This window comes from Paenibacillus sp. FSL H7-0714 (assembly GCF_038003765.1).
In the GTDB taxonomy this organism is placed as follows: Bacteria; Bacillota; Bacilli; order Paenibacillales; family Paenibacillaceae; genus Paenibacillus_AQ.
The window spans coordinates 2,883,227-2,940,897 of sequence record NZ_JBBOPT010000001.1 but is presented as its reverse complement, the minus strand read 5'-3'; the positions used below and the strand labels follow the sequence as shown (position 1 = coordinate 2,940,897).

The following is a 57,671-nucleotide window of genomic DNA, read 5'->3' as shown; positions in this document are numbered from 1 at the left end:
TTGCTCCGGTTACGCCAGTTGCACCGGTAACGCCAGTTGCACCCGTTACTCCAGTAACTCCAGTAACTCCAGTTTCTCCGGTTGCTCCGGTTACGCCAGTTGCTCCTATTTCTCCTGTTGCTCCGGTTACGCCAGTTGCTCCTGTAGCTCCAGTTACGCCAGTTGCTCCTGTAGCTCCGGTTACACCAGTTGCCCCTGTAGCTCCTGTTTCTCCGGTTACGCCAGTTGCTCCGGTTACACCAGTTGTGCCTGTAGCTCCGGTTACGCCAGTTGCCCCTGTTGCTCCAGTCGCTCCGGTTACGCCAGTTGCTCCTGTTCCTCCTGTTGCTCCGGTAACGCCAGTTGCTCCTGTAGCTCCAGTTGCCCCTGTTACGCCAGTTGCCCCTGTAGCTCCTGTCGCTCCAGTTACACCAGTCGCTCCAGTTGCTCCTGTTTCTCCGGTTACGCCAGTTACGCCAGTTGCCCCTGTTACGCCAGTTGCCCCTGTAGCTCCAGTTGCTCCGGTTACACCAGTTGCTCCTGTAACTCCAGTTGTGCCTGTTTCTCCTGTAACGCCAGTTGCTCCTGTTTCTCCAGTTACACCAGTTGCTCCGGTTACGCCAGTTACGCCAGTTGCCCCTGTTGCCCCTGTAACTCCAGTTGTGCCTGTTTCTCCTGTTGTGCCTGTTTCTCCTGTTGCGCCTGTTGCTCCAGTTGCTCCGGTTGCTCCAGTTGCCCCTGTTACGCCAGTTGCTCCTGTTTCCGCTGTAACTCCAGTTGCTCCTGTAGCTCCGGTAACGCCAGTTGCTCCTGTAGCTCCGGTAACGCCAGTTGCACCCGTTACTCCAGTAACGCCAGTTGCTCCTGTTTCTCCGGTAACCCCAGTTGCTCCTGTTTCTCCGGTTACGCCAGTTGCACCGGTAACGCCAGTTGCTCCCGTTAATCCAGTAACGCCAGTTGCTCCCGTTAATCCAGTAACGCCAGTTGCTCCTGTTTCTCCGGTTACGCCAGTTGCCCCTGTTGCTCCTGTTTCTCCAGTTGCTCCGATTACACCAGTTGCGCCTGTAGCTCCGGTAACGCCAGTTGCTCCTGTTTCTCCGGTAACGCCAGTTGCTCCTGTTTCTCCGGTAACGCCAGTTGCTCCTATTCCTCCGGTAACGCCAGTTGCTCCTATTTCTCCTGTTGCGCCTGTAACTCCTGTAACGCCAGTTGCCCCTGTAGCTCCGGTTTCACCCGTTGCGCCAGTTGCTCCAGTTACGCCAGTTTCTCCTGTTTCTCCTGTTGCGCCTGTAACTCCAGTTGCTCCAGTTGCCCCTGTAAATCCAACTGCGCCAGTTACTCCGGTTACACCAGTCGCGCCAGTATCTCCAACTGCGCCAGTTACTCCGGTTTCGCCCGTTGCGCCAGTAGCTCCAGTTGCACCTATAGCTCCAGTTGCACCTGTTTCTCCGGTTTCACCCGTTGCCCCGGTTGTTCCTATGATTCTTTCATTTGCTCCTAACAATTCTGAAGATACGATACGGTGAGGTGTTACGAGTTGTCCCACAGAATTCTTTCCCCAAACTGAAATATCTATCTGCTGTTCTGCTAAACCGCTCGTTGTAAAGACAAATTCAAATACATCCAGGTTCGCAAAATACTCCTTCGATATTGCTTGATTTGGATTCACATTAATTAATTCAAGTACATATAACGTTCTAGTCCCATTTAGGTAATAACCTTGAATCAAAATAATCGCATTTGTGACCATATTTCTATTATCAATATTAATGGTCAACTGTTGTGTTGGCCTTACACCACTGACCGGACTATTCTCAATCGGTCCAGTTGATAAAATAGCCATTTCTTTCACCCCCCCTTTTTTACCATTTTTAAGAATAAGAGAGAAAATCCACACTCTTATTACTAATGCCTTTTTAACTCCTATAGACCGACAATTTTAAACTGCTTGGTCTTTCCTTTTCTCTATTCCGCACCTTTTTTCCCCTTATGTAACGTGTTCGAATTTTTTCAAGATGTGAACACCTTTATATTGAAAAAGGATTAGAAAGCAATAATCCGACAGCAACCGGGTTGAAAACCGGTTACTTATCTTTAATGTAGCAAGCAGATATTTAGAGGCGATCGTAATCATATCGACGGCTGCTCAGTATGCTTCCTTTCTTACTTCTCCACTCCACGTACCGACTCTTTGTATATGGAAGATTCCAGCGTTTCCACAACCTTTGCAACATCAAGCCCTACTTCGGCAGCCAGAACATTCAAGCGATCTTAGTCGCCAATATTCTCTCCGTCCGTGAATTTCTCCTTGCAGCCATCTTCTTATCCTTGACTTGTTTAACGGCGTAATGGACAACTCGTTGCGTATCGAATGTGTTAGTTAAAATAACTTTGTCAAAACGAAACATTCAATTGCCGTAATCGTGGTTCCGGATAATAGTAGACCAGTCATCTTCTGTATAGAGAAGACGATGAATTGAAATAGTTAAAATCATTCCACAACCTTCAGTCATGATGGAGCGATGATTAATTCAGGAAGGCGCAAAGAGTCGTTGTACCGGTGGACTCCCTCTAATTGGAAGCAGAAGGCAATATGCGAATAAATCTAGAGGAATTTTATTATGCAACAATTTATTCATGAAATCTTTAATACTCTGGGAATCATTTTATCTGTAATCGGTTGGAAGGCTATCAATTCCTTACTCGACTCCGTATTTTCCTTTCTAGCCAGCTGGTTAGATTATTTAACCGCTTCTAAATCAGCTCAAGAAAAAGTGTACCTGTTCTCCATTAGTGAGCGGTCAAGGAGAATACAGCTGAGGCAACAAACCAGAGTTTGCCGCAGAAACCATCGTTCTTTTTTTAAAAGAATAACTTGAAGTCAAAAAACCTTGAAGATTTCTCCGAGGGTTAAATTGCTCACACATTAATAAAGGTTTGTATTTTCGATTTAGTACGTGACGAGTCCGTGGTGCTGCTTTGGCTTAGCGTCGCTTATGGGCACTAAGCACATTAGAGACGGGAAATTACCGCTTCAGAAGTATCTTGAAACCAGATGAACCCTTCCTTCTCGATAGTTGCAACTTTCACCCAGCACATCAAAGTAATAAAGATAAAGATACTCAGTGTGATCAACTCAGAGCTCTTTATTCTCTTAAACATTAATTTATATACTCCATTATTCTTCTGAAACTGACATAGACCTTAGCGTAATTTTTATTTGAAAATAGAGTGTTAGACTGTCATTGCCTCATTAAGCTAACGAGCAGTTTAGTTCAATGATATATTGTATTTATAACCTTTATCGTTTTAAACAGGAGCATAATTAATGGACTACATATGGTTTAATTACGAAATATTTGATTTTACTTTGCTCTGAGAACCTCAGGACATTTGTATGGATAACTCGAAAATGCCCTCGCAGCTGCTTCCACTTTTCCATTTCGCTTTGGATTTGATCGAGACGGTTGTTTACTTCTGTAATTGGCAGACCCGGGTATAGTTGTTAATTTTCAAAGGCATACTGAAGGTCATTTCTTTGCCTTTTTTAACCGTTCATAATACTTTCCAAGTCTCTCAAGACAATAAGGATCACCCGATTGTACGATGGTTTGGTTTGGCTTGGCTTGGCGGGTGAAGAATTTGAGTATATGGCAATTACAATACGGAGAAGGGAACCCCTTTCTTTGACGTACTTAAGGCTGCTTTATCATTCATTTTTGCACTCGTAAGATCCAGATTGGTAATAACAGTTCATCTGCATAATTCTATTCACATTTTGTACAAGTCCCTGATCATGATAACTCTGGAACGACCTACTATCGTAAAGAATATCTGAATTAGACATATATCAAATCGGCAATGAGACCATGTTCTTGTCCATTTTCGTCATAAAACAGAAAAACCGCGCTGGGCGCGGGTTCTAATGGGACTATGTTCTTGTCCTCCTACAGAGTGACACATTATTTTCAAATCGCCAAATAAAAAGGAGCATCATCTTGGAAGATCCGCTCCTTGTGTTTGTTCTTATTCAATTGCTGTTGTTTGCTCGGCGTTAACCGTACATGCTGTGAAATGGCGCTATAATCCCCATTGGATCTGCGACTTTGAGCTGCGCACCAGATACCTGAGCGCTCTGCCTTTAACAAGGCTTTTTGAGTCTTGGTTCGTGCCATGTGGCACCACTCTCCTATTCATTGATGAACTATTAGACAACTACAGTTTAACATAATACAGACTATGAGCGCAGCCAGAATTCCGTTACAATGAGATCACTGCAAGTTTTCTTACTTATCTAAATAGATTCGGAGGTTTTTAGTGATGAAATACGATGTTTTGTACGAGGGTGCTTTTGCAATGTTAAAGGTATATTTGGACCCCGGCGAAAGTGTTAAAGCTGAGATGGGCGCAATGGTTGCCATGTCTCCTAACGTAGAATTAAAAGGAACCGCTGATGGAGGCGTAATGCGGGGTCTGGGAAGAATGCTGAGCGGTGAAAAGTTCTTCTTCCAGGAACTCAGAGCTATCCGTGGTCAAAGTGAGGTCCTACTGTCTCCTGGATCATTAGGTGATATCCAAGCTATCGAATTAGATGGATCCTATAAGCTGTTAGTTCAAAAGGACGGATTCTTAGCCGGTACGGAAGGCATTCAAGTAAATACAAAAATGCAAAATTTAACACGCGGACTTTTCTCTGGCGAAGGCTTCTTCATTGTAGAAATCAGCGGCAGAGGAACAGTATTCCTGTCCTCCTTCGGAGCGATCCACGCCATTAACTTAGCACCTGGTGAAGAGATGATTATCGACAATGGACATCTCGTCGCTTGGCCAGATTATATGGACTATAAGGTAGAAAAAGCAGCCTCGGGTTGGTTGAACAGTTTAACCAGTGGTGAAGCGCTTGTCTGCCGATTCCGCGGAGAAGGTGTAATCCTCGTTCAGAGCCGTAACCCTGGGAGCTTCGGAACGTGGATTAAATCCTTCGTACCCACTCGAAGCTAAGAAAAATGACATAGGCTTTCCCATAAGTAGGATTTTCTTTAACTTAAAACGCAATGTAGCGCTTCTCCGGTTTTCAAGAAGCGCTGCTTTGCGTGCAAATTAAGGAATATCTCCCTATAATTCAGAGATTTCTGAGCATTTGACTACTAATTAGGGAAATCCTCCCTATAATTCAACTGATTTGTTGTGAAATATAGATTTTTCGCAGATTTATAGGGAGGATTTCCCCATTTCCATTCGTATCGGCCAATTATCAGTTATTTAGAGGGAGTTTTTCCCTAATTCCTTTCCGAAAAAGAAGCTGCCCCCTAAGTAGTACTTACTACTTCTGAGACAGCTTCTTCTTTTAGGTAGAAAGCGGCTTAAGAAACCGCTTTGTTTGCTTTTTCTTTTTTGCAGCCAGTTCGTTTACATGTGTCATAAGTACCCTTGAAATCAAGGCGGTGATCCGTGACGTTAAAGCCATATTCACGTTCCACTCTTTTCTCCAGCTCCACTAGCCAGTCATCCTTAATTTCTTCCAACCTGCCGCACACGCTGCATATCAAATGATGATGCATGTGAGAATGATCATTCCCGCGCAGATCGTAACGAGCGACTCCATCTCCGAAGTTCATCTTTTCTACAATGTGAAGCTCGCATAAGAGCTCAAGTGTACGGTATACCGTTGCCAGCCCTAAATGCGGATAACTGTTCTTAACAAGCATATATACTTCTTCTACGCTGAGATGATCTTTCTCATTGTCGAGCAATATGTTCACTATGGCCTCACGCTGGGGCGTTAATTTATATTTTTGCGCCGCAAAAAGCTGACTGATATTTGAAATTTGATCCATTTGATCTCCTACCTTCCCGGAATGATTTAACATCCGTATCCACTGAGACGCACCCATTTATGCATCAAAATATTAAACGTAAATAGTAATCGTTACGATATAATCATATCAAAAATAATCACGAATGAATAGAGCCTGACATCATTATAACATTTTAGCTCTCTTATCCAAAGTTCTTTCACCCAATCCTGCCTATTTTTCTACCAAAATCTACTTTTTCGTGAAATAATGTAGGTTTGACCGCAACCTTTCCATATTTTTCTGCGTTTAAGAATTTGATAGCGGCCACGAGGCCTATCCATACAACGAGGTGAAATAACCATGAATATGAAAAAAAGAACGTTAGCCGCGATTACAACCGTTACGATTCTCTCCTTCTCTTTGGGTGGCCAAATATTTGCAGCCGGAAATACCTTTAAGGATATTGATAATATAAACGGCAAAGAAAAAATTATTTCTTTAAAAAATCAAGGCTTGATCAAAGGGGTTAGTGAATCCCAATTCTTGCCCAGCTCCAAAGTAACAACAGCACAAGGGATCCAGTTCATTTCGGGTGGACTCCAGCTTAGTCTCGCGGCTATTGATTTCAACAAAGCTCCTGTTGCTAGTGGCTTGTTCACGAAAGTCAAGGATAAAGCTTGGTATGCTGAAGCCTTTATCAATGCGTATTACAATCGTGTCGAGCTTCCTAAGGACATTGATCCAACCAAAACAATGACCAAAGAAGAGTTCACCAATTATCTAGTGCAAGGGGTCGAAGGCATTGGGAATCTGCCGATGATCAATATAGTGCCCGTAGATATCGCTGACGATGCTGCGCTGAATCCTTCTTATCAAGGCAGCATTCAACGTTCTCTTAAATACAAGATTAATAGTTTAGACGCCAATGGGAAGTTTAATCCAAAAAGTGAAATCACTCGCGCCGAAGCTGCGATTATGCTCTATAATGCTTTGGAATTCCTGAAGACCGGTATTAAATCCTAACCTTGAAGCGACGCACCACTAACATTGAATGGTAAACAAGAAAAAGCAGCCCAGGTATAGTCCTGAACTGCTTTTTTGCGTCTTGATCTTCTTCTATACTTCTTCTCCACTAATTCTGTTCAGAAATTGCAGAGCACGAGGATGCTGCGGATGCTCAAGAACTTCTTGCGGAGTCCCTTGCTCTAGAATATGGCCTCCATCCATCAGAATGATCCGGTCAGCCACATCCGCAGCAAATTTCATCTCATGGGTCACTATCACCATAGTCATTCCCTCTGCCGCTAACTGTTTAATAACCTTAAGCACTTCCCCCACCAACTCAGGATCAAGCGCAGAGGTAGGCTCATCGAACAACAGCACCTCTGGATCTACTGCCATGGCACGAGCGATAGCTACCCGTTGCTGCTGGCCACCAGACAGTTGGTGCGGATAAGCATCCGCTTTGTCCGCCAAGCCAACTTTAGTTAACAACTGAAGGGCACGTTCGCGTGCTTCGTCCTTGGATCGTTTCTGGACCGTCACCTGCCCCTCCATCACGTTGCCTAGTGCAGTCATATGCGGAAAAAGATTATAGGACTGAAAGACCATCCCTGTTTTTTGGCGTAATGCCAAAATGGACTTCTGGGGGATTTTCTTGTTATCCGTGAAATTAATTTTAATATCACTGAGCGATAAGCTTCCTTGATCAGGGACTTCAAGCAGATTAAAGCAGCGTAAAAGCGTTGTTTTGCCTGAACCCGATGGGCCAATAATGACCAGTACCTTGCCATGTTCCATTTCGAGATCAATGCCCTTTAATACCTGCAGCTCACCGAAGGATTTATGCAAATTAAGTATTTCAATCATAATTGTCTCCCCCTTTAGCTCGCAGAGTAACGACTCAGTCGTTTCTCCAAGTAATTTTGCAGTGCTGATAACACTGAGCAGAATAGTAAATAGAACAATCCTGCCTCGCAATAGATCAGCAGTGGCTCATAGGAGGTGGAAGCAACCTGCTGTGCTGTTCTGAACATCTCCGTATAGGTAATGGTCGCTGCCAGTGAAGTGTCTTTGACCAAGCTAATAAAGGAATTCGATAACGGCGGAACAGAAACACGGGCAGCTTGTGGCAGTATAACGCGGCGCAGTGCCTGGGCACGAGTCATCCCAACGGAGAAGGCCGCTTCCCACTGACCTTTATGTATAGACAGGATAGCAGCACGTATGATTTCTGATGAATAAGCTCCTACACTAAGCGTAAATCCAATGGTCGCGGCTATGAAAGGGTCGAGCACGATTCCAACTGCCGGCAAACCATAGAAAATAATAAACAGTTGTACCAACAAAGGGGTTCCACGAATGACCCATACATAAAAGCGAGCGATCAGCTTCGGAAGTACCCACGGGGAGAGACGAGCTAGTGCAGTCAATATCGCTAAGATCAGTCCAAGTGCAAATGATATCAATGCCAAAGGAATGGTAAAAGCCACCCCAGCTTTTAGCAGGGGTAGCAGTGAATCTAAGAAAATTTGTATTTTGCGGTCATCCATTTTTAGACATCCTTTTTTGGTTCCAAGCTAGTTAGCTTCTGAAACCTTGTATTATTTTGAAACGTCAGCACCAAAGTATTTCTCAGAAATCTTTAAGTATGTGCCATCGCTCTTCATTTCAACAATTGCATCACTAACTGCTTTTACCAACTCATCGTTGCCTTTTAAGAAAACAGCTGCGCTTTGCGAACCGTCAGGAATCTCATCTACCACTTTAATTTTCACATCAGGCTTTTGCTTTTTCAGGTCCAGATAAGACAAACCATCATTTACAGTCGCATCAATACGGCCTGAGGTCAATAGGTCCATCGCTTGATTGAACCCGTCTGTAGCAACGATTTCAGCACCGTTCTCACGGGCGATATCGGACAGGTTACTGGTTAGAGATTGTCCGGCTTTTTTACCCTTAAGATCTGCAAATGTTTTGATATCCTCATTGTTTTCACTTACTATCAATACCGCTTTAGATACGATATACGGTTCAGAGAAATCATATTTCACTTTACGATCTTCATTAATGGATACTTCGTTAAAAATAACATCAAACCGCTTGGCATCCATCCCAGCAAAAATACCGTCCCACTGTGTCTCAAAAAATTCTGGTTCAACACCGAGACGCTTCGCTACTTCCTCAGCAATTTCTACGTCAAAGCCGGTCAGTTTCCCCGAAGCGTCATGATAAGTAAAGGGTGCATACGTCCCTTCTGTTCCTATACGCAATTTGCCGCTAGCTTTAACAGCTTCCAGACTGTTTTGCGCAGTGGCTGTATTTCCACCATTCGTTCCAGCTGAAGAATTTTTAGAAGTATCGGTATTCGAATTATTGCCGCAGGCCGCTACAAACACCACGGTTAACGCCAATAGAATAGTTAAACTTAGTTTTTTCATTATTAATTCCCCTCTCTTTACCCGGAATTCATCCGGTAAATTGTATACTACACTGGCTGCTGTTTACCGTCAATGGTTTTTTCCGATTATATACATCGGAATTGTAATATTAGGTAAATCTCTACCCTTATATTACCCATTCTTAAAATAATCCTTCACAAGATCCTCTCTTTACATCTCAGAAAGATATGGTATATTTATAAACAAATTAAATATGGACCTGTTATTTCACTAGGGGAGTCGGCCGACTGAGACGGAGCTTCAAGCTCCGGACCCTTGGAACCTGATCTGGATCATACCAGCGGAGGGAAGTGGAGCAGAATTTTCATCCCATGCATTTTTAGTGTTCCTATGCTGAATGAACTTTTTGACCCATTTATTTCCCACCGGAAATGAATGGGTCTTTATTTGTTTACAATCAATCACAAAACTTAAGCGTAGGCTTCCGAAGCAAGTTTTGTACGATGCTTTCCAAGAAGCCAACGCTCACAAAACTTTTTAGGAGGTTCGATCATCACGACAATCCTATCCATTCAAGGCTTAACCTACTCCTTTCCGGAATCAGAACAACCCCCTGTATTCGCAGATCTATCAATGGATATCAGGCAAGGAGAATTTGTCTCTGTCATTGGGGCTAGCGGAAGCGGGAAAAGTACGCTTTTCAAAACTATAGCAGGCTTGCTCGAACCCACTCATGGGAAAATAAAAATTCATTCGAACTCGTCATCCTCTTCTCGCTTAGGTCAGATCGCATACATGCCTCAGCAGGATTTGCTGCTGCCTTGGAGAACCGTGCTCGACAACTGTCTTTTGCCCTGGGAGATTAAACCAAGGTTTAGTAAACAACAGACGATCTCTCACATTCGGGAAATGCTGTCACGCTTCGGTTTGGCCGATGTAGAGAGGGCTTATCCCCATGAGCTATCGGGTGGCATGAAACAGCGAGTCGCATTTCTACGAACGCTTGTAGCTGGCGGCGGGGCCGGTCTTATTCTGCTAGATGAGCCATTTGGAGCGCTCGACGCTATGACCAAACGTGAGATACACCGTTGGCTGTTGGAGCTTTGGGATGAGCTGGATCAAACAGTGATGCTCATCACCCATGATCTAGAGGAAGCGCTGTTACTAAGCGATCGGATTTATTTATTGTCTGGAGGCATGCATAGCGAATTACAGGAGATCGTCGTTGATTTACCGAGGCCAAGACATTACAAGATGAACTATGAACCCCGGTTTATAGCGTTACGGGAAGAGTTGGAGCGGAGACTGTATGCAGCCCATACCTTTTAAAAAATATTTAAACAATTACGGCCCCTTCATTCTACTGCTATTGTTCATTCTTGTGATCTGGGAATCAGCTGTTCGTCTTCACTTGATTCCAGCCTTTATCCTACCTGCACCTTCTTCAATAGGTATCGCATTGATCGAACACAGGCAATTACTCAGACCGCATTTATTGGCGACACTGCAGGAAATATTGGTAGGTTTTGTTCTCTCGGTTATCTGTGGTTCACTGCTGGGCACCGGAATGTTCTTATTTCGCCCCCTTGAAAAGGCCATCTATCCGTTCCTTATTATCAGTCAGACGATCCCGTTAATCGCGCTATCCCCCATTTTTATTATGTGGTTCGGGTATACGCTGTGGAGCAAAGTGGCTGTTGTGTTTCTAACTGCTTTTTTTCCAGTCGTTGTGAGTACATATGACGGACTTCGTACAAGTGGTCAAGCCTACAAAGACTTATTGTTAACATTTGGCGCAAACCGCTGGCAACTGCTTGCTAAAACCCAAATCCCGCTGGCGCTGCCCTCTTTTTTCTCAGGACTAAAGCTATCCATTGTGTACTGCGTGATTGGAGCAACCATCGGCGAATGGCTCGGCGGCAGCAAAGGACTCGGTTACTTTAGCCGAAGGATGGCCGGAAATATGCAAAGTGCCGAAATGTTCGCCGCTGTATTTCTGTTGTCCGCGCTTGGTGTAGTGTTGTTTCTGATGATAGCTCTGCTCGAACCATTATTTTTAAAGAAAAGAGGATCTAAGCAATGAATGATTTGAATTCCCAAAGAAAATGGCTTATTCCCGTATTTCTCATATGTTCACTCCTAATCTTCACCAGCTGCGGAAAAGCATCCAATGTAAGTAGTCCTCCTGCTAATTCATCTAATAACGAAATTAAACAAACGCACAAGCTGACGATTATGCTCGATTGGTATCCCAATGCCGTTCACTCATTTTTATATGCTGCTGTGCAGAATGGTTATTTCCAAGAGGAAGGTCTGGACGTAGAGATCCAAATGCCCACAGACAGCAATGACGCACTGAAACTTGTAGCAGCGAATCAAATCGATTTAGCGTTTAGTTATCAACCTCAGGTGCTCATGGCACGCAGTGAGAACATTCCAGTACGTTCGATTGCAGCGATTGTGAGACATCCGCTTAATCATTTAATGGTACCTCAGGCTGGTGACATTCATAGTCCAAAAGACCTCACAGGTAAACAGATCGGGTATTCTTCCATTCCTCTTTATGAAGCCATGATTCGTACGATGATCCAAAACGATGGGGGTGACCCAAAGGCCAGCAAATTAATAGACGTAGGCTTTGACCTTATTCCGGCGATTGCGACGGGGCAAGTGGATGCCATTATGGGAGGGTTCATTAACCACGAACAATTAATCTTGGAAAAAGAAGGTCATCGCGTGAACTCGTTCAATCCCACGGATTACGGAGTCCCCGATTATTATGAGCTAGTCCTTGTCGCCAGCGATCAAGGAATACAAAATTCTGAATCCTATTTCAAAAAGTTTCTAAATGCAATTACAAAAGGACAACAATTTGTGCAGGATAATCCGGAAAAAGCGTTAAATTTGCTGCTTGCACACGAAGATGAGACCTCTCCACTCGATAAGCAAATTGAAGAGAAGAGCCTGGCGATTCTACTACCGCTAATGAATGCGGGTGATCAAGATTTTGGATATCAAGCGCCCGCGTCTTGGGAGAAGGTACGACAGTGGCTATCGGACAATGATTTACTGTCTACTGACATCAAAGCTGAGGATGCTTTTATTAATCTTTAAACATTAGCTATTCGCTCATAAAACTTGAGGAGGAATAATCATGAGTTATCTATCCAAAGTACGGAAATCCAATCCACTGGTCCACAATATCACCAACATCGTCGTAGCCAATTTCTCAGCCAACGGTCTTTTGGCGCTCGGTGCCTCCCCCTTTATGGCGGATGCTCACGAGGAAGTGGTCGATATCGCAGCATTTTCATCTGCCGTAGTTCTAAATATCGGTACACTGAATGACTACGCCATTCAATCCATGGTGCTCGCGGGACAATCTGCGAATAAGCACGGCGTTCCCTTAGTTCTTGATCCAGTGGGTGCGGGAGCCACTTCTTATCGAACAGCGGTCACTCAAAAGCTAGTGAATGAGATGCAGATTACCGCTCTACGTGGCAATGTAGCTGAAGTTGCCAATGTCATTGGTGAAAGCTGGTCTATTAAAGGGGTAGATGCAGGCGAAGGGGATGGCGACGTAGTCGTCTTGGCTGAGACTGCCGCGCGGAAGTTAGGCTGTGTAGTTATCATCACCGGAAAAGACGATGTCATCACAAATGGAGATAACACCTACATTGCCAGCAACGGTCACCCTATTCTAACGAAAGTAACGGGAACCGGTTGTCTGCTAAGTGCAGTAGTCGGTGCATTTCTAGCGGTAAGTGAAGGAGCATCTCTTGAAGCCGCAGTCGAAGCCCTCTCCTTCTATGGAGTGGCTGCTGAAATCGCCGCTGAACTAACGACTGGACAAGGTCCGGGGAGCTTTCAAATCGAGTTTCTAAATCAATTGAGCTTGGTCACAGCTGAAACTTACCAAGATAAATCAATAATCAAGCAACTCAGATAACAACCCTAAGGAGTGAACAATGATGATATATAAAGCTTTAACTATAGCCGGATCGGATAGCGGTGGTGGCGCTGGCATCCAAGCAGATCTAAAAACCTTTCAGGAGCTTTCTGTATATGGAATGAGTGCTCTTACGGCTGTGACAGCCCAGAACACCCTCAGAGTTCAAGGCGTTTATCCGTTGACACTGGAAGCTATTATTCAGCAGCTTGATTCCATTGGACTTGATCTGAAGCCGGATGCTGTGAAGACCGGGATGCTTTTTAACAGTGACATCATACGTATCGTAGCAGAGAAGATACAGCAATACAGCTGGCGTAATCTTGTAGTTGATCCTGTGATGGTTGCTAAAGGGGGTTCCACGCTGCTACAGCAAGAAGCTGTTCAGTCCTTAATCAATCATCTCCTCCCGCTAGCCTTAGTGACGACACCCAATATTCCAGAGGCTGAAATGATTACCAACAGAAGCATCACTACTATAGACGATCGTAAAGAAGCGGCTAAACTCATTCATGCCATGGGCTCTAACTATGTAGTGCTAAAAGGTGGGCATGATACCTCAACTACGGCTGTTGTGGATCTCCTATATGATGGTCACGAATTCATCTTTATGGAGAGTCAACGAGTTCAGACTAGACACACGCACGGCACAGGCTGCACCTATTCAGCAGCAGTCACTGCCGAGCTTGCTAAGGGCAAAACCGTTCCCGAAGCAACACACATAGCTAAAGCTTTTATACAAGCGGCGATTGAAGACGAGCTGGGCATAGGGGCTGGACATGGACCTACGAATCATTTTGCATATCAGAATAGATTGCGAGGGATGAACCTTGAAGCAAATAGACAGTGATCAACTGCGGGATTTATTAAAAGTCTATTTCATTATGGGCAGTGTGAATTGTCGGATAGCCCCAGCCAAGGTATTAAAAGAAGCGGTCGCGGGAGGCATAACGATGTTCCAATTTCGTGAAAAAGGTACGGGGGCATTAACTGCACAAGTTAAATTTAATTTAGGAAGACGGCTCCAAAAGATATGTCGTGCTAACGGAGTCCCTTTTATCGTTAATGACGATATTGATCTAGCCATCGCCCTTGATGCGGACGGCATTCATGTAGGACAAGATGATACCCCTGCGCTGGCGATTAGGCAGCTGCTTGGCGAGGATAAGATCGTTGGTGTGTCCGCTCATTCGCTCGCCGAAGCTCGGCAGGCGATAGCGGATGGAGCCGATTATCTGGGCATTGGTCCTGTTTATCCTACCTCTTCCAAGGAGGATGCCCAAGCTGTTCGAGGCACATCAGTTATTGAAGAAATACGAAACAGCGGCATTACGATTCCTTTGGTTGGCATAGGCGGGATCACGGTGCACAATGCAGCACCAGTACTAGCTGCGGGTGCGGACGGTATCTCCGTTATCTCAGCTATTGCGGGCGCTGAAGACATCACCTTGGCAGCCAGAGGATTTGTTCACGAAGTTAATTTAAGCGGGTCATAAGCTCACTCAGCTCTTCTCCGCTCAAATGCCGCCATTGTCCTCGCTCCAAACTATCAAGTGTAATATTCATGATTCTTATACGCTCTAGCTTTAGTACTCTATATCCTAACTCCTTGCACATTCTACGTATTTGCAGATTAAGGCCTTGAGTTAGGATAATTCTAAACTGACATTCCGCGACCCGAGAGACCTCACAAGGTTTTGTTGTGACGCCAAGAATATCCACACCACTAGACATGGCATGTATGAACTCTGACGTTATTGGCTTGTCTACATGAACTACATATTCTTTTTCATGCCCATTCTCGGAACGCATCATTTTGTTTACGATATCTCCATCGTTGGTTAACAAAATGAGGCCTTCCGAGTGTTTATCTAATCTGCCGATCGCAAAGATCCGTGAGGGATAACCTACAAAATCTATAATATTCCCAGCTACATTTGGCGCAGCTGTACAGGTGATGCCTATCGGTTTATTCAGCGCGAGGTATACCGGCTCCCCTTTACTGCTTGTTATGGGCTCTCCATCAATCCATACGATATCCTCTGGCTCTAAAAGAATATTCCCATCACAGACGATGCCGTTAACAGCGATCCGCCCTGCGGTAATGAGTCGTTTCGTTTCCCTTCTGGAACAGAAGCCTGTTTCACTTATATATTTATCGATTCTCACTGATGATCCTACTTTCCTTCTGATACTGATACTTGCATCTATCCATAAAAAAACACCTGATTTTAACGATCAAAATCAGATGTTAACCTTCAGGAATAATTGATTTCAAGGGAGCTATTTCGAGCTTCCGCTTTTTTTCACGTTATTGCCCTTGCTTCCACTTGCATCTTTAGCGCCTGGACCCGTGGTTGGAGCACCTTTTGCAGGTTTAACTGGTTTTGCTGTTTTGTTCCAGCGTGTCCAGCCCTTACTCCCCGTACCTCTGCCCGTGCCGCCACCTTTACTTTTTGCACCCATCTTATCACTCCGTCAGTCATTCAGAATTCGTATAGTTTATACACTTCATCTATTTTACCACACTCTCAAACTTTCTGTTTAAGTAATAGCTCAGCTTCGTCTAACGATGCTCTGATTAGTATTTAGCATCTTTATTCATTTCATGAATATCAAAGGTATCTTCATGTATTTCAATCGCGATGACAGTACCCTCTTTTTCGAAAAATTGCACATGCCCTAACCGCTTGTCCTCCAACTCCACCCAGCCAGCATCCTCTAATTTATTAAAGTAGTGGTCAGGTCGATAGAGACCTTGTTCTCCCCCTATATTATCCAATTCGTATTTTACGCCTATTTTTATATTGGGGTTACTTGAAGTTGTTGTCACTTCGATTTCCTTTGCTTTCTTAGGAATAGGAATTTCAGCATTTATAGAAGATATTCCGTACTCTTGCTCCTCTTGAGTTGATGATGTACATCCGCTTGTGAATAGTATTAAAGGTAACCATAAAAAAGCTAATAAATATTTATACAGGTATATCAGCTCCTTCCCTAACTTATTTTACCAAATCAACCCATTAAAAAACACCCCATCAAAGACTAAGCTTTGATGAGGTGTCTATTTCGAATCAGCTTTACAGCTTATCCATTTTATTTAGGCTGAATATAACCTTCTGCTTTCAGAAGCTCAGCGATCAATACAGCACCGCCAGCTGCTCCGCGCAGGGTGTTATGGGAGAGACCTACGAATTTGTAATCATAGATGGCATCTTCGCGAAGTCTGCCCGTCGATACGCCCATACCATTCTCAATATCACGATCCAGTTTGGTCTGTGGACGGTTCTCCTCTTCGAAATAAGTAATGAACTGTTTAGGGGCGCTAGGCAGTTCAAGCTCTTGAGGACGTCCTTTGAAGCTATTCCAGAGTTTCAGAATCTCTTCTTTGGATGGCTTTTTCTCAAAAGAAACAAATACAGCAGCCATATGTCCATCCGCTACAGGCACACGGATACACTGCGAAGTAATCGTCGGCGCTTCACTTTTTACGATGCCTTCCTCTTGTACGCTTCCCCAGATGCGCAATGGCTCTTGCTCGCTCTTCTCTTCTTCGCCACCAATGTAAGGAATCACGTTGTCTAGCATTTCAGGCCAGTCAGCAAAAGTCTTGCCCGCACCCGAAATTGCTTGGTAAGTGGTGACTACAACTTTAGAAGGGTTGAATTCTTTAAGTGCATGAAGCGCAGGCACATAACTTTGAATGGAGCAGTTAGGTTTAACCGCAATGAAACCAGTCTCAGTTCCCAGACGTTTTCTTTGCTGCGCAATAACCTCAAGATGCTCTGGGTTAATCTCAGGAATAACCATAGGCACGTCCGGTGTCCAACGATGCGCTGAGTTATTGGAGATAACTGGAGTACCCGTACGAGCATAAGCTTCTTCGAGCGCTTTAATCTCTTCTTTTTTCATGTCTACTGCGCAAAAGATCAGGTCTACGTCCGCAGCTACTTCTTCTACCTTAGAAGCATCTTGAACCATAATATTCTTCACGTTCTCAGGCATTGGAGTGGATAGCTTCCATCTGCCCTTGGCCGATTCTTCATACGTTTTCCCAGCAGATTTCGCACTGGCAGCAATCGCAGTTACTTCAAACCAAGGATGATTCTCTAGAAGGGCAATAAAACGTTGTCCTACCATACCTGTGCCGCCAACTATGCCGGCTCTTAGCTTTCTTGACATCAGAAAATACACTTCCTTTTGATTAACTGTCCTATTGTGAATAATAGGCCGATAATTAATGATATACGGGTCGAGAACATTTGGCGAGTGTTAACATCAAAATAACATTAAAAAATTTAATATTTTCATTTAAACCAGCCTTTTTCCTTAAATCGAGTGATCGCTTCAATCCGATTTCCCACATCCAGCTTATCGAGGATAACAGAAATGTAGTTCCGTACCGTACCGGTGGTAATGTACAGCTCGCTGGCAATTTCTTTCGTATTTTTGCCATCGGCGATCAGGCCGAGTACTTCCTTCTCCCGCTGAGTCAATGGATTCACTTCACCGCTGTAGGCTTCATCCATCAGCTCCGGTGCATACATGCGTCTGCCTGCCATAACATTCCGGATAGAGAGTGCCAGCTCTTCACTAGGACTGTCCTTCAGCAAATAAGCATGAACACCCGCTTTGAGCGCACGTTCGAAATATCCCGCCCGGGCAAAGGTCGTTAATATCATCGTTTTGCAGCCGCTAGTCTTCAGGGCTTCTGCAGCGTCGAGACCACTCATTGCCGGCATCTCAATATCCATAATACAGATATCCGGTTTAAGCTGCTGAACCATTGCAACAGCTTCTTCCCCATTACTTGCTCGGCCTACGACCTTCATATCCTCTTCTAAATCAAGCAAAGAAGCCAACGCCCCGAGGAGCATTCGTTGATCCTCAGCGATTACAATTTTAATCATTATAGGATGACCTCCTGTTCCTGATGTTTGAATGCATTGGGTACTTTAATCACAATTGTAGTCCCGCTATCTCTCACGATATCCATACAGCCATTCACAAATTCAAGACGCTCTCTCATGCCTTGCAGCCCATGACCTTTAAAATAAAGATCATTTCCAGGTATACCGGTCCCATCATCTTTCACTTTAATGACTAGATCCGTGCGTGAGGGGTTAATCTGAATAGAGCAAGACTTTGCCCCGCTGTGCTTCACAACATTAGTGACAGCTTCCTTTATACACATGCTTAGCACATTTTCAGTTATCAATGAGGTATTGGTTAGCTTCGGATTTCCCTCCAGCTTAAAATCAATCTCAGCAGCTGCAAGAAACTGCTGAATATGAATAAGTTCATCTTCAAGCCGAATGCCACGCATTCGCGTAACCATCTCACGAACCTCTTTCAGCGCACTTCTCGCCGTTTGTCGAACATCATTGATCTCTGCTTTTGCTTGGGTAGGATTAGAGTCGATTAGCTTTCCTGCCAAATCACTCTTCAGACCAATTAATGAAAGCTTCTGACCTAATGTATCATGAAGATCTCGCGAAATCCGTTGACGTTCTTCAATCTTAACGAGTTCGGAGATTCGCTTATTCGCATCCTCCAATTGATCTTGTAACTTGCCCTGATTATTTCGGTTATACGTACTGATTGGAAGTAGAATCACTGCAATCATACTTACTAGCACGAACGGTAGTTGACTAATAAACACTGAATTACGCGAGAGCAGCTCATAATTGATTGTAATGATCGTAGTTAACAGATGAATAGAGTACAGTGTGAAGAACCCTACTCGATTCTGTATATTCCCAATAAAAAAGGCTAAAAAAAGCGCAAAATACATATATCCGAACAAAAGCGTCATTGTTATAGAAACTATAATTTGGACACTCGTCCAGAAATAAACCAGCCACCCCTTAGAAACAAAGGAAAGCACATAACAAACAAAAAATACAGCAATCATCAAGATTCCCCAAACTACTTGGTAGGTAGAGGAGGAGCGAAATATAAAATAAAACGGTAGAATGTAAAAAACGACCCACACATAAGGGCTGAGACCTGTGCTTTTATGAAAAATATGATGCCACTTTTGCATGACCGCTCTCCTTTTTACCATACATTACTCTCCTTATTCTAGCACAAATTCAGTGAAAATCTGTTGAACCACTACGATAAATAGAAAAAGATTAGAGCCACGAATGATTTCTCCGGCTCTAACCTTTCTTTATACTCCTATTTTGTTCGAACCTATAGTTATTATTCTCCTTGGAGTCTAGTCTTATGAACTTGCAGGACTTCTCCCGCTACCTTAGGTTTGCTTAGTCTCGACTTTACCTCTTTAAAGCTGATGAAGCACTTATTCTCCTCATCCCAAAGACGGAAGTGTAGAGCCTTCAAGCTAGTGCTAAGCGTTATGGTCGTCGCCTTTTGCAATGGTGGCGTAGCATTATGTGCTTTTTCTAAATTATAGTTGGGTACCTTTGGACTTAAATGATGGACATGGTGGAACCCGATGTTCCCTGTGATCCATTGCAATAGCTTAGGTAGCTTGTAATATGAGCTTCCCTCTACTGCAGCCATAACATAACTCCACTCCGATTCATTCTCGAAGTAGGAATCCTCGAACTGATGCTGAACATAGAACAACCATATTCCGAGAAAACCGGATACAAAGGCTATTGGCAATTGCACCATGATAAAGGCTTGCCAGCCGATCGCCCAAATAAGCAAACCGTAGAGAGCTGCGATAGATACATTTGTTAAATAGGTATTCATCCGTTCTTTACGTCTAGCGCCTTTAGCATTAAACCGATATTGAATCATAAAAACAGCAATAGGTCCTAAACCGAACATCACGAGTGGGTTACGGTAAATCCGGTAATACAGACGTTTCCAGGATGAAGCTGCTTCATATTCATCGACAGTCATAATCCATATGTCACCAATCCCTCTTTTATCGAGGTTACTGGAGCTGGCGTGATGAATGGAATGACTATGCTTCCACTGCCGATAAGGAACAAGTGTAAGTACACCTGTAATCGTTCCGATAATGTCATTCGCCCTACGATTCTTAAAGAACGAACCATGTGTGCAGTCATGGAAAATAATAAAAGTTCGGATTACAAATCCTGCTGCAGGAATGGCCAACAAAAGGGTGAGCCAGTAGGAAACGGATAAAGAGAAATAAGCTCCGCCCCATAACAGCACAAGTGGCCCTAAAGTATTAATGAGCTGTCTTATGCTCGCGTTGCGGTCGTTTTTTTCGTAAGGGGCTACACTTTTTTTAAGACTGGAGAGCTGTGATGTCTGTTTTGTAGTCATCTTTATCGTTTCCTCCTTGATGTGTCTGGCTAAGGATCTTTTTATCTATCCTAAGTATAGGAGATAAAGTGTCATCCTATAAGTCATAAACATCAAGTAAAGGGTATGATAAATGTCATACTTATGCCCTATTTCCCCCCTTTTGCTATGCAATCCGTGTACTTCTTCGTTAATTAACCTGCCTCGTATGCTCTTCACGATATTCCGTAGGCGTCTGACCGCTAGCTTTTTTAAAGACTTGAGTAAAATATCGCGGATCCTGATAACCAACTAGTGGAGCGATCTGATATACCTTCACATTACTACTTTGCAATATATCCTTCGCCTTCTCCATTCGACAGTGAGTCACATACTCCAAGAACGTATAGCCTGTTATTTGTTTAAATAAAGTACAAAAATGACTGACACTAAGATCGGCAAGCTCCGATACTTCTTCAATACTTAAGTCTTTATAGTAATTACTCTCGATATAACGTTTCGTTTTCTCGATGGAACTGCGTGTATCTTCCCGATTCACAGGTTTACTACCTTGATCCAATCGCTCCCCAAATTCTTCCCTCAACGCAGACATCATTTCACTCAAGGTAACCAAATGGTGCAGCTTACTTAGTAATCCATGTAGAGACCAATCCGAATTTAGATTCAAATGTTCAAAATGTCTGTATAACACAACAACCATTTCCACAAGAAGACGTTCTGCTATCTCTTTAGGAATAGCTTGAGCCTCAATATATAATGCCAACTCATCAAACAATGATGACATTTGGTTTCTATTCAAGGTACGAATACTCTCTATCAACGAGGTCTCCAGCTCTTTTGGATATTTCACTTCTGTATTGTCTGCGAAGGTTGTTTCCTCATCTATATACACCCCGGCAAGACCATAATAGAAACGTTGATACAAAGCCTTCGCAGCCAATGGATACACCGTACTTAATTGATCAATCCCTTGTGTACAGCGGCTGATTCCTACAGAGCAGCTTAACTTGGAGTATCTTTTGATCCCTGTAATTAAATGTTCACCTAGTTCTCTTCTGCTCGCGCTTAAAGATCCAGGAAAGAGCAATATCCACTCCCCGTTATGAAAAGGAAAGACTGTAAGTACTCCATGTTCCAGAGACCACTCTTCAACAATATTACGGATCGCAAACAGCCACAGCCGCTTTTCTTCCACACTCCACTGCCCAGTAAGCACAGAATAATCATCCAATTGGACAACAGCCATGAAATATCCACTCTCAAGTTCACTGTTCTCCAGCCATTTCAGGTGTTCAAGCGGCCTTGCATTTCCCAAAGTAATTTCAGCAAACATCCGTTCACGAGCTAGCATCGACAGCATCTGAACGGAATGCATCATCTGATCGTTCTCTTTTTGCTCATCCAGCCTCGTTTTCGCTCGGTATAGCATTTCAACCAGTTCGTCATGGTCGATGGGTTTCAGCAAATAATCAAAGGCTCCTTGACGCAAAGCTTCTCTCGCATATTCGAACTCCCCATAACCACTTATAAAGATAAATACCAGCTTAGAATTCTTTGGTAATACTTCCTTCATCAAAGTGATTCCGTCAATCACTGGCATACGGATATCGCTGATTATAATATGCGGTGTAGTTTCTTCTATTAAGCGGAGGGCTAGTTCTCCATTTCGAGCCTCTCCCACAATTTCCATCTGGAGATCATCCCATGGAATAGCTACTTTTAGACTACGAAGAATAATCGGCTCATCATCTACGAGCAGTACTTTATATTTCTCTTCTATCTCATCCATTCCAGCACCTCCATGCTTATTGAACACTTGAGTTTTGGATCAGATTCCAGTATTCCATCGATGATGCCTGCACTAGCTTTAAAGCGTGATCTGCAGACATTTCTTCGTTAATCATTTTTTCGATGACACTTAGGAACATTTTCTTAACTTCAGGTGATAATACGTTATCGTAAGGCACAAAGCTCTTGCGGTTCACTTCCATCATTTCCATCACTTGCGCGAATACCGGACCGGTCTTCTCCGGATCAAAAGCAATACGAATGGATGGAATTCTCAGTCCTTCATATACAATTCGGGTCTGAACTTCCTGCGTGTAAAAAGCCTTCATAAGATCCAAAGCGGCTTCCCGTTTAGCTCCATTTAGTTCGGAGGAAAGACCGATGCCGATGGTATATCCCCCTGCAATCGAAGGCTCCTCTCCTTGCTTCAAGGCAGGAAATGGAATAACGCCTACCTCATTCTGAAAATCTGCTGGAGCCGCACTACCAGAAAATAAATTGATATCCCAGTTCCCGTTTAAATACATCGCAGCCTTGCCGCTTGTAAACAAACCGACTGCATTTTCAGTTGAGAGATCATTAGACTGGGGACTAAAGGCACCTTCTTTTATCCATTGATCCAAATGCTCAAAAGCCTTTAAATAGGACTCATTCTGAAAGCTCGCTTGATCTTCACCTGTGATTAGCTTTTGGAACACTTCGGAGCCAGCATAACGATCCATTAAATAATGTGCAAAGATCCCGGCAGGCCAGCGATCCTCGTTCCCGAGTGCAAACGGAATGTATCCTCCAGCCTTGAGCCTCAGTATGACATCATCGAGTTCTTGAAGCGTTGTAGGCGCCCCTAGACCAAGCTTGTTGAAAATAGTCTTATTGAAATACAGTGGTTCAGCGTTTCCTTCGATGGGCAATCCATAAATATGGTTGTCAAAGGTCCATAGATGCAGATCCTTGAATTGATTGGTTAGACCGTTCTCTCGAACAAAATCAGTCAGATCAACCAGCCGATTGGAGCGCACGTACGGCTCTATTTCAGCTCCACCAAATAAAACAAACATATCTGGTGGCGTGCCAGTAACCATCTCGCTTTTCAGCTTTTGTTCACGGTGTATCGTCTGGTCTAGTCCTTCAAAATTGACTTTCACATTCGGATGCGCAATTTGGTATTTATCCACGATCTCTTCAAAGATAGCCAGCAGTGGCCGATCATGCTCTTTGATCCAGAAGTGACGGAAAGTCAGCGTTATTTTTTCTGGTGAATTATCTTCAATCGGTTCGTGATCTCCTAACGTAATAAATAGAACAGCGCCAGATATCAGCACTAGATATATCCACATCCAGCCCCACTTCAATAACCACTTCATGTCAATCTCCCCCTGTTTCCTCTGTATGATCGATTATGGCAGTATTTTTGGTATTCGGATTCGAATCGTTGAACCAAATCCAGGGGATGAACACACAAGTAAGCCATATGGACTGCCGAATCTGATATTCAGGCGCTCATGAACATTCTTAAGCCCTACACCACTATCACTATATTTCTTCTGGCCGCCTCCCTCGTTATCCCATAGATTCATCATCTTGGCTAAGTCGAAGCCCGGACCGTTATCTTTTACGATAATGATCATATCCGTACCCATTTCATAGGCTGTGATTTCTATGATTCCAGGGTCCTCCATCGGCTCAATTGCATGGTACAATGCATTCTCTACAATGGGCTGAACAATCAGCTTTTGAGTCATAAACGTTCTAAGACTCTCAGGAAGATTTATAATATACGAGAATTTATCCTCGAAACGAAACTTTTGAATATCCAGATAATGGCGAACATGTTCAAACTCCATTTGCAGAGGTATCAGCTCTTGATTCTGACTAATACTGATTCGCAGCAGCTTGCCGAGTGAAATGACCATTTTACTAATATCTTTATTACCTTGAAGCACGGCCATCGAATTAATCGATTCCAGTGAATTATAAATAAAATGAGGATTAATCTGCGCCATTAATGCCTTCATTTCCGCTTCCTTTTTGCGACCCTGCTCCGTCTGCACTTGCACAATCAACTCGTTGATCTGTGTGCTCATCCGGTTAAAGCCATCAATCAGAAAATCACTTTCATCATCCGCACGATAACGTGTAGTGATAGGTGTAAATATCCCCTGCTTCACCCGCTTCATCCCGTTGACCGCGCTGTTAATGCTATAAACGAGCCTTCTAACAAAATATCGGTCAAACAAAATGGCGGATAACAATGAAACCGTACTCAAAATAATCGCAATATTACGAATAGATATAGATTCCGAAGAGATTAGATTCATCGGTGTAATCGCTGCCAAATACCAGTCTTTATTATGTGAAGGAAGGAAGGTTATGAGTGATTTTTCCCCCTGATAGTTGTCGATGTAATAGTTTTGTTCCTTGGCATAATCATTTTCTAAAAAAGGGAACTCCGTGCGCTGCCCAATATGTTCACCGGATTTGTTAAAAACGATATTCCCCAGCTTGTTCACCAGCAGAATATCACCCTTCTTAAGCGTTGCTGCCTCCCAGAAAATCTGATCCAGTAAATCAGGTTTAACATTAACGACCAAATAGCCTATATCTTCAAGAGAATAATAATCTTTGATTACTCTGGCTTGCACAAGTACCGGATGGCCCGATAACGCCGAACCATTCTCACCAGGTCCTGACCATACGGGGCGCCCTTCAGCGTTTTCCATAGTATGAAACCAACTTTGCTTCTTCATCTCCTCAAAGGACATCGGCGCATTGTATTGATAAAGCAACCGATCTTTACTATATAAACTAAATGAAGTAATCATCGGATGATTAATGAGTAAGTTGTTGAGTTCCTGCTTGCGATCATAGGTGAGCACAAAGTTAGACTGCTTGAGCGATTGTTGAATAACCGGTTGTGTGATCGCAGAATTTGAGATCGAGGAGATTTCACTAAGTGCGAATTTGAGCTTTCGATCCGTTTCGAGCAGTGAAACCCAGTAGAAGTTACTTGATTTTTTCTCCATAGCGTTAGAGAAGTTAACGTAAGTAACAATCCCCATCAGAATCACTGGAATAAAGACGAGAAGAATAATAGCGAACAAGATTTTACGGCGGAGCTTCATGGTATTCCCCTTCCCCCTGCTGTCTCTGTCCTCTAGTATTCTTCACGAAACCGCCCATTCCCTTGTAAATGTTAAAAGTAAAATCAGCTCTTAATAGCTCCTGAGGTTAGTCCTGCAATTACCCAACGACTAAATAACAGGAAGACGATCAGCAGTGGCAAGGTCGCCGTAAACGTAGCTGACATGATCATTCCATAATCCAGACCGTCGCGATTGGAGAATAACTGCTGGAGCGCGATTTGTATTGTAAAATGTTCTTGGTTCTTTAACACGACCAAAGGCCAGAAGAAGTCATTCCATACGGTCATAAAATTCAATATGCCTAGTGTTGCCATAGCTGGAGTGATAACTGGAATGGCGATGTTCCAAAAGATCCGGAAATGTCCGCCGCCATCAATCCGTCCTGCTTCGATCAGTTCCGTATGTACAGCTGTAGAGATATACTGCCGCATCCAAAAGATCCCAAAGGCATTAACCATAGCCGGAACAATCAGCGCCTTGAAAGAGTCGATCCAGTGGAGCTTGGCCATAATTACATAAGTAGGTAACACACCAAGCTGCTGGGGTACAAATAGAGTGGCAATTACAAAGTAAAACAGAATATTTTTAAACGGGAATTCATATTTAGCAAAAGCATAACCAGCAAGTGTACAGAAAAATACGACCGATATGGTTACCATAGACGAGACGAATAATGAGTTTCCAAGAGCTTGGAAAAAATCCGTTTTATCCAGAACCCGCTGGAAATTATCAAAAAACTGGTTCCCAACCGTAAGCAAAGGGGGTACATGGAATACTGCGCCCCTATCATTTGTGCCAACTACAAACATCCAGTAAAAAGGAAAGATGGACACGAGTGCACCAAGAATCAGAATGAGATAAAATCCTATTTTGCCGAAAATCCCAAGATCATCCGGATCTTTTTTTAATAGACGCACAGTACTCACGCTTTACCCCCTCCTGTATCTCCACCCATGCGGCTTGAAACCAGCATATTAAGGACAGAAAATATAATCGTGACCACAAACAGCAGGACTGCCGTAGCCGCCGCCGTACCGAAGAATCCATTGCGGAATGCCTCGCTGTACAAATAGGTAACCATAGTGATGCCTTCCTGACGTGTAGATCCCGTTCCTGATTGTCCTAAGAATACATAAGGCTCAGTGAATAGCTGCAGGGCGCCTATAGTCGAGAGCAAAGTGACAAATACGATGAACGGTTTCAGTAATGGCAATGTAATGAAGGTTAATTGTTGCCTTCTGTTCGCTCCATCAATACGGGCTGCTTCATACAAATCCGTCGGTATACTTTGAAGTCCTGATAGAAAAATAATGGCATTATACCCTGTCCAGCGCCACATCACCATGGTTGAGATCGCGATTTTGACCCCCCACCAGCCAGAGTTGAAGGCCACACTATCAAGCCCTAAACCACTGAGCATCCAGTTGAGCATCCCGTTGTTCCCAAACAGCGTACTAAACACTAGGGTAACCGCAACGATAGATGTAATATTGGGCATGAAAAAGAGAACACGGAACGTTTTCTTGAAACGAGTCATCCCCGAATTCAACAATACGGCAATCAAAAGCGCCAATAGGATCTGTGGAACAGTTCCGAGCAGTCCCATAATTAAGGTGTTGCTAAAAGAAATCCAAAAGGTAGGGTCGCTTGTGACCAATTCATAATTTTTCATTCCTACGAATTTCATAGGATTCAAGGCATCCCATTTAAAGAATGAGAGGTAGATCGTAAAGAAGATCGGATATAGTCCAAATATCGAGAACAGAATAAAAAAAGGAGAAATGAAAGTATAAGCGGTGATGCGGCTCCTTCTTTGTTCAGTTAAAAACGGGCGCTTGCTCTCGGCATGCGGACTCGAAATAACAGGCTCAGCCATGTCACACCTCCAGGTAATCTAACGTATTAAGCAAAAACATCTTCGGCGTCTCTATAAGGACGCTAAGCGTTTATGCCAGATAAATCCGAATTCATAGAGAATACCGTTCTCCATGAATCCGGACCTTCTAGAAATAGAGTGCTTTTATTAGAAATCTTAACTGCGTTCAGCCAGTGTTTTCGCTTGTTTTACAGCTTCATCCCACTCTTTATCCGGATCAGCCTTTTTCTCCAGCACATTTTTCAGTGCATTTTTGAAGAAGGTATCGGTTTGGTCATGAAGAGGACCGTAGTATACAGGTTTTACACGATTAGCAGCTTTACCAAATTCAACAGCCGTTTGTTGTCCACCGAAGAATTCATCCTTGAAATCTACGAATGCCGGATCTTCGTACAGGGCAGGTATAGAAGGCATCAATCCTTTAGTTTTGAATGATTCCAGTTGATTATCCTTGTTATCCATCCATGCGATAAAGTCATAAGCTTCTTTAGAATGCTTACCTTCTTTAGGGAGTGTCAAGAACGAACCACCCCAGTTACCAGCACCTTCTGGAAGCTGCGCGATTTTCCATTTGCCAGTGGAGTCTGGAGCATTACTCTTAACATTCCCTGCCATCCAAGCAGGTCCCATAACCACTGCAAATGATCCGTCGTTCATCCCTTGTCCCCATTCAGGAGACCAGAGCATCACATTGCTGATCCAGCCTTCTTGGATACCTTTAACTGTGAAATCATAAGCTTTGCGAACTTGCGGATTAGTGTCTCCGATAAAGCTGCCATCCGCTTTGCTGAAATAGATTTCATCCGCAGATTGGTCACGTAATGCGTTAAATGTAAGATCAGTAAGGTCTACAAACGGTTTGCCTGTCTTTTCCTTGAAAGCTTTGGCTACAGCTGCGAACTTGTCCCAAGTATCAATCGCTGCGCCAAATCCTTCGGAGTCACTTGGCAATCCTGCTTCTTCAGCCAAATCTGTTCTGTAATACACAACCGTTGGACCGATATCTGTAGGAAGACCCAGCTGGAAGCTTCCATCTACGGAAGAGGCTTGTTTCCATTTCCAATCCAGATAGTTCGCTTGAATATCTTTGGCTCCGAGATCATTCAGGTTATAGAATTTATCTTGTGCATTGATAAAACGCTCCATGAAACCGATTTCAAGTTGGAAAATATCTGGTGCGCCCGACCCCGCCGATAAAGCAGTGGTCAAATTATTATGGTGAGCCGTTTGGTCACCGGTATTTTGAACCTTGATCGTAACGTTTGGATGTTCCTTCGTGTACTCTTTCGCTAGATCCTCGTAGTTCACGTTACCGAGTGTCCAGAAAGAAAGTTCGATTTTCTCAGCAGGCTCAGTACCCTCGTCTTTTGTAGGTTCATTTGTGCTTGCTGCGTTGTTACCTGTATTTTTACTTGATGCATTATTCTCGGCGTTGTTGCCTCCGCATGCTGCCAGTGAACCTACAAGCATGATAGCGACTAACGAAAGCGCCAAGTGTTTTACTTTATTCATTCCCCTGTACCCCTTTCAAAGGTTTCTCTTACAAGATTTAGTGTACAGGGTTTATATTCTTTTTTTGAGGAGGCAAACTTCCGATTTATGGTGGAAATACTTCTGATTCAATTAAAAAAAGCCCTCATAAGAGGACTCAAAGTTCATTACCATAAAATTTGTTTTCCCCACCAGCGTTTTTATAGGCTCTGAGAACGTTTAGCATGGCCTGTTTCTGACGATTACTCAGTACTATGTCTTCCTGGTATAAACCCAATCCTGTCAATCGCACAATTGTTTTCTCGGCATTAGCCATCGCCTTTATCATCTTTAAATCTTTAAGATAAACAGTATCTTCATAAACTTCACGTACAGTACTATAAGAAAATGATTTCTTTATTAGAATTCCCGCATTATTAGTAACTTCAAAAACTTCCTCATCTGCTCTAATCTTAATCCACTTTGTGTCAATCTCACGATTACCTATATAATCAACCACATAATGAAGATTTGAGACAATACCTTCTTCGTTTTTTATGAAATAAACGTAAAAATCATTCTTGTCTATGTTATCAATGGTTGTTTGTGCATAATAGACTGAGAATTCTCCAAACTCATCCCTCTCCTCAATCAGACCGGATAATGCTTTATTGACTTCTTCGGGTGATTTCGTGGGTTCCGGTGGTGTATTCTGCACATTTGAAGAACATGCTGATAAAGATATGACTAGGAGCATCAAATAAAGTGTTTTTCTATTCATGCCTCTTCTCCAGCTCTGTAGCTTGCGCGCTGTCATCGGTAGCATTATGCCCTAAAGTTTCGATAATCTTCTTTTTCAATGTCTGACCTCCAAAATATTAATATACCAAGTATATCCAAAAACCGGGTGATAGGGTAGGACATTGTTAAGAGACTACGAATGTACCGCTGCAGCTAACTGTATCTACAATGCCGTCGATATGAGTTCCACGATTAACGGTTTATGATTGTTTTCGTTAGATTTTCCAGCAAGCGTTCAAAAATCGTTGCTAACAAACCACATTCAATTGAATGTGGTCTTAAACATTTACTTCGTATCTTTGACCTTCCTTAAATAAATATTTCATACAGACCTATGCCTACTAATAACAATCCACCGATAAGATCAGAATGTTTACCTAGCCAAGTTTTGGACATTCGATTCCCGATTTTCATTCCGGCAGCAACAGTGATAAACGAAAAGGCACCCACTGAGATCGCTGTGAATGTTGCGTTCACGCCGCTGATCCCTGCTCCAAAGCCTGTAGCAATACAATTGATAGCTAGCGCCACACCCAACCACACCGATTCTTGCCATTTTAAAACATGACGATAGCCAGTATCTGTAGAAGTTGTGCTGAGGACGTTGCTCTCTATATCCATGCTTACATTTGAAGTTGGTTTCTTATGCACAGCTTTAATACTCCAGATTCCCATAAACAGAATCAAGCACCCTCCAATGGCATTTCCATTCGCTTCAGAAAAATATTCTGACACATACTCACCTGAGGTTATTGAGATATATGTAGCCAGCATCGACAGAACAGCAATAATCAGATTAGAAAATGGTGTAATTCTTGTGGACCTAGCGCCAAAGGAAACGCCTATTCCTAAGTTATCCAAATTTGAAGCCAACCCAATAATGATGATGGAAAGCCAATGCATATCTAGACCCCCTTAATACATTCATAACTATGTTATGTCTGAGATGGGCGTATAGAATTTTGTCCAAATGTGCTGCTCATAGAATGTTCGTCAGCTTCATTTATATTGGATTTCTCATGCTTCCACAGTTATACTATTTTTATTTCTAACTTCATTAAATGATCAAAAGGAGTTAAATACTTATGCCAATTAACCGCCCGCTGCTAACAGACAGCGATTTCCAAGAAGCCGTTGACCGCAAACTACCTGTTCGTGTATTTCAGGACGATCATTTGGTGAATTCAGGGGCCACTGTTGTCCGCTTCACCGATTCTGATGTAGTTATTCAGTCGAGGGTTAGCGATCTGACTTATTACGCTCGTAAGAGTTGCCAATTTTATGAGGTTAGACCCTAAAAAAAGCCGGAACACACTGACCCTTGGGATCAATGCGTTCCGGCTTTTTTCAGCAGACATATGTAGTAGCTCTTACTTAATATTTTTGTATGTGCCATACACTTTCATTTTTTCATTCAAGACTTCCTGAAAACTCTGCTTCTTCTTATTAGCTCTCTCTTGTTTAGGATTGACCACGGGCTGAGGTCTAAAAAACTGATGATTGTAAGCCATAAGATTATGTACCATCACATTCATTGAATTCTAACCTCCTTCCGTGTCGTTCCTGAAATTTCTATTTTCGCTTAATTGCATATGGTTACTTACCCAGCTTCTCCAAAGTTTAATCACTTTTATGACTTTCTGTTTAAACAAATTTAAATGATCCCTTTTTGCAATGTGCTAAATACCTCTTTGTAAATCACGAATGTCTCTCCACGAAATAAGTTTGATTTGCTCATTATTAATCACTTGCTTAATTTCAATATCATTTAGAAGAAGATACTCCAATTCTCTTTCTGTATAACATTCCGTTATCGCTATTAACTGCTCTGTTTTTTTAGAAGGATGTATAGTTAACTGGGTTACTCCAGGTTTTAGATTCTTTAATAGATCAGTTAATCTCCTTTTCATTTTGCTGTACTCAGCAGTGGGGTTAAAACAATATGGAAGAGAAACTATATCATCGATTAATAAAATCCCCCTCTCTTTTGCTGAAGAAATTCTTTTTTGAAACAATCTCAATTGATCATTATTAAAAAATGGTTGGTCTAAGATCCTACTAGGTAAATTAAAGGGTAGTTGGTACTTTTCACATAAATCAAATGTTATTTCTATAAAATCTCGCCCTGTGAATAACCCCATAATGCTTCCACCATGACTATCCAGATGAGTTGGATCAATGCCTTGTACAATTGCACTTTGGATCTGCGATTCCATCTCTAATTTAACCTCATTAGCAGCAGCGTTTCTTTCCAGAAGAGTGGCATCTTGATGAAAATATCCTTCCGCCGTAATTAAACTATTTAAATTTCTTTCTTTGAATACTGGTTGATACAGATGTTTCTCGCCGCTTGTTAAAGTTAGATGAATTCCAATATTCTTTATCCCTTTACTATTGACAATCTCCATTGCTTCATTTGAGTCTGGGCAAGGGATCATAATAGATGTGGATGTTATTGCTTTTTCTTCAAATAAGTTAACAATAGCTTCATTAGTTCCTTTAGTTATTCCAAAATCGTCGGCATTAATAATTAACAAACGGTCGTCAATCGCAAAACCTAATTTTTGTATCATAAACCTTCCCCCTATTAATGAATGATTTTTTAAAAAAATAACAATAAGGACGCAATCACCGTTAAGTGTTTGCGTCCTTATTGTGTAAACCGTTCATTTGCTCCCTATAGCAGTGGAAGCCTAGAATCTAACGCTGTGATGGAAATCTAGCGTTCCCAAAACCTTTATTACTATAATCAACTTGACCTCTCATCAGTTCAAGCAAATATTCGGGATCAGAGTTCATATCTAACATTTTCAACGCATTTTTTGGAGCAAACCCTTCACTTACACTATGAGTGATCATGGCTAACAGTGGATTAAAATAACCTCTTATATTCAGCAGCCCTATAGGCTTCTGATGAATCCCAATCTGCATCCAGCATAGAATTTCAAATAACTCATCAAAGGTTCCGAGACCACCCGGCAGGGCAATAAACGCATCAGCCATACCGCTCATAACGGCCTTTCGTTCATGCATACTAGAGACCTCAATCAGATTCGTTAGCCCAGAATGCCTGATTTCATCTTTAAAAAGATCCACTGGCATGATACCGACGACTTCACCACCATTTGCCAACACTCCGTCTGCCACCTGTCCCATCAGGCCATTTCTTGAACCTCCATAAACCAGCCTACAACCTTGTGCAGCTATATGATAACCCAACTCTCTAGCCATTTCTGTATATTCTGAATTAAGACCTGGATTCGAACCGGCGAACACACATATTGTAAAAGCCATACCTATCACTCCAGACTGGTTATTATGGTTCAATTGAGATAATTCACTTATTGTACATCAGAATATTAAAATAAGTGTTAAATGAAAGTCATCTTTTTGTTTGTATCGTTAATTGGTACAGTTTACTATTCCACTCTGCAGTAACACCTAGTGCCTTAGCCAAAGCTGCCGCTGGAACAAGTGATGCATAACTTACTTTAATGGCTCCCTCTTTAAAGATGATTTTCTTGCCTTCTTTCGAGAGCGTCATATCTCCGTCCCATGAGAGGGTGTAGCCCAGATTTTCCGCCACTTCCCTGATCGGTACTCTTACACTTCCATCCAAGAATATAGCAGACTGTGCGGAGTCGATCTTCTTCCCATCCACGATTACAGTAACAGGCTTCAAGATAGGAGATACAGTAAAAGGACGTGAATCAAGCGCGCTGATTCCAAGTTGACCAAACATATTCGTCCCCCAAGCTACTGCTGTTCCATCCTTCAAAACTGCATATTTACTATTTTCCCCCGTGGCAAAAGAAACCGGATTGCTCAAGCCTTTGATTTGTTTAGGTTTAGTAAAGACCCATTTACTGTCGGTTGATGATTGGGTATTCCAAGTCCACGCGGTGCCATCTTTTTTAACAGCTACAAAGCCACCTAAATCCAGCGTAAGTTTGGAGATCGGCTTTATGACTGTGATCTTTTGCAGACCTTGCAATAAAGTGCCAGCTTCCCATACCCAGTATTCTCCTTTTTTATTGGCAACAAGATTGAACCCATTTTTCGTCTGAACAGATACAATATCCGTAAGACCTGGCATCTTCTTCATCATGATTTCGTTATTATTATTGCTGTCAACCGTTGCCCAGACACTTCCATTCTCAGTTAACGCCAGTATACTCCTCCAGTTCATAGAAACGGACTTCACATGATATAAATCCTTGACTGGGGTCGGCTTCTTCACCGCTTTTGTATTCTCTATTTGCGGGTTAGCGCTCCAAATCCAAAGAGTACCGTTGGTGCGAATTGCGGCCTGATAGTCACTGTTACCGACCCACATTACCTCACTTAAACCCTGAACCTTGGTAGCAGCAGGCAACTCTGTAAAACCTACATCAGTGATTTCTGGAGGATTCCACTGGAGTACGCTTCCATCCTTTCTCAAAGCTAATGTATTGTGTATGCCTGAAGCTATACTGACTACATCGGTCATCCCAGAGATAACCTGAGGAAGCAGCACCTTGTGCTGTTTAGTGCTTACCCCATTGCCTGCTTCTATAGCATTCTTATCCCGGTAATCTCCCCAAGCTTTAACCGTCCCGTCTTCGTTCAGCGCAACATAATAAATTCCACCGATCTCTAACTGCTTCGTACGATCAAGCGCTGCTATGCTATGGGGAGTAATCGTCCACCCTTCAGGACCTGCAGTTCCATTTGCAAATTGTCCAAAAACATTGCTCCCCCAAGACCATACGGTTCCGTCAGTCCCCAGTGCGAAGGAGCTCCCTCCCCAAAATCCAGAAGTGGCAACAATCTCCTTAATTCCACTCAGCTTCGCGGATGAGGGATCCGCGCTTATCACTTGTGGGACTGACGTAACAGCCATAAAAGTAGAACAAACAACCAAACTAAACAGCCGTAGCTTCCTTGCTAATAAGTTCATCTTGTTTTTCCCTTCTTATGATATTATTGTAATTATTATTCATCTTACACTAAGACGCTATTAAGCTGCTCAAAGTTGTATAATTTTTAAGTCCCGGGATTCAGATTGCTTCGAATTATGTTATAATTACGCTCTTAGATCTACTCTTTTCAATCGCAATACCGGAACCAAATGATTATGGAGGGAAGTTATGCTTAAATTTATAGGTGTTTTACTGCTCTTCAGATTAGTGGGCAACCCTTTTCTGGCTATATTCATCCTGCTTCTTATCTTGTATTTCTTGGATCGGCGATATGTGGGCATCTTCCCCAGCATTACAAAGCCCTTCAAAAGAATGCGTCAAATTTCCAAGTTACGTACAACCATTTCTTTAAATCCTAATGATGTTTCATCCAAATTTGATTTAGCGCGGAGTTTGACAGAACGTAAAAAATACAGGGAAGCGAAGGATCTCCTACTGCAAATCGAGGACCGTTATGAACAATCTGCTGAATATTGGGTAGAACTCGGACATGTGAATCTTAAGCTAGGCGCTTTGGAGGAAGGCGAAGCACAAATGCTTCGTGGTCTGGAGATCAACCGTAAGGCTCGATATGGACAGCCATATCTTTGGTTAGCGGAAACTTTCCGCCATACGAATCATGATAAAGCATTGCATTACGTTACTCAGTATCAAGAAATCCAGTCTTCTTCTTCTGAGGCGTATTATCTGGCTGGCTCGATGTATAAAGCGCTTGGCAGATCAGAGGATGCGAAGCGAGCTTTCGAAGAATCCACCGCTGTTTATCGTTCACTGCCTAAATATAAAAAACGGCAGGAGCGCGGTTGGGCGTTGCGCAGCTTTTTCGCCAAGATGAAATAAACTTGACGACTCCTTAACCCAAAAAACGGAGATCACTTCTGATTATCAGAAATGATCTCCGTTTTTTTATAATAAATTGGGGGGAAACGATGTTATTAGTTCGTCACTAATTTCCAAAGCGATAGTGCCGACTCCGGATTCCAGTTGGTATCACCGAAACTTCTAAATGTCACTCGAGCTTCATAAACGTTACCTTTGTATTCAACTTTTGTTCCTACAATGTACAACCCGGTTGCATTCCAAGCTGCTACATCTGGTAATACGGGTTTCACAAGGGTTGTGACTGTATACAAAGAGCTCTTGTCTGAAATATTACCAGCAGCGTCTACAGCTCTCACATGATAATTGTACGTAGTGGATGCTTGCACCGTTAAATCCGTAAAGGAAGTTCCCTTAGTTTGAGTCAATTCAACACCCTCTCGATACACAACATAATGATTAACACCTACATTATCTTGGGCGGCGTTCCACATCAGATTAACACTATTGTGCTTCACTGCCATGGTATGCAGCCCCTCAACCATCGAAGGCTTCACAGTATCTGGTGTTTCCACTGGAGGTATAACCACTTCCGGGTTTGGTGTGCTAACAACAATAATATTACTTGCGCCTGACGTGTTTCCTGCACGATCCACCGCAACAATATAATATGTATAAATTTTACCTGCTTCTACAGTAATGTCTTTAAAGCTCGTTGTTGAGGATGTTCCGATTTGTTTCGCTATACCGACGCTATCCCCGCGATAAATCTTGTAATGATCTACGCCTACGTTATCTGTTGCAGCATTCCACATAAGATCTACACTGCTCGATTCTACACTCATCGTGTGTAACCCTGTTACTGTTGACGGCTTCTCCGTGTCTGGTTGTACCCCAGGTCCTGATTCATCGTTCTTTAGATTCACATCAATGACTTGGTAGAAGGCATTCGCTGTATCATCAATATCCCACACCGCCAAAATAACATGGTATCCACTGCGGTCAGTTGGGACATTTACTTTGTGCGTCACAGAACGCTCAGGCTGTTTACCGCCATTCTCAAAAGTTCCAATAAGCTCTAAATCGGAACGTTTAATTGGCGTATTAGGATTCCAACCTTTTTTCGTAATATAGTAATGCCATTTTGTTGTTCTATGTTGTGCTGTATGATACCAAGTGATGTCATTGACTCCGCCAACCATATCGTGCTTAATCCAGCGATCACTTGATTGTTGATCCAGAATTCCTCCGAACATGCCACCCGCAGATGCAATCTTCCCGTCCGCAGGACCCGCCAATGGGAAACCCTTTGGTGCCTCTAGACTCTGTGGCTCATATTGAACAGAACCCACATTATTCGCTGCACCAAGCTTCGCACGACTTGCTGGTTCGGATACATAACCGTGTCCTAACGCTTTATCGGTATCGATAAGTCCTACTCCGGCAATAACTCCCGCTGTAATAACAAATGGAGCAACCTTCTTTGCGATACTGCTGTTCTTCATGCTTACTTTTATCATTCATCATCTCGCTTTCTAGTTGTAATTTGGAGACTTTGAAAACGAATCCAGTGTTATTATAATTTTCTAAAAACATAATAACAATAACCTAAAGAACCAGACGTCAATGGATAAAAGACCCATGACAATTGAACGGATTAGTAGTTCTCCCCGCTAATAATGCCCCATCGAAACGATTCATTCTACTCAAATAAAAAGCCAGCCACCGATAAATATATCGGTGGCTGGCTGCAAAAAAACAACTTGTTATGACTTCTGATTCATAAATGGGGTATAGTCCCATTTACATATTTAAATCCTGCTTGTTAACTTCTCCGCTCTGTTTAACCGAAAATGGCCACCAATTTCCTCGGCCGAAGATCCGTACCATTACAGGGACAAAGAACGGCAGGAAGATTAAAGCATACAAGGCCAATCCTACGAGCACCACTGTAGCAATCTGCATCATCGACAATACCCCAGAAGGATACATCGAAGCGAAGGTACCACCCAGAATAACTACAGCTGAAAGGATAACTGTACCCATATTGCGCATAGCGTGTAGAATCGCTTCTTTTACGTCCCATGTTTTATTTTCGTTAAACCGGGCCATTAAGAAAATGCTATAATCCACACCTAGTGCAATCAGCATAACAAAACTAAAGAATGGCGTCGTCCAGGTAATCCCTTCATAGTGCAGAAGATTAACGAAAATAGCCTCTGTAACGCCCAACGCTGAAAAGTAAGTGATCAAAAGTGAAATAATAAGGTAAATCGGCATTACGATTGAACGGAGCAGCAACACTAATATGATGAAAATACCGCTCAGCATCAAGATTACTGTACGCGTATAATCTTCATTGGAAATATTCCGCAAATCGCTTTGACTGCTTGTAACCCCGCTAATAGCTGTTTCAGCATTTTCAAGCTTCGTACCTTTAACTGCACGATCTACTGCTGCTTGAATATCACCCACACTATCTATAGCCTCTGAGCTGTAAGGATTCTCAGTGAATACCACGTCCAATGTCATCACCTTACGGTCATCAGATAAGTACGTGTCAAATACCTGCTTTATACCTTCAGCTTTAAGTGCCTCAGCCGGTACGAAGAATCCGCTCAGCTCTTCATCCTTAGCCGCTTGAATCTGATTCAAGTATTCTTGTGCCGAGCCCAGACCGCTTGTAATTTGCTTCAATCCATCAGCACTATCGCTTAGTCCAGTGGTTAAGGCTCCAATCTGACCTGTCAATTCACCAAAACCATCTGCAAGCTGCTTCTGTCCGCCTTGCAATTGATCAAGACCACTTGTGATAGACGGAATCTTTTCTACGATCTGTCCTTGACCTGCTGCCGCCTGGTCGAGTCCAGATTGCAGTTGACCGATTCCAGCTACAAGCTTAGCTAAACCTTGCGCGAGCGCGGTTTGCCCAGCCGCAGCTTTGGCATAACCGGCATTCGCTTCATTTAAGCCAGTAGCTGCACCTTTAAGCTGTTCTGAAACCTGACCAAGACCGGCTGCTAGTTGCGCTGCACCCGTACCACTTTGTGCTACTGTACCTTTGATCGTCAAATAATTTACATCCTGAACAATTTCCGGATAACTGCTCTCTAGGCCAGCGAAGGAACCGTCCAGTCCTTTTAATGCCTCTGCAACACCTTGTAGCTGCTTCGGAAGCTGCCCGAGTCCTTCATCCAGCTGGGTTAAGCCTCCACCGATTTTTTTATAGCCCTCAAGTAACTTCGCATTTGCATCTGCTAACTGTTTAGCACTTGTTGCTGCCTGCTGAAGACCGGATTTGATCTCTCCTGCACCCGCTGAGCCACTCTTAATCCCGCTCTCAATCTGGGTGAGCCCAGCGCCTAAAGCAACAATTCCGTCTTTGAGATCCGCTGTGCCCTCTGTCAGCTTAGCACTCCCTGCAACAGCTTCTGTAAGTTTAGGAGCATTATCGCTAAGCTGTTTACTAGCTTCAGACAAGCCGGTCTGAATCTTGGTCAGACCTTCGTTACTCTGGTCCAGTCCATCAGAAAGTGTACCGACCTGATTCGGAATCAAGAAATCGCTAATCAGCTCACCTGTAGGACGTGACATGCTGCGAACGGATTTTACGCTATCCACTTTTTCCAGCTCGCGGCTAATTTTCTCCGCAAGTCCCAGATATTCTGAATTGTCCATACGATCATCATTCTTGATAACGATCTTGCCAGGCATCGATTCACCTGGTCCGAAGCTCTCCGAAATAATATTAAAGCCTTTTACGGAAGCATATTCCGAGCCAATTTCCTCCAAGCTGTTAAAGGACAGCTTACCGCTATAGGTAACTAGGAATGGGGATACGATTACTGCAACGATTAGAAGTGCGGCCCACGGTCTTTTTAAAGAAAAAGAACCTGCCCATCCCCAAATACGGCTCTCACTATGCTCCAGCTTGCCACGGGAGGGCCAGAATAGCTTTTTGCCTAGAACAGCCATAAAGAATGGAACAATCGTCACAAGTGCCAATAGCATAACTGCAATACCAACTGCAACAGCTACTGCTGAACGATAAAGAATAAATTTCGATAACCCAATCGCTACAAAACCTACAAACACCGCTAAGCCCGAATAGAACACCGTTCCTCCAGCTTTTCGATAAGTTGCAATGATTGCACTTTTAGTATCTTCTGCGGTCATCAATTCTTCTTTAAAGCGACTGATCAGCAGAATACAATAATCCGTACCGATCCCGAACATGACCGCAACCATAAAGATTTGAGTAAACGTTGATAAAGGAAAATCATAACGATCCACCAAAAAAGCCACGACAGATTGGGATACAATATAGCTGATACCCACGGTCAGCAGCGGTACAAAAGGCGCTACGAACGAACGAAACACGACGAATAGAATAAGTAGGATAAAGACAACTGTAATATACTCCGACTTCTTTAGCCCTGCTTCTGAGCTAGCAATCATATCCTCTGTAATCAGACCTTCACTGGTCAAATAATGATCTGCTTTAACACCTGAGAGCATCTCATCCACTTTATCTGGCAGAGCAGTAACAGCCTCTCCTTCACCTTTTACGGTCAACGCCACCATAATAGTCTTGCCATCTTTGGCAATCAGTGTATCTTTAAGCTCACTTTGTGAAAAAGGATCGGTGATGGAATCTAACTGCAGAGCTTCCTTATTCGCAGCCAGCTTCTCAACGCCTTGTTGAATACTTGCTGTTTCTTCCGCTCCGATTCCCTTCGGGTTATTGAACACAAGGGCTACTTGATGGAGTGATTCGCCTCCCTTGTCACTTGATGCTTCCTTCATGATTTCTGCTGCTCTAGATGAAGGGTATCCCTCTGGAACCGTAACCTGCCCCTTCTCACGGACAAGATCAGAGAAAGACGGGGCCGTCATCACTAGCACCACCGCTACAGCGAGCCAGATTGCGATAACCGCCCATCTTGTTTTTAGAATCGTCTTCATTGGCTCTTCCCTCCATTATCATTCTGAATTAGACTTGCCAGTTTCTCAAACATCATGATGAATGTCTCAATATCCTTCTTTTCAAAATGAAACAAATACGGGGCCACTACTTCATGTACTTGCGACTCAGCTGCTTCAAATACTCTTTTACCATGCTCTGACACCGATAAATACACCTGACGACGATCATTCTCGTCACGAGTGCGCTCAATAATGCCCGCTTGCACCAGTCTGTTGATTATTGCTGTAATGGAGCTTTTACCCACGCAAAAAGTTTCTGCTAGATATGTAGATGTACATTGTTCCTGAGCATTAATCAGACGCAGAATTTGATACTGATCATTCGTTGTATCTGCAGCAATGCTATCTTTAATTCTTGCGGCTACTTGTCTAGTCACCATCATATAAGCATCCATATAACGGTTAATCCAATGCTGAACTTCATCTTCCAAAGCTTCCTACCTCCAAATATAGTTCAACTGTAGAACAGTTTCATTGTCAAACTATAATCCCATTTATTTCAAAAGTCAACTTTACAATTCTAAGGAACAATTTAAGGTGACCCAACAAAAAAACAGGCCGAGATTTCATCTCGACCTGCCATTGTATGTCTTCTAAAAATTGTTTATTCCTCATCCTCGATCTCTTCTACTTCATAAACACATCTCAGCGTTTCAATGCCTGCTGCATTTTCGCCGAGGCTGTACACCATGAACCCAAGACTACGGTAGAAATCTGCAGCAATCTCATCCTCTATTTCAGCTACCAGATAACGCGGCTGACGCGTAGTAAGCAGCTCCAGAATCATCCCTCGTGCATAACCTTTTCCTCTGTTCTCTGGCAATACAGCAATATGCCGAATATCCAAGGAACCATCTTCTGTTTCTTCAAAGCCTACAAGACCAAGCAGTAATTCTTCCTCTTCCCAGCCATATAACTTTAGCCCGGCTTGTTCGCTATACTCAGACGAAGTCTGCTTTAGAGCATTCGGATCATCTATGACCGCATAGGTCAGCAGCTCATTCACCTCAGATGTACCAATGAGGGGTTTAAGATCAATCAACATTCTTCACATTTCTCCTTCTTTGTTCCTTTTACAGCTAATCACTCGAAACAATCCGTAGCCTGTCCACACACCTAGCATGTTTAATAGTAAATCATCAATATCGAAGCTTCCCACATGCAGCAGCATTTGCAAACACTCCAAAAGCAGAATACAAGGGACAGCATATAGCGAGATTCTAAGGCAAGAAACAGGACGTATCTTTACTAATGGCGAAAGAAAACCAAATGGAATAAAAACTACAACATTTCCTAGCAGATTTACTAGCCGATTGATAAGTGATAAACCGTTATCCAAGTTGAAATAAAGTGACACCGTGCGAAATGGAACCAGATTATACTGAAGAGGACCTCCGGTATGTACCTCACGTCCAAATCCGATAAACATCCAATAGATAACAGTAGCACTATACAGAGTTAGCACTACCCGTGTCAATCCTTTTAGCGGCCATGAACGGTAAGTTTCTTTATGTCTGCGGTTAATCAATTCTTAGGTTGAGCTTCAATAATTTCGATACTTCCATCAAGTTTACCTACGATCGCCATCGCTGCAATTCCAATAAATAGGCCGTGATCTACAACACCCGGGATGTTTTGGATGGTCAGTGCTAGCTTCGGTGCAGCTTCTATCGCTTCAAATCTGCAGTCCGCAATGTAATTGCCATTATCCGTCTTATACAACTCTTCTCCGCTGCGACGCAATTCAGGTTGGCAACCCAGTTTGGCAAGCTCTGCCACAGTCCATTCCCAGGCGAAAGGAACGATTTCCACCGGCAACGGAAATTTGCCTAGCGTGTTTACAACTTTACCTTCATCGGCAATCACAATCATTCGGGTACTATTACTAGCTACAATCTTCTCACGAAGCAAAGCGCCGCCGCCGCCTTTAATTAGTTGCAGACTGCTGTCTAGCTCGTCCGCTCCGTCAATGGTTAAGTCCAGACTATCAATATCACCAAAAGCTACCAGTGGAATTCCCAGCTCTCGTGCTTGCTCTTCGGAAGCGCGTGAAGTAGCTACTGCGGTAATTTTCAAGCCTTCACTGACGCGTTCACCGAGCTTGCGGATTGCCCAGTAGGCAGTTGATCCCGTACCCAGACCTACCTTCATTCCATCTTCTACATATTCCACTGCTTTTTCAGCTGCTAGTTGTTTAACGTTGATACTCATTTTAATACCCCCATGTTATCCATTATAAAGTTTTATAGTATTTTGCCGTAACAGAGACTATCCGGATCACCTATGTAGGGTCCAAATAAATCAATCGGTTGGTAGCCATGCTTGACGTAAAGCGCAATCGCTTCTGGCTGCTTAATTCCGGTCTCCAATCGGATCTCCTTAAACCCCGCCGCTAAAGCTTGTTCTTCAAGGAATAACAGCATATTTGTAGCTATGCCCATTTTACGATAACTAGAATCTACATAAAAGCGCTTCAACTCCATCGTTGCGATCTCTATTCCGATATAATCCAGTGGACGAAGCCCACCACAGCCCACTGGTTTTCCGTTTAAGTAGGCTACTACGAAAGTCATTTCTTTTACTTTGGGATCCTCGAAATCAACAACATAGATCGTCTCATGCGGATAACGCATCTTCAGTTCCTCATCCAGAAACGTAATAAGTTCTCTTAAATCAGCGTTCTCTGGATCAACTACTTCAAAATTCACTTCTGTTACGGGCGACACTCTATTTCCCTCTTTTCTTGTATCCAAATTCGTATTATCCTTCTTGCAGCCAAAAAAATCAATATTCTTCATTCTGTCTTATGTATATTGTAATTTCACTACATCCTCTAAGTTTAGGATCATCTCTTTTTCAGCGTGGTTAGCAGCCCTATGTAAGTAAGCTTTATGCTCAATGAAAGCATCTGAGGGGGCTGCCAATTTAATGTGCTCCAGCACACTGCGTTCGACATCAGCGAGAACTAGATTTCCTCTACCCGCACTTACTCTACATAGATTAATGATTGCTAAAGGCTTATTCACAACTGCCTGCCCGCTGGACTCCACAAAAACTGTGTATTGAACTAAAGGAATTACGTCTGGATCTTCCACACTAGCAGCACAAGATTGGTCAAAGATAGAATACATTAGTGAAGGATTGCGTGATAAAGTTCCTAATTTTTTCTGATTAGATACCAATTTGCTGTTCTGGTAAGCCAAGAATCCGGCAACTGACAACACGAGCACAAGCAAAATAACTAATATCGAGTACATTTCATCACGTCCCACCCAATACTCCATAATAACAATACCGATTATATATTATCATGGATAACTGCATAGACCAATCCTATATTATCAACACTATAACAAGTGTAAGCGATATTCAATCTATAAAGTTATTTTGAAATATTCAAAATAACAGTTGAAACTTCGTTTGACATGTCTCATAATGAAAATATGAATATTGTTTGTCAATCCATATGGAAATCAAGGGAGGAAACTTAAAATGAAGTTTTTCTTGGACACCGGAAATATTGAAGAGATCAAACGTATTACTCGCCTCGGATTAGTGGATGGCGTAACGACTAACCCGTCGCTCATCGCTAAAGAAGGAAGATTGTTTAAAGATGTTATCAAAGAAATCGTAGCAATCGTTCCAGGTCCAGTAAGTGCAGAAGTAATCGGACTTACAGCAGAAGAAATGCTTAAAGAAGCATACGAAATTGCTGAGTGGGCTCCAAACGTTGTCATTAAACTCCCTATGACTGAAGATGGCTTGGAAGCTTGTTATGAGCTTACAAAAAAAGGTATCAAAACTAACGTAACGCTTGTCTTCTCAGCGGCTCAAGGCTTAATGGCTGCAAAAGCAGGCGCAACTTATATTTCTCCTTTCGTAGGACGTCTGGATGATATCGGTGTTGACGGAATGAAGCTGATCAAGGATCTGAAGACCATCCTAACTAACTACGGTATGACTTCCGAAATTATTGCAGCATCCATCCGTAACATTGCGCATGTTGAGCAAGCCGCTCTTGCTGGTGCTCACATTGCTACCATACCAGGTTCGCTCCTGCCTACCCTCTGGAAGCATCCGCTGACAGATAACGGTATCGAACGCTTCCTGAAGGATTGGGAATCCGTACCACAAGCATAAGATTGTCTTTCATTCTTTTATTAAAGGGCTATTCCGCAAGCTACGGCAACGTAGCTTAAGGATAGCTCTTTTTTCCATCTAAAGTCCTTGCAGAAGTCTGACGAACACGCTTTGACAAGAGTCGAGCATCTACCTGCTCCGTTTCTTTCACGTCAGATTCTCCCTTGCTCCCCTTGCTTGGCGTTACTGCAAATAAGGTCAGCAATCCACCAATTGCGCCGACTGTAGCCATCAAAGCGAATAATATCCAATGACCACTGCTTAACAGCAGCGATACCACTGGCGGTCCTGCGGCTACCCCTATAAACCTCATACTGCTATAGAGAGCGGTTATCGTGCCGCTATTTTCTTTCTCAATTCCCTCCGTGATCAAAGCATCCATACAAGGAAGCACAATCCCGATTCCAACACAACCTAAGCCCATAAACCCGACTAAGAAATAAATACCTTTATTGAACCCCGCAAAGATCATTGCTGCAGTAAGTAACACCATACCTCCAAAGCCCAGCCATTTCATTAGCGTTTTGTTCTGACCAATGATCTTTCCAGTTCCATATGAAGACAGACATAACAAGGCTAATGGTATTGCCAGCACAAATCCCTTCATTGCCCCATGCATTTTAAATTTAGATTCCAGCATTTCCGATAAATAGAATTGAACGCCAAAGGTTACAAACATACAGATACCGCCTATGGCAAAAATAGCATACAACCATCGTCCCTTTTCTCGCAAAATTCTCACAATTCCGGATAAAAATTCTCTTATACCCTGTTTCTCAGGTTGTTCCTTCGCTTCCGGCTTTCGAACCAGAAAAAGAACTAAAGCAAATGAAATTAGACATAGAACAGGAATAGCGATAAAAGGTGCAAACCAGAGCCATATTCCAAGATAAGCACCAAGAATCGGACTGAGTACTTTACCAAAGGTATTTGAGGTTTCAATAATTCCCAGACTTTTGCTTACATCCTCTTCTTCCTTGAATAAATCACCAACGAAGGGCAGCACAATAGGAAAAGCACCAGCCGCACCTATCCCTTGTAACAAACGTCCGGCCAGAATGACCCAATAGGCGGTAACGCCCTTCATAAACCAAGCCGCCACCACGCAGACGACTCCACCAATAGCAGCAATGATCAGACTCGGAAGAATCACCTTTTTTCGTCCATAAGCGTCAGACAGGTACCCTGCAATAGGAATCATCACGATAGCCATCAATCCATAAACAGTAATCAGCATACTCACCTGAAAAGAGCTAATGCCTAGTTCTTTAGAAATCTGCGGCAAAATAGGGAGCAGCATGGAGTTACCGAGGGTCATAATTAGTGGAATGGATGCCAGTGCAAGCAGATCCCATTTTCTTTCCTTCATGAACTGACCACCTTTGTCTTTGTTTGCGACGACTCTCTATATTGTGGTTTGTTCATCCCCCTTTATTCATACATATAAAAAGACCGTCCCCCCGCCAATGCGAAAGGACGATCTTATGATCAGAAGATGGGGCTTTACAGCGAATTTGTAATCATGGTCTTCGCTTTTACAGATGGAAGAAACCGGTTTGGTTCTCCTAGGCTAAAAATATGCAGCAAGTGCATCGCTCGAGTGCAAGCTGTATAAAACAGTTTACGCTCACTTTCTCTGCCGTATCGTTCAGCTGAACCATCGTAAATGATGACAGCATCAAACTCCACACCTTTAGCTAAGTAAGCTGGTAACACCAATGTTCCCTTCTGGAAATTCGGCGTTTCTTTCGTAACGAGCCTTACTGGTAGCCTACTATGTAGTTCATCATGAACTCTTGCGCTTTCTTCTGCTGTTTTACAGATGACAGCCACATAATGATACCCCTTGGATTGCAAATTCCGGATATCCATTTCAACTGCATTCAGAAGCTCATCCTCGCTAGACACCACACTTAGCTGAGGTTCTTCTCCTCGTCGATTAAACGGCACAATTCTTTCCCCTCCAGGAATCATTGAACGCGTAAATTCTACAATTTCAAAAGTGGAGCGATAGCTTCGGGTTAACGAGATCACTTCTGTATTCTCTTCCCCATAAATGCTTACCAAACTAGACAAATCACCGAGCACCTCACCTTGTGCATAGATCGCCTGATTCAAATCACCCAATACGGTCATTTTTGCCCTTGGAAATAAACGGCGCATGAACTCTAATTGGAAAGGTGAGTAGTCTTGTACTTCATCCACAATCACATGACGAATCAGCGTATTGGTACGGAAGCCTTGGCTTAACTCCTTCAAATAAAGGAATGGTGTAGCATCTTCGTAGGCAAGCTCGTTCACTGCGATAGATTTTAGTGTTTGTTCACAGATCTCATCCCAGATTTCCGGCAGAGAATTAACACCATTTAGGCGTTCCATAAGCTCCCGATCCGTAAACAGCGTACTGTACAACCCCTTAACATCCACAAAACGACCTCGTTTAGTCCATCCGCGCAGTGGTTTTAAGCGTTGGCTGACTACATACCGGGATAACACTTCTTTTTCAGTATCAAAATCATCAAAACTATCCTGCGTGGCTTTCTTCTTACGTCGCAACATCTGATATGCACGATGGTAATCACTGGAGTCCAATAGCTCAATTTGATCTTCAACCCATGAAGCATTTCTTTCCTCATGGCTAAAATCAGCGATCTTCTTCAGTAACCAGCGTGTCATTAAGTCTACACGGTTCGCAAGCTTAATGGCGGGATCATAGGCATAGAAATGACGTTCCATTTCTTCTTTACTGACTACCGCTCTACCTTGAAACATTAAAGGCTTGAACAGCATGCCCTCATGTTCCAGCATCGTAGCATACCGACGAATCACATCGAGAAAAGGTACGGATGATTTATAAGCGATGCCTTCTCTGCGTATACCCACTTCAGGGCCATCAGGGGCATTCAATAGGTTTTCCGTCTGACTAAAGACATCTTCCAGCTGGAATTCATGTCCTAAACGATGCTCAAGATACATCTGAAAAGTGGTTTGTTGCATATTTTCTTCACCTAGCTCTGGGAGCACAGTTGAAACATAGCTATTAAACAGCGGGTTCGGCGAGAACAACAACATCTGGTCTGCTTGCAGAACTTCACGGTATTTATACAAAAGATAAGCTACGCGCTGCAATGCTGCAGAGGTTTTCCCGCTTCCTGCGGCACCCTGAACGACCAGCATTCGGCTTTTGTCGTTGCGGATAATCGCATTTTGCTCTTTCTGGATGGTAGCTACAATACTCTTCATTCGATCATCGGCACTATGGCTAAGCACTTGCTGCAAAAGCTCGTCGCCGATCGTTACCCCAGTATCAAACATAACTTCAATAACACCATCAGAAATCACAAACTGACGTTTAAGATTCATTGTACCGGAAACAAGTCCACCAGGTGTCTCATAAGCTGTTGGGCCAGGAGCTCCGTCATAATATAAGCTCGATATAGGCGCCCGCCAGTCATAGATCAAGAAGGTGCCATCATCCTCCATCAAGGATCCAATCCCCAGATAAATCTTTTCCGTTTCTCCATTTGGTGCTTCTGTAAAGTCAATACGCCCAAAGTAAGGAGAGACGAGTAGCTTTTTATATTTTTTTAGAGCCTTGCTCGACTGTAAATGATGGCGTTCACGTTCATTCAAGATTTGGGATTGTTGGCGCAGACTTGTTGAAGTTTCCCCTAAATCATCTGGACTACTGAAGTTTACCGTTACCTCTTCCCAGAAGTCTTTCCGCATATCCACCACATCACTGCGATGGAGTCCGAGCTCCTCAGATAATCGCCGGATATGGGCAGACAAAAGCTTAGTCAATCCGTCAACCCGCTGCTGTTCCTCTTTCCATTCAATTTCATGATTCTCCACTACATTTCATCCCCTTTGGAAGGTTGATATTTCAAGTGAGGATACTCTTAATAGATGAATCCTTAAGCTTATATGTTGCACATCACAAGGTTATGTTTTAAGCTTCGCGATCCGTTTCTTTTTCCTCAGTCGCTATACGGTTCATCTGATCTGCCACTTTATCAAGCCGTTCTAATTGATATCCGTAATCGTAAATAGCTGCGGCTACAACATACAATCGTAGTTGACCTATTTTCTCCGCATTATACCCCAGGATCGTTGAATTCAAAAATCCATCATTCTCGTCTCCCAAGGGTTCCGATTCATTAGTGTTTGGTTTTAGTTTATCTTCAAATTTCAGCAAGATCAGTTGATGATATTTGATTAACTGCTCCAAATGACTGTCAAACAATGCATCTGTCTCTTCACTTCGATCCGCTTGAAAATAATGCCGATCCACAGCCTCAAGAACATCGAAGCCCTTTTGCAAAGAAGATAACAGGTTCTTATAGACAACCATTTGTCTAGTCTGACTGTACTTCGCCCTCTTTAGCTGTTTCTGCTCTTCCTCAAATAAAGCGTACTTATCCGCTAAAGATTTAATAGATGACTCCAGTGCAAGTTTTTCATCACGAAACACACTTTCCTTCATCTCATGAGATACAGCCGTTCTTAGCAGCAAGGAAAGACTGGCAAAGACGTTCTCGATTTGCCTGATGTACTGTTTCCGTGGTTTCGGAGGAACTACTATAATATTGATTAGAAATGCAGAAACAATCCCTGTCAATGTTAATAAGAACCGATTCAGCGCGAACTGCCATTCACCAGAAGCCTCCATCACTGTTATAACGGTGACCAGTGTCAAGCTAATAGTATCCGCTCGGTTAATTTTCATACTGATCATAATGACAAGAATGCAGACCAACCCAACCGCAATTGGACTATTGGATAACAGCATTCCTCCCAGAAGAGCGAGTACCGCACCCATTGTAGTCGTTGTCAGCTGATCAAGAAAATAACGCCAAGAGCGATAAATAGATGGCTGCATCGCGAAAATTGCTGCAATCGCAGCGCCCACAGAAGATGGAAAATGTAGCAGTTCGGCTAAATACAAGGCAAGCGTGACTGCCATTCCTGTTTTAAATATGCGAGCTCCAAAAGCCAAAAATATCCCCCCTAAAAATTGGCCCACTCTGCAATATGGACATCTACGAATCCCTCATTCCTCTAATTACCCAAGCCTAATGTTGATGAATTTTATGATCATTTAAGCTCTCACTTATGATTCTTTCAGCTTTCAGGGAATACTAATTCAAGTAAGTACCTATCACATATAACATACGAGGTGAGTGAATGAATAACAACATCAAAAAATTAGTGACCATCACAGCTGTTCTTTTCCTCAGTCTGTCTCCAGCACTTGCTCCTACTCGGAGCGTGTCAGCTGAGAATGTAACCTCCACTGCACCTGATTCTGGGCCTTCGGAAAAAGGTCATAGACCCCCACCAGGGAAAGACGGGAAATTCAGAGCCGGCGGACATTTCATTATTTTCGAAACAGCCAAGCTGCTTGAGATGGATCGTACGGAGCTAATCAATAGCCTTAAAACAGGCAAAACCCTCCCCGAGCTTGCCCTTGAAAAGAAAGGCTGGACAGAAGATCAATATATTCAAAAGCTCAGCGAATCCGCAAGTAAGCGGCTGGATCAAGCCATCAGCGAGGGACGTCTAACAAAAGACGAAGCTCAAAAGCTAAAGGCTGGACTTCCTTCTATGCTGAAGAAAAAAATAAGTAAAATGGGTCATTTCCAAGATCATAAATCTTCGGAACATCATGTGATGAACCCTCAAGCAAAAACGCCTTCGGTGTCCTATTTAGGACGGTAAGCGTTTATGCGAGAAATATAAGGATAATGTATAGCGTGAAACATATATATTCTTATATTTTAAAATATCCCCACAAAAACGGATATCTTCATTTCTTATGAGGATATCCGTTTTTTATAGGCTTCAAATAGACTGATGGATAACATCAGCCACGCGCCACTTGCAGCATAACCACCAATTACGTCGCTAGGATAATGAACTCCCAGGTAAATACGACTCCAGCCAATGCCCACAGTCATGAATACCGCAAATATTATTAACAGGATTCTTTCACTTCTTCGCGGCAAATGACGCCACAGTAAATAGGCAATTACCCCATACAGGGAGAAGGCTGCCATTGAATGTCCACTTGGGAAACTATAACCTAGCTCTTGGACAATACGATTGAAATTTGGACGCTCCCTTTGAAACCATAACTTCATAAGTGTATTCAATAGCTGTGAGCCTAGTCCAACCCATAGGAACAGAATTAGCTCAAGCCGATGTTTCAGCAGAAAATACAGCAGTGCCATCGTGCCGATCGATATGCCAATCGCTACCTTGGAGGAACCAATCAGAGATAGTCCTTTGGCGAATGTGGTCAGTCCAGGTGATTCAGCGGATTGAACAAAATGAATCATATAATTATCAAATGATGATACCTTGTTCATATGAACTAGGATCGCAATAACGACGAAACAAGCAGCAAACCCTATAAAATAACGAAAACCTCTAGACCAGTTCTGATAATAAAGCATAAATACCTCCGTGTCTAATTTTGTGCCTGTCGATCACATTTCCTGAGAAGCTATAACCCGTGCTATAATTATAGAGAAATAAATATACAAAAAGATGGAGTGCTGCCAAAGTGGAGAGTCTAAAATTGCAGGAACGTTTGTTGAATCAGTTTATTTCCACAAAGGTGCCCGTGACGATTTTTACAACAAATGGTGTAAAAATGCAAGGCGTCGTAACCTCGTATGATGCATTCACAATCACTTTACAGGGTCAAGGTGATGGCAGACAGAATGTGCTCTTCAAATCTGCAGTATCCACTATTGTACCTCTCAAGCCCGTCTCACTCAAATAGTTCACACATTCATTAAACTTCTTCATCCTATTTTCAATAATAAAGGGAACACCGGACTACATCTCCGGTGTTCCCTTTATTATTTTCTTAAATTGTCTTATTCACTCTTCAAAACGAGTTTCTTTTATACTGGGAAAATCACAGGCTTCACACACACCGGCTTGGATACCTCGGCAGTATTTCCAGTAAAGACGAGACGACCACTGGTCTCTTCAATAGAGAACACAACCAGGTTATTAGCGTCACGATTTGCAACAATAAGATAAGCCCCATCCGGAGTTAATGAGAAGTGTCGTGGATGCCCTCCACGAGTAGATACATATTCAATTAGTGTAAGCTTGGCAGTAGCGTTATCCACTGCAAACACTGCGATGTTATCCGCTCCACGATTAGAAGCGTAAAGATATCTTCCATCTACTGAAGTGGCAATTTCAGCGCAAGTATTCTCTTCCTTAAAATCCTCAGGCAAAGTTGAAATTGTATCTACCGTGTGAAGAGTCCCTGTAGCACTGTCATATGTAAACGATGTTATCGTGGAATCCACCTCGTTTATAACATAAGCAGACTTTCCATCTGGATGAAAAGTAAAATGACGAGGTCCCGCCCCTGGATGAAGCACAGTATCTCCGTGAACTTCTAGTTTGTTCAAGTCTCTATTGATTTTATAGGACCGAATAATATCAAGCCCAAGATCAGAAACAAACAGATACTGTCCGTCCGGACTGAAAATAGCCGAATGGGGATGCGGGCGATCCTGACGTTCAGGATGGTGACCATGACCGGAATGAATCGCGACATCCGCCAGTTGATTAGCAACTTTTTCTTCATCTAATGTGATCAAGCCTACACTGCCACCATGATAACTACATACAACAATGTATTCATCGCTTAGATCTCTAGAAATATGGCATGTGGTAGTTTGACCATTACCTGAAGCAGGCATTGAGGCTATTCGATACAATTCGCTCAATTTCCCACGCTTAGCATCGATAGCAAAGGTAACGACTTCTCCCTCTTTTCCACCTTCACCATTTGGCTTTTCTCCTATGGCATATAAACGCAGGGCTGAAGCATCTACATTAACAAAGGTGGGGTTAGTTAGACCCTGAACCGAGTCGATTAATTTTAACGTACCTCCTGCTTCGCCATCGAATTCAAATACCTGCACACCGCTATCCGTGGCACTTGCATAGGAACCCGTAAACAGCAATAACTTAGTCTGCTTTTCCATCTTTACATCCTCCTTCAAAGTATTGCTATTATATAATTTACAATTTTTAAACGTTAAAGACAAACCATAAAGTAAAAAGTGTGACAAATAGTTCAAAAATAAGGCTTTCCAATGATTAGGGATTGTGCTATAATGAAAGCGCTAACATTAGTCTTTTATTAAGTATAAAGGGGGAACATGAATGAGTAGCATCCTGCTGGAAGCCAGAAATGTATACGAGGACTTCGAGGTGGAAACAGACATTCTGTTCTTTAAGGTCGGGGACCATGATTTGGTCATTTTTCACGGCAGAAACTACAACATAAAAAAGAGAATGACTGCCGAGCAATTAAAACGATTGTTATCCAATTCTACTTACTATCATGTGTACGGTGGCTGTTATGTCAATCTAAACAAGATCAGTTCTATCGAAGACGACTGCATTTATTTCGGAGAAAAGGGCCTATTCGCTAAAAACGTACGGGTCCCAAGACGGAAACAAGAAAGTATTCGTCATCTATTGAAAGGACTGAAGTAAACATCTTATTCCCATAAGCCGGAAGGGCATGTTACCGATGCCATTTCCGGCTTTTTGCTTTTTATTAATAGAAACTTAAAAAGATCCTATCTTTTTTTATACTTTCTTAAGGTTTAGGATCTGGATTTCTGTTAAAGTTGTAAATAGACAAGCAACACCTATATTGAAGGGAGTCATTACTAATAATGGACAAAAAAGATCTGAATGGAAATGAGAACTTAGAAAACAACGGTACTCCGGAAGAAGAATTGAACACTACCGAGAATACCAATGAAGTAAATGAAGTGGAGGTCGTAGCTGCTGAAGAACCTGTGAATACAACAAAAGAAGAAAGTGTTCCAGTAATGAACAAAGTCGGCAGCAACAATAATACGACGCCACCTGCTCCACCAGTTTCTCCTAAAGGTAACAAGGGCTGGATGATTGCCTCTGTGGTTCTGGCTGCGGCACTCATCATTGTATTGATTAAGCCTCCATTCCAAAAGGACGACAGCAGCACAGCTGTTGCTAGCGTTAACGGAACTAACATTACTAAAGAACAACTTTATGATAAATTGATCGAAGCAGGCGGAGAAAGCACACTGCAAGCTATGATTACTACTGAACTCGTTGATCAAGAAGCTAAAAAAGCCAACGTAACCGTTACTGATGAAGACATCAATGCTGAATTAGAAGACCTTAAAGCACAATTCGGCGGAGAAGCTGCATTTAATGCTGCATTGCAACAAAGCTCAATGACCGTTGATGACTTGAAGAAGCAAATGCCGCTGCAAGTAAAACTGCGTAAGATTCTTGAGCCGCAAGTGACTATAACGGATCAAGAAATCAAAGACTACTATGAAGCAAATAAAGCTACTTTCAATGAAGAAGAACAAGTTCGCGCTTCCCACATTCTCGTTGAGACTAAAGAAGAAGCGGATGCAATTCTGAAGCAATTGAAAGATGGAGCAGATTTCGCTGAACTTGCTAAAGAAAAATCTTCAGACACTGGTTCCAAAGCTAATGGCGGAGATCTAGACTTCTTCAAACGTGGAGACATGGTTGCTGAGTTCTCCGATGTAGCCTTTAAGCTTAAAGTTGGAGAAACAAGCGGTGCTGTGAAATCCGATTACGGTTATCACATCATTAAAGTTACCGACCACAAAGACGCTAAAAACTACACCTTGGAAGAAAAGAAAGATGAAATCAAAAAGACGCTTGTGTCTCAAAAGGTTTCCACTCTTTCCACTACTTGGTTATCAGATACAACTGCAAAAGCAAAAATCACAAATTCACTTACGGATGCCAAAAAAGAAGCAACAGCTTCTCCTGAGCCATCTGCAAGCGCAGAAGCAGGAACTGAATCTGCTAAATAATACGACAGTAAAAAGCAGGACAAGCGTTAATAGACGCTGTCCTGCTTTTTTTGTACCTCTATTTCCGAACTTTTAATTAATGTCCTTTTTTACGGACCTGCTTATCACGATTCTCTCCCCACTCTTTCGCTTGTGCGGTAGCAATAGAGATCGCCCTTCCCTCTTCATATCCTTCTTCTAGCAGTGCATTAGCAATATCAATTGCCTTATTACGAACAGGTGCTGTGAAGTTTTTCAGTGAATCAGGATAATCGTCTTTATTCCACGGCATACAAAAACCTCCTTGACCAGACTATATAATTAATTAGCCTGGTCAAGGAGGTTTTAAACGCTCTTTTTAAGCTTATTTAAAGACTTTAACGCGATCTTCAACCGGTTGGAATTGTTTCTCACCTGCTGGAGTTACAGTCTTACCAAATGGCAATTGAGCAATCAGTTTCCAGTCTTGCGGGATGCCCCAAGCTTCTTTCACTTCGTCATCAATCAGTGGGTTATAGTGCTGCAGGGATGCACCTAAACCTGCTTCAGAAAGTGCAGTCCATACTACGAATTGCAGAATGCCTGAAGATTGGTTAGACCAAACTGGGAAGTTCTCGGCATACAATGCGAAGTTTTCTTGAAGGTTCTTCACTACCGCTTGATCTTCAAAGAACAATACGGAACCGTAACCTGCTTTGAAAGATGCTAATTTTTGCGCTGTTCCTTCAAATTGTTCAGCTGGAACGATTTTGCGCAAAGTTTCTGTCGTGATATCCCATAATTTATCATGCTGTTCACCTAAAAGAACAACCGCTCTAGAGCTTTGGGAGTTGAATGAGGTTGGGCTATGCAAAACCGCTTGCTCAACGATTTCAATAATTTGAGCATCGGCTACAGTGGATTCTTTACTGATGGCATAGATGGAACGTCTTCCTTTAACTGCTTCAAGAAAATTGTTAGACATAAAATAACTACCTCCATTTATTTAAGTAACTTACTTTTGTACATCTTATCACCTTTTTTCTGAAAATACAACATCTATTCACAACTTATTTTGTCGGATATACAATTAGCCTCGATTAGTAACATCTCCCCTTCACTTTTCCGATATACATTTCGGCTAAAAATAAGCTACAATAGTGCAGCAAAAGTGCAGAAGGAAGGTTATATAAATGAATTTTTCAACAGATAAAGTTCTTATTCTACATAAAAAAATGGTCATATTCTCTTGTGTAGTGCTCTTTTTCCTTAGCTTGGTACTAACTGGCTGTAAAGACACAAAATCGTCTAATTTAAACGCTGTGGAACTTGGTCAAGCTGAACTAAAACCTGTCTCTTTCTGGGTCGCCACAGACACTCACTTTTTGGATAAGGATCTTCAGGATGGTGGACAGGCTTTTCAGACCTATGTCACTGGAGGCGATGGAAAAATGCTGCCCTACAGTGATGAAATGGGTGAAGCTTTGGTCTATGACGCTGAACAGAAAAAACCTGCGTTTATCATCCTCAGTGGCGATTTAACTAATAATGGAGAACGCAGCAGCCATCAAAAATTAACCGAAAATTTAAAACGAATCGAACAACAAGGAACCTCTGTTTATGTCATTCCAGGCAATCACGACTTATTTAATCCTTGGGCTAGATCCTTCAGTGGCGATAAACAGCTCCTTACGGATTCAATTACAGATAAGGATTTCGTCAAAATGTATGCGGATTTCGGCTACAAAGAAGCTGCATCACGTGATAAGGAATCACTAAGCTATATCGTCAAGGCTGCCCCCAACTTATGGATTCTGATGATAGACAGTAGCCAATACCTTAATAATAAAAAATACGGTTTCCCTCAGACCGATGGACGTATTGCTTCCTCTACGCTTTCATGGATCGATGAATCCGTTAAGCTTGCAGCCAAAGAGCACGCTTCAGTGATCACGGTGATGCATCATAATTTATTAAGTCACACTTCTATGTCTGTTTCAGGCTTCAAGCTTAATAACAGCCAGGAAGCTATAAAATCCTTACGGAAGAATGGACTTAATCTAGTTCTCTCAGGACATATTCATATGCAGGACATTCAAGTAGATCCAGCAGACGCGAATCAAGATACAGCATCCTCTGAACAAATGCCAATCTATGATATCGCTACGAGTGCGATGGCCGTCAATCCGCATCAATATGGAGCCATGACCTTCGATCCCGTCTCGCGAACCGTAAATTATAAAGCAACGTCTTTGAACGTAGAAGGTTGGGCTGAAGCTAACCAGATTACAGATCACAATCTCTTAAACTTCAAGGCTTATGCCGAAGAAGCCTTTGCTACTAACTCCTATGACAAAGCTATGGATAGTCTTAAGGAAAGTCCTTTAACGGAGTCTGAAAAAGAATCCATGGCGAAGGTAATGTCCAAGCTGAATGTACGATACTTCGCAGGAACTGCGGGTACTTTTGCTAAGGATATTAAAGCGTTGCCTGGCTACAAGCTTTGGGAGGAACAGCAGGACGGTTTCTTAGGAGGCTATGTCCAAAGTATGGCTGAAGAAAAAGCGTTAAGTAATGTCGACCTAGAGGTGGTTTTAACGAAGCAATAAAAAGATGCCTTATTTCATATAAAAAACCCAGCTCCACCCGCAATACTGCGAAGTTAGAAGCTGGGTTTGTTTGTGTTATTTAGCCAATGAGGATCGAACTAACTATTTACGTGTAATAGTAATCCAACCATCTTCATCTACATACACAGTAGCATGAAGTGCTTCAGCAAGCAGACGTAGCGATACATAGGCATCACCATATTCGTCAACAAATACAGGCTCTGCAAGCTTCACTTTTTCACCGTTAATCACTGCTTCGGAAGAACCGATTTTGAATACCAGCTTATCACCGTACACACCATCAGTTACGATAATAGCACGATTGACTGTATCCCATTCCACAATAGCATCTAAATCTTCTGCAAAATACCGAAGAGGAATGTACGTCGTATTATTGTCAACGATCGGATAATAATATTCGTCGTCTGGTTCGATGACAATCGTTCTCTTGGTGATACCAAGATCGTCTTTCAATATACGATAAACGTTAGAATTTGGATCAAAATTGTTCAAAGTCTCTCCAGGAGTCAGGTCACCGGAAGAAACATCAAGTGCTCCTTCAGTACTGATTGGATCTGCCGTTACAGCTCCACCAATGTTCCAAATCTGACTGGAAGCCTTAAGAGAGAAGCTCTTTAATGGCATATCTTCAGTACCTGGAAGCGCCACTTTCAGATCAACATTCTGTTTACGAACATGTAGTCCACTGTCTACAAAAATGTCGACAGCAAGCTTCGTATCCTTACTCAGAACCGTCTTAAGCTCAGGGGTAGATTTGTAAAGACTGTCTAGTTGATTGTCATAAACCAGCAGTAACGCATCCACAGCCAATTTTGCTGCATCATGCAG

The 57,671-nt window shown here is 42.7% G+C and carries 58 protein-coding genes and 1 riboswitch (2 of these 59 running past the window's edge); of the genes, 16 read left to right on the top strand and 42 right to left on the bottom strand.

The annotated features are described in order from the left end of the window. From NST34_RS13020 to NST34_RS13010, 3 genes are all read right to left on the bottom strand, one after another. Nucleotides 1–1,822, bottom strand: the 5' portion of a protein-coding gene (locus NST34_RS13020) for a beta strand repeat-containing protein (RefSeq protein WP_341127945.1). The gene continues 842 nt to the left of window position 1, outside the view; the window shows 1,822 of its 2,664 coding nt (coding positions 1–1,822); its start codon is at nt 1,820–1,822; the stop codon falls past the left edge of the window. A gap of 1,169 nt (nt 1,823–2,991) precedes the next feature. Beyond that, nucleotides 2,992–3,141 carry a hypothetical protein gene (locus tag NST34_RS13015; RefSeq protein ID WP_341127944.1) on the bottom strand — a complete coding sequence of 50 codons (150 nt, stop codon included), beginning with the start codon at nt 3,139–3,141 and terminating at the stop codon, nt 2,992–2,994. An 806-nt stretch (nt 3,142–3,947) separates the two neighbouring features. Then, nucleotides 3,948–4,154 carry a hypothetical protein gene (locus NST34_RS13010; RefSeq protein WP_076282856.1) on the bottom strand — a complete coding sequence of 69 codons (207 nt, stop codon included), beginning with the start codon at nt 4,152–4,154 and terminating at the stop codon, nt 3,948–3,950. Between the two features lie 145 nt (nt 4,155–4,299). Here NST34_RS13010 and NST34_RS13005 point away from each other — a divergent pair, with 145 nt between their 5' ends. Beyond that, nucleotides 4,300–4,980: a TIGR00266 family protein gene (locus NST34_RS13005; RefSeq protein WP_042187527.1), complete on the top strand. Its 681-nt coding sequence runs from the start codon at nt 4,300–4,302 to the stop codon at nt 4,978–4,980. Nucleotides 4,981–5,342: 362 nt separating this feature from the next. Here the strand turns inward: NST34_RS13005 and NST34_RS13000 are convergent, their stop codons facing one another. After that, nucleotides 5,343–5,816, bottom strand: a complete 474-nt coding sequence (locus NST34_RS13000) for a Fur family transcriptional regulator (RefSeq protein ID WP_042187525.1) — start codon at nt 5,814–5,816, stop codon at nt 5,343–5,345. A 321-nt stretch (nt 5,817–6,137) separates the two neighbouring features. Between NST34_RS13000 and NST34_RS12995 the strand changes: the two genes are divergently transcribed. Continuing rightward, on the top strand, nt 6,138–6,800 hold the full coding sequence (locus NST34_RS12995) for an S-layer homology domain-containing protein (RefSeq protein ID WP_076282857.1): 663 nt from the start codon (nt 6,138–6,140) through the stop codon (nt 6,798–6,800). Between the two features lie 93 nt (nt 6,801–6,893). Here NST34_RS12995 and NST34_RS12990 read toward each other — a convergent pair whose 3' ends face one another. From NST34_RS12990 to NST34_RS12980, 3 genes are read right to left on the bottom strand one after another with little or no spacing between them, the layout of a single operon-like run. Further along, the gene (locus tag NST34_RS12990; RefSeq protein ID WP_042187521.1) at nt 6,894–7,646 is read right to left on the bottom strand and encodes an amino acid ABC transporter ATP-binding protein; all 753 of its coding nucleotides are present in this window, start codon (nt 7,644–7,646) and stop codon (nt 6,894–6,896) included. A gap of 14 nt (nt 7,647–7,660) precedes the next feature. Next, complete coding sequence (locus tag NST34_RS12985; RefSeq protein ID WP_076299420.1) at nt 7,661–8,329, bottom strand: amino acid ABC transporter permease; 669 nt, start codon at nt 8,327–8,329, stop codon at nt 7,661–7,663. Between the two features lie 51 nt (nt 8,330–8,380). Beyond that, nucleotides 8,381–9,217, bottom strand: a complete 837-nt coding sequence (locus tag NST34_RS12980; protein ID WP_076282859.1) for an amino acid ABC transporter substrate-binding protein — start codon at nt 9,215–9,217, stop codon at nt 8,381–8,383. A 223-nt stretch (nt 9,218–9,440) separates the two neighbouring features. After that, nucleotides 9,441–9,544, top strand: a riboswitch (TPP riboswitch). 267 nt (nt 9,545–9,811) lie between these two features. Here NST34_RS12980 and NST34_RS12975 point away from each other — a divergent pair. Genes NST34_RS12975 through thiE form a run of 6 tightly spaced genes read left to right on the top strand, consistent with a single transcriptional unit; the run spans nt 9,812 to nt 14,623 of the window. Beyond that, on the top strand, nt 9,812–10,507 hold the full coding sequence (locus tag NST34_RS12975) for an ABC transporter ATP-binding protein (RefSeq protein ID WP_341127943.1): 696 nt from the start codon (nt 9,812–9,814) through the stop codon (nt 10,505–10,507). Further along, nucleotides 10,488–11,261 (top strand): ABC transporter permease, encoded by a 774-nt coding sequence (locus NST34_RS12970; protein WP_081382860.1) that lies wholly within the window; start codon nt 10,488–10,490, stop codon nt 11,259–11,261. Before NST34_RS12975 ends, NST34_RS12970 begins: the two co-directional genes overlap by 20 nt. Continuing rightward, nucleotides 11,258–12,292: an ABC transporter substrate-binding protein gene (locus NST34_RS12965; protein ID WP_341127942.1), complete on the top strand. Its 1,035-nt coding sequence runs from the start codon at nt 11,258–11,260 to the stop codon at nt 12,290–12,292. Before NST34_RS12970 ends, NST34_RS12965 begins: the two co-directional genes overlap by 4 nt. A gap of 40 nt (nt 12,293–12,332) precedes the next feature. Then, entirely contained in the window at nt 12,333–13,127 is a 795-nt protein-coding gene (gene thiM, locus NST34_RS12960; protein ID WP_341127941.1) for a hydroxyethylthiazole kinase, read from the top strand. A gap of 22 nt (nt 13,128–13,149) precedes the next feature. After that, complete coding sequence (gene thiD, locus NST34_RS12955; RefSeq protein WP_341129538.1) at nt 13,150–13,977, top strand: bifunctional hydroxymethylpyrimidine kinase/phosphomethylpyrimidine kinase; 828 nt, start codon at nt 13,150–13,152, stop codon at nt 13,975–13,977. Next, nucleotides 13,967–14,623: a thiamine phosphate synthase gene (gene thiE, locus NST34_RS12950; protein ID WP_143764012.1), complete on the top strand. Its 657-nt coding sequence runs from the start codon at nt 13,967–13,969 to the stop codon at nt 14,621–14,623. The genes thiD and thiE overlap by 11 nt, the downstream gene beginning before the upstream one ends. Here the strand turns inward: thiE and NST34_RS12945 are convergent. The 15 genes from NST34_RS12945 to NST34_RS12875 form a co-directional block, all read right to left on the bottom strand. Further along, entirely contained in the window at nt 14,604–15,296 is a 693-nt protein-coding gene (locus NST34_RS12945) for a pseudouridine synthase (RefSeq protein ID WP_341127940.1), read from the bottom strand. The genes thiE and NST34_RS12945 overlap by 20 nt on opposite strands. A gap of 114 nt (nt 15,297–15,410) precedes the next feature. Then, nucleotides 15,411–15,593: a DUF3934 family protein gene (locus tag NST34_RS12940; protein WP_042187505.1), complete on the bottom strand. Its 183-nt coding sequence runs from the start codon at nt 15,591–15,593 to the stop codon at nt 15,411–15,413. A gap of 115 nt (nt 15,594–15,708) precedes the next feature. Next, the gene (locus NST34_RS12935) at nt 15,709–15,960 is read right to left on the bottom strand and encodes a hypothetical protein (RefSeq protein WP_076282866.1); all 252 of its coding nucleotides are present in this window, start codon (nt 15,958–15,960) and stop codon (nt 15,709–15,711) included. A gap of 263 nt (nt 15,961–16,223) precedes the next feature. Beyond that, nucleotides 16,224–17,309: an aspartate-semialdehyde dehydrogenase gene (gene asd, locus NST34_RS12930; RefSeq protein ID WP_076282867.1), complete on the bottom strand. Its 1,086-nt coding sequence runs from the start codon at nt 17,307–17,309 to the stop codon at nt 16,224–16,226. Between the two features lie 125 nt (nt 17,310–17,434). After that, nucleotides 17,435–18,037, bottom strand: coding sequence for a response regulator transcription factor (locus NST34_RS12925; protein WP_042187498.1), 603 nt, complete (start codon nt 18,035–18,037; stop codon nt 17,435–17,437). Continuing rightward, nucleotides 18,037–19,173, bottom strand: a complete 1,137-nt coding sequence (locus NST34_RS12920) for a sensor histidine kinase (RefSeq protein ID WP_341061130.1) — start codon at nt 19,171–19,173, stop codon at nt 18,037–18,039. Before NST34_RS12920 ends, NST34_RS12925 begins: the two co-directional genes overlap by 1 nt. Before the next feature lie 161 nt (nt 19,174–19,334). Beyond that, nucleotides 19,335–20,399 (bottom strand): fatty acid desaturase, encoded by a 1,065-nt coding sequence (locus tag NST34_RS12915; RefSeq protein WP_042187494.1) that lies wholly within the window; start codon nt 20,397–20,399, stop codon nt 19,335–19,337. A 169-nt stretch (nt 20,400–20,568) separates the two neighbouring features. Continuing rightward, on the bottom strand, nt 20,569–22,167 hold the full coding sequence (locus tag NST34_RS12910) for a response regulator (protein WP_341127939.1): 1,599 nt from the start codon (nt 22,165–22,167) through the stop codon (nt 20,569–20,571). 16 nt (nt 22,168–22,183) lie between these two features. Then, complete coding sequence (locus tag NST34_RS12905; RefSeq protein WP_076282869.1) at nt 22,184–23,530, bottom strand: ABC transporter substrate-binding protein; 1,347 nt, start codon at nt 23,528–23,530, stop codon at nt 22,184–22,186. Nucleotides 23,531–23,563: 33 nt separating this feature from the next. Further along, nucleotides 23,564–25,288, bottom strand: a complete 1,725-nt coding sequence (locus NST34_RS12900) for a cache domain-containing sensor histidine kinase (RefSeq protein WP_341060568.1) — start codon at nt 25,286–25,288, stop codon at nt 23,564–23,566. A gap of 83 nt (nt 25,289–25,371) precedes the next feature. After that, entirely contained in the window at nt 25,372–26,235 is an 864-nt protein-coding gene (locus NST34_RS12895; RefSeq protein ID WP_076282871.1) for a carbohydrate ABC transporter permease, read from the bottom strand. After that, complete coding sequence (locus NST34_RS12890; protein WP_076299431.1) at nt 26,232–27,185, bottom strand: carbohydrate ABC transporter permease; 954 nt, start codon at nt 27,183–27,185, stop codon at nt 26,232–26,234. Before NST34_RS12890 ends, NST34_RS12895 begins: the two co-directional genes overlap by 4 nt. 156 nt (nt 27,186–27,341) lie before the next feature. After that, nucleotides 27,342–28,697, bottom strand: coding sequence for an ABC transporter substrate-binding protein (locus tag NST34_RS12885; RefSeq protein ID WP_341127938.1), 1,356 nt, complete (start codon nt 28,695–28,697; stop codon nt 27,342–27,344). Between the two features lie 136 nt (nt 28,698–28,833). Then, complete coding sequence (locus tag NST34_RS12880) at nt 28,834–29,436, bottom strand: hypothetical protein (RefSeq protein ID WP_341127937.1); 603 nt, start codon at nt 29,434–29,436, stop codon at nt 28,834–28,836. A gap of 329 nt (nt 29,437–29,765) precedes the next feature. After that, complete coding sequence (locus NST34_RS12875; protein WP_076282874.1) at nt 29,766–30,359, bottom strand: manganese efflux pump; 594 nt, start codon at nt 30,357–30,359, stop codon at nt 29,766–29,768. A 182-nt stretch (nt 30,360–30,541) separates the two neighbouring features. Here NST34_RS12875 and NST34_RS12870 point away from each other — a divergent pair, with 182 nt between their 5' ends. Further along, nucleotides 30,542–30,754 (top strand): hypothetical protein, encoded by a 213-nt coding sequence (locus tag NST34_RS12870; protein ID WP_042187476.1) that lies wholly within the window; start codon nt 30,542–30,544, stop codon nt 30,752–30,754. Between the two features lie 72 nt (nt 30,755–30,826). Here the strand turns inward: NST34_RS12870 and NST34_RS12865 are convergent, their stop codons facing one another. From NST34_RS12865 to NST34_RS12850, 4 genes are all read right to left on the bottom strand, one after another. Then, nucleotides 30,827–30,991 carry a hypothetical protein gene (locus NST34_RS12865; protein ID WP_179085705.1) on the bottom strand — a complete coding sequence of 55 codons (165 nt, stop codon included), beginning with the start codon at nt 30,989–30,991 and terminating at the stop codon, nt 30,827–30,829. Between the two features lie 144 nt (nt 30,992–31,135). Beyond that, nucleotides 31,136–32,029 (bottom strand): polysaccharide deacetylase family protein, encoded by an 894-nt coding sequence (locus NST34_RS12860; RefSeq protein WP_341127936.1) that lies wholly within the window; start codon nt 32,027–32,029, stop codon nt 31,136–31,138. A gap of 127 nt (nt 32,030–32,156) precedes the next feature. After that, nucleotides 32,157–32,750: an LOG family protein gene (locus NST34_RS12855; RefSeq protein WP_339247522.1), complete on the bottom strand. Its 594-nt coding sequence runs from the start codon at nt 32,748–32,750 to the stop codon at nt 32,157–32,159. A gap of 88 nt (nt 32,751–32,838) precedes the next feature. Continuing rightward, nucleotides 32,839–34,395, bottom strand: a complete 1,557-nt coding sequence (locus NST34_RS12850) for a stalk domain-containing protein (RefSeq protein ID WP_341127935.1) — start codon at nt 34,393–34,395, stop codon at nt 32,839–32,841. 190 nt (nt 34,396–34,585) lie between these two features. Between NST34_RS12850 and NST34_RS12845 the strand changes: the two genes are divergently transcribed. Continuing rightward, nucleotides 34,586–35,257, top strand: coding sequence for a tetratricopeptide repeat protein (locus NST34_RS12845; RefSeq protein ID WP_042187471.1), 672 nt, complete (start codon nt 34,586–34,588; stop codon nt 35,255–35,257). A 95-nt stretch (nt 35,258–35,352) separates the two neighbouring features. Here the strand turns inward: NST34_RS12845 and NST34_RS12840 are convergent, their stop codons facing one another. The 8 genes from NST34_RS12840 to NST34_RS12805 all read right to left on the bottom strand — a co-directional run bounded on the left by NST34_RS12840 (nt 35,353) and on the right by NST34_RS12805 (nt 43,479). Continuing rightward, the gene (locus NST34_RS12840) at nt 35,353–36,741 is read right to left on the bottom strand and encodes a lytic polysaccharide monooxygenase (protein WP_341127934.1); all 1,389 of its coding nucleotides are present in this window, start codon (nt 36,739–36,741) and stop codon (nt 35,353–35,355) included. A 298-nt stretch (nt 36,742–37,039) separates the two neighbouring features. Further along, nucleotides 37,040–40,201 carry an MMPL family transporter gene (locus NST34_RS12835; RefSeq protein WP_341060565.1) on the bottom strand — a complete coding sequence of 1,054 codons (3,162 nt, stop codon included), beginning with the start codon at nt 40,199–40,201 and terminating at the stop codon, nt 37,040–37,042. After that, on the bottom strand, nt 40,198–40,653 hold the full coding sequence (locus tag NST34_RS12830) for a MarR family winged helix-turn-helix transcriptional regulator (RefSeq protein ID WP_341127933.1): 456 nt from the start codon (nt 40,651–40,653) through the stop codon (nt 40,198–40,200). Before NST34_RS12830 ends, NST34_RS12835 begins: the two co-directional genes overlap by 4 nt. A gap of 173 nt (nt 40,654–40,826) precedes the next feature. Further along, entirely contained in the window at nt 40,827–41,267 is a 441-nt protein-coding gene (locus tag NST34_RS12825; RefSeq protein ID WP_341127932.1) for a GNAT family N-acetyltransferase, read from the bottom strand. A 3-nt stretch (nt 41,268–41,270) separates the two neighbouring features. Next, nucleotides 41,271–41,750, bottom strand: coding sequence for a VanZ family protein (locus NST34_RS12820; RefSeq protein WP_076299437.1), 480 nt, complete (start codon nt 41,748–41,750; stop codon nt 41,271–41,273). After that, complete coding sequence (rpiA, locus tag NST34_RS12815; protein WP_143812389.1) at nt 41,747–42,427, bottom strand: ribose-5-phosphate isomerase RpiA; 681 nt, start codon at nt 42,425–42,427, stop codon at nt 41,747–41,749. Before rpiA ends, NST34_RS12820 begins: the two co-directional genes overlap by 4 nt. Nucleotides 42,428–42,465: 38 nt before the next feature. Beyond that, nucleotides 42,466–43,020, bottom strand: a complete 555-nt coding sequence (locus NST34_RS12810) for a GNAT family N-acetyltransferase (RefSeq protein ID WP_081382861.1) — start codon at nt 43,018–43,020, stop codon at nt 42,466–42,468. A gap of 6 nt (nt 43,021–43,026) precedes the next feature. Next, nucleotides 43,027–43,479 (bottom strand): hypothetical protein, encoded by a 453-nt coding sequence (locus tag NST34_RS12805; protein WP_143759423.1) that lies wholly within the window; start codon nt 43,477–43,479, stop codon nt 43,027–43,029. A gap of 235 nt (nt 43,480–43,714) precedes the next feature. On the opposite strand from NST34_RS12805, the gene fsa reads away from it, so the two are divergent. After that, a complete protein-coding gene (gene fsa / locus NST34_RS12800) occupies nt 43,715–44,362 on the top strand; it encodes a fructose-6-phosphate aldolase (protein ID WP_042126959.1) in 648 nt (215 codons plus the stop codon). A gap of 55 nt (nt 44,363–44,417) precedes the next feature. Here the strand turns inward: fsa and NST34_RS12795 are convergent, their stop codons facing one another. The 3 genes from NST34_RS12795 to NST34_RS12785 all read right to left on the bottom strand — a co-directional run bounded on the left by NST34_RS12795 (nt 44,418) and on the right by NST34_RS12785 (nt 49,361). After that, nucleotides 44,418–45,731 (bottom strand): MFS transporter, encoded by a 1,314-nt coding sequence (locus tag NST34_RS12795; protein WP_341127931.1) that lies wholly within the window; start codon nt 45,729–45,731, stop codon nt 44,418–44,420. 134 nt (nt 45,732–45,865) lie between these two features. Next, nucleotides 45,866–48,217, bottom strand: coding sequence for an RNA polymerase recycling motor HelD (gene helD / locus NST34_RS12790; RefSeq protein WP_341127930.1), 2,352 nt, complete (start codon nt 48,215–48,217; stop codon nt 45,866–45,868). Nucleotides 48,218–48,314: 97 nt separating this feature from the next. Next, nucleotides 48,315–49,361: an FUSC family protein gene (locus tag NST34_RS12785; RefSeq protein WP_076282885.1), complete on the bottom strand. Its 1,047-nt coding sequence runs from the start codon at nt 49,359–49,361 to the stop codon at nt 48,315–48,317. Nucleotides 49,362–49,549: 188 nt separating this feature from the next. Between NST34_RS12785 and NST34_RS12780 the strand changes: the two genes are divergently transcribed. Beyond that, a complete protein-coding gene (locus NST34_RS12780; RefSeq protein WP_076282886.1) occupies nt 49,550–50,083 on the top strand; it encodes a hypothetical protein in 534 nt (177 codons plus the stop codon). A 95-nt stretch (nt 50,084–50,178) separates the two neighbouring features. Here NST34_RS12780 and NST34_RS12775 read toward each other — a convergent pair whose 3' ends face one another. Beyond that, the gene (locus NST34_RS12775) at nt 50,179–50,820 is read right to left on the bottom strand and encodes a phosphatase PAP2 family protein (protein WP_076299442.1); all 642 of its coding nucleotides are present in this window, start codon (nt 50,818–50,820) and stop codon (nt 50,179–50,181) included. Between the two features lie 110 nt (nt 50,821–50,930). On the opposite strand from NST34_RS12775, the gene hfq reads away from it, so the two are divergent. After that, complete coding sequence (hfq, locus tag NST34_RS12770; RefSeq protein WP_042126951.1) at nt 50,931–51,152, top strand: RNA chaperone Hfq; 222 nt, start codon at nt 50,931–50,933, stop codon at nt 51,150–51,152. 124 nt (nt 51,153–51,276) lie between these two features. Here hfq and NST34_RS12765 read toward each other — a convergent pair whose 3' ends face one another. Beyond that, nucleotides 51,277–52,383 carry a lactonase family protein gene (locus tag NST34_RS12765; RefSeq protein WP_341127929.1) on the bottom strand — a complete coding sequence of 369 codons (1,107 nt, stop codon included), beginning with the start codon at nt 52,381–52,383 and terminating at the stop codon, nt 51,277–51,279. Nucleotides 52,384–52,564: 181 nt separating this feature from the next. Between NST34_RS12765 and NST34_RS12760 the strand changes: the two genes are divergently transcribed. Both NST34_RS12760 and NST34_RS12755 read left to right on the top strand, forming a co-directional pair. Beyond that, complete coding sequence (locus NST34_RS12760; protein WP_042126947.1) at nt 52,565–52,900, top strand: hypothetical protein; 336 nt, start codon at nt 52,565–52,567, stop codon at nt 52,898–52,900. A gap of 185 nt (nt 52,901–53,085) precedes the next feature. After that, complete coding sequence (locus NST34_RS12755) at nt 53,086–54,255, top strand: peptidylprolyl isomerase (protein ID WP_076282889.1); 1,170 nt, start codon at nt 53,086–53,088, stop codon at nt 54,253–54,255. 76 nt (nt 54,256–54,331) lie between these two features. Here the strand turns inward: NST34_RS12755 and NST34_RS12750 are convergent, their stop codons facing one another. Next, on the bottom strand, nt 54,332–54,526 hold the full coding sequence (locus NST34_RS12750) for a hypothetical protein (protein ID WP_076282890.1): 195 nt from the start codon (nt 54,524–54,526) through the stop codon (nt 54,332–54,334). A 72-nt stretch (nt 54,527–54,598) separates the two neighbouring features. Further along, nucleotides 54,599–55,198 (bottom strand): nitroreductase family protein, encoded by a 600-nt coding sequence (locus NST34_RS12745; RefSeq protein WP_042187439.1) that lies wholly within the window; start codon nt 55,196–55,198, stop codon nt 54,599–54,601. 208 nt (nt 55,199–55,406) lie between these two features. On the opposite strand from NST34_RS12745, the gene NST34_RS12740 reads away from it, so the two are divergent. Continuing rightward, on the top strand, nt 55,407–56,822 hold the full coding sequence (locus NST34_RS12740; RefSeq protein WP_081382862.1) for a metallophosphoesterase: 1,416 nt from the start codon (nt 55,407–55,409) through the stop codon (nt 56,820–56,822). A gap of 102 nt (nt 56,823–56,924) precedes the next feature. Here NST34_RS12740 and NST34_RS12735 read toward each other — a convergent pair whose 3' ends face one another. Beyond that, a protein-coding gene (locus NST34_RS12735; protein WP_081392959.1) for a copper amine oxidase N-terminal domain-containing protein crosses the window boundary here: on the bottom strand, nt 56,925–57,671 show its final stretch. 774 nt of this gene lie beyond the right edge of the window; the window shows 747 of its 1,521 coding nt (coding positions 775–1,521); its start codon lies off the right edge, out of view; it ends in the stop codon at nt 56,925–56,927.

Coding starts and splice junctions, on each gene's coding strand:
- NST34_RS13015 (WP_341127944.1), bottom strand. CDS start 3,141: ATGTTTAAGAGAATAAAGAGCTCTGAGTTGATCACACTGAGTATCTTT.
- NST34_RS13010 (WP_076282856.1), bottom strand. CDS start 4,154: ATGGCACGAACCAAGACTCAAAAAGCCTTGTTAAAGGCAGAGCGCTCA.
- NST34_RS13005 (WP_042187527.1), top strand. CDS start 4,300: ATGAAATACGATGTTTTGTACGAGGGTGCTTTTGCAATGTTAAAGGTA.
- NST34_RS13000 (WP_042187525.1), bottom strand. CDS start 5,816: ATGGATCAAATTTCAAATATCAGTCAGCTTTTTGCGGCGCAAAAATAT.
- NST34_RS12995 (WP_076282857.1), top strand. CDS start 6,138: ATGAATATGAAAAAAAGAACGTTAGCCGCGATTACAACCGTTACGATT.
- NST34_RS12990 (WP_042187521.1), bottom strand. CDS start 7,646: ATGATTGAAATACTTAATTTGCATAAATCCTTCGGTGAGCTGCAGGTA.
- NST34_RS12985 (WP_076299420.1), bottom strand. CDS start 8,329: ATGGATGACCGCAAAATACAAATTTTCTTAGATTCACTGCTACCCCTG.
- NST34_RS12980 (WP_076282859.1), bottom strand. CDS start 9,217: ATGAAAAAACTAAGTTTAACTATTCTATTGGCGTTAACCGTGGTGTTT.
- NST34_RS12975 (WP_341127943.1), top strand. CDS start 9,812: ATGGATATCAGGCAAGGAGAATTTGTCTCTGTCATTGGGGCTAGCGGA.
- NST34_RS12970 (WP_081382860.1), top strand. CDS start 10,488: ATGCAGCCCATACCTTTTAAAAAATATTTAAACAATTACGGCCCCTTC.
- NST34_RS12965 (WP_341127942.1), top strand. CDS start 11,258: ATGAATGATTTGAATTCCCAAAGAAAATGGCTTATTCCCGTATTTCTC.
- thiM (WP_341127941.1), top strand. CDS start 12,333: ATGAGTTATCTATCCAAAGTACGGAAATCCAATCCACTGGTCCACAAT.
- thiD (WP_341129538.1), top strand. CDS start 13,150: ATGATATATAAAGCTTTAACTATAGCCGGATCGGATAGCGGTGGTGGC.
- NST34_RS12940 (WP_042187505.1), bottom strand. CDS start 15,593: ATGGGTGCAAAAAGTAAAGGTGGCGGCACGGGCAGAGGTACGGGGAGT.
- asd (WP_076282867.1), bottom strand. CDS start 17,309: ATGTCAAGAAAGCTAAGAGCCGGCATAGTTGGCGGCACAGGTATGGTA.
- NST34_RS12925 (WP_042187498.1), bottom strand. CDS start 18,037: ATGATTAAAATTGTAATCGCTGAGGATCAACGAATGCTCCTCGGGGCG.
- NST34_RS12920 (WP_341061130.1), bottom strand. CDS start 19,173: ATGCAAAAGTGGCATCATATTTTTCATAAAAGCACAGGTCTCAGCCCT.
- NST34_RS12915 (WP_042187494.1), bottom strand. CDS start 20,399: ATGACTACAAAACAGACATCACAGCTCTCCAGTCTTAAAAAAAGTGTA.
- NST34_RS12910 (WP_341127939.1), bottom strand. CDS start 22,167: ATGGATGAGATAGAAGAGAAATATAAAGTACTGCTCGTAGATGATGAG.
- NST34_RS12905 (WP_076282869.1), bottom strand. CDS start 23,530: ATGAAGTGGTTATTGAAGTGGGGCTGGATGTGGATATATCTAGTGCTG.
- NST34_RS12900 (WP_341060568.1), bottom strand. CDS start 25,288: ATGAAGCTCCGCCGTAAAATCTTGTTCGCTATTATTCTTCTCGTCTTT.
- NST34_RS12890 (WP_076299431.1), bottom strand. CDS start 27,185: ATGGCTGAGCCTGTTATTTCGAGTCCGCATGCCGAGAGCAAGCGCCCG.
- NST34_RS12885 (WP_341127938.1), bottom strand. CDS start 28,697: ATGAATAAAGTAAAACACTTGGCGCTTTCGTTAGTCGCTATCATGCTT.
- NST34_RS12880 (WP_341127937.1), bottom strand. CDS start 29,436: ATGAATAGAAAAACACTTTATTTGATGCTCCTAGTCATATCTTTATCA.
- NST34_RS12875 (WP_076282874.1), bottom strand. CDS start 30,359: ATGCATTGGCTTTCCATCATCATTATTGGGTTGGCTTCAAATTTGGAT.
- NST34_RS12870 (WP_042187476.1), top strand. CDS start 30,542: ATGCCAATTAACCGCCCGCTGCTAACAGACAGCGATTTCCAAGAAGCC.
- NST34_RS12865 (WP_179085705.1), bottom strand. CDS start 30,991: ATGAATGTGATGGTACATAATCTTATGGCTTACAATCATCAGTTTTTT.
- NST34_RS12860 (WP_341127936.1), bottom strand. CDS start 32,029: ATGATACAAAAATTAGGTTTTGCGATTGACGACCGTTTGTTAATTATT.
- NST34_RS12855 (WP_339247522.1), bottom strand. CDS start 32,750: ATGGCTTTTACAATATGTGTGTTCGCCGGTTCGAATCCAGGTCTTAAT.
- NST34_RS12850 (WP_341127935.1), bottom strand. CDS start 34,395: ATGAACTTATTAGCAAGGAAGCTACGGCTGTTTAGTTTGGTTGTTTGT.
- NST34_RS12845 (WP_042187471.1), top strand. CDS start 34,586: ATGCTTAAATTTATAGGTGTTTTACTGCTCTTCAGATTAGTGGGCAAC.
- NST34_RS12840 (WP_341127934.1), bottom strand. CDS start 36,741: ATGAAGAACAGCAGTATCGCAAAGAAGGTTGCTCCATTTGTTATTACA.
- NST34_RS12835 (WP_341060565.1), bottom strand. CDS start 40,201: ATGAAGACGATTCTAAAAACAAGATGGGCGGTTATCGCAATCTGGCTC.
- NST34_RS12825 (WP_341127932.1), bottom strand. CDS start 41,267: ATGTTGATTGATCTTAAACCCCTCATTGGTACATCTGAGGTGAATGAG.
- NST34_RS12810 (WP_081382861.1), bottom strand. CDS start 43,020: ATGAAGAATATTGATTTTTTTGGCTGCAAGAAGGATAATACGAATTTG.
- NST34_RS12805 (WP_143759423.1), bottom strand. CDS start 43,479: ATGTACTCGATATTAGTTATTTTGCTTGTGCTCGTGTTGTCAGTTGCC.
- fsa (WP_042126959.1), top strand. CDS start 43,715: ATGAAGTTTTTCTTGGACACCGGAAATATTGAAGAGATCAAACGTATT.
- NST34_RS12795 (WP_341127931.1), bottom strand. CDS start 45,731: ATGAAGGAAAGAAAATGGGATCTGCTTGCACTGGCATCCATTCCACTA.
- NST34_RS12780 (WP_076282886.1), top strand. CDS start 49,550: ATGAATAACAACATCAAAAAATTAGTGACCATCACAGCTGTTCTTTTC.
- NST34_RS12775 (WP_076299442.1), bottom strand. CDS start 50,820: ATGCTTTATTATCAGAACTGGTCTAGAGGTTTTCGTTATTTTATAGGG.
- NST34_RS12765 (WP_341127929.1), bottom strand. CDS start 52,383: ATGGAAAAGCAGACTAAGTTATTGCTGTTTACGGGTTCCTATGCAAGT.
- NST34_RS12760 (WP_042126947.1), top strand. CDS start 52,565: ATGAGTAGCATCCTGCTGGAAGCCAGAAATGTATACGAGGACTTCGAG.
- NST34_RS12755 (WP_076282889.1), top strand. CDS start 53,086: ATGGACAAAAAAGATCTGAATGGAAATGAGAACTTAGAAAACAACGGT.
- NST34_RS12750 (WP_076282890.1), bottom strand. CDS start 54,526: ATGCCGTGGAATAAAGACGATTATCCTGATTCACTGAAAAACTTCACA.
- NST34_RS12745 (WP_042187439.1), bottom strand. CDS start 55,198: ATGTCTAACAATTTTCTTGAAGCAGTTAAAGGAAGACGTTCCATCTAT.
- NST34_RS12740 (WP_081382862.1), top strand. CDS start 55,407: ATGAATTTTTCAACAGATAAAGTTCTTATTCTACATAAAAAAATGGTC.